Consider the following 55,344-nt stretch of genomic DNA (forward strand, 5'->3'; position numbering starts at 1 on the left):
GCCACCTCGGCGCGCCGGCCCACCTCCGCGCGGGCCTCGTCCATGACGCGGTGGGCGCGCAGAGCCGCGAGCGCCTCGGCGACCTCGTCTTCGTCGTCCAGCGGACGCGAGGTCAGGTCGAGCAGCCGCTCGTCGCCCGGACGCGCGGACGCGCGCAGCATCAGCACGGGCAGCGTCGGGACGCCCTCGCGCAGGTCGGTCCCGGGGACCTTGCCGGAGGCGTCCGAGGCGATGTCGAGCAGGTCGTCGGACAGCTGGAACACTACGCCGATCTCCTCGCCGTACGCGGCCAGGGCGTCGAGCACGTCCGCCGGCGCGCCGCAGACCATGCCGCCGAACACGGTGGACGCCGCGATCAGTGAGCCGGTCTTGTCGGCGATGACGTCGAGGTAGTGGTCCAGCCCGTCGCTCTCGTCCCCGGCGCCGCGGGTCTCGGCGATCTGCCCCTGCACGAGCCGCGCGAACGTCTCGGCCTGGAGCATGACGTACTCGGTCCCGAGCGTCGCGACCGTCGAGGACGCGCGGGCGAACAGGAAGTCGCCCACCATGATCGCCACGGTGTTGTCCCAGCGGCTGTTCGCCGACGGGACGCCGCGGCGCATGTCCGCCTCGTCCATGACGTCGTCGTGGTAGAGGCTCGCCACGTGGGTGAGCTCCATGACGATGGCGGCGCGGTCGATGGCCGACGGCTCCGCACCCGGGTACAGCTGGGACGCCAGCACCACCAGCAGCGGCCGGAACCGCTTGCCCCCCGCGGAGAGCAGGTGCTGGGCGGCGTCCGTGGTGAAGGCGGTCTGGGCGCGGGCCGTCTCCTTGAGCCGTTCCTCGATGGAGTCGAGGCGCTCGCGGACGAGCGCCTCGAACACCGGGTCGACGGCCTGATCAGTCAGGGAGGTCACCGCAGGAAGCCGCCCGCGAACGCCGCCAGCTGCATGACCGAGTCGGGCAGCAGGCCCAACCACAGGGTGCCCACGGCGCCGATGATCACCGGGATCCACGTCCAGGCGCTGGCCTGGCCCACGAAGGTGCCCTTGGCCGGCTCCCGGGCGAACATCACCACGATGACCTTCAGGTAGAAGTACGCCGCCACCAGCGAGCTGAGCACCGCGATCACGACCAGCCACCAGTAGCCGCCCTGCCACGCCGAGGTGAACACGGCCCACTTGCCGATGAAGCCACCGGTCAGCGGGATGCCCGCGAAGCTCAGCATGAACAGCGCCATCAGGCCGGCGACCCACGGGTTCTTCGAGGCCAGCCCCGACCAGGCGCCGATGTTGTTGTCCTCGCCGGCGGCGTTGCGGACCATGGTCACGATCCCGAACGCGCCCACCGTGGCGAACCCGTAGGCGGCGAGGTAGAACATCACCGCGGAGGTCGAGGTCGCCTGGCCGGCGGGCACCTGCTGGTTGGCGCCGACGACGGCGGTCAGCAGGAAGCCCGCGTGCGCGATCGAGCTGTAGGCCAGCAGCCGCTTGATGTCGGTCTGGGTCAGCGCGCCGACGATGCCGATCACCATCGTGAGGATGGCCAGCAGCGCGAAGATCGGCTGCCAGGTCCAGCGCATGCCGTCCAGCGCCACGTAGAAGACGCGCATCAGGGCGGCGACGGCGGCGAGCTTGGTGCAGATCGCCATGAACCCGGTCACCGGCGTCGGGGCACCCATGTAGACGTCCGGCGTCCAGTTGTGGAACGGGACGACGCCGGCCTTGAACAGCAGCCCGATCGCGATGAAGGCCAGCCCGATGAAGATCAGGCCGGGGCCCGTGGTGGCGTCCGCGACCGCCGCGTGGATGACGCGCAGGTCGAAGGAGCCGGACAGCACGTACAGCATCGCGATGCCGAACAGCATGAACGCCGACGCGAACGCGCCCAGCAGGAAGTACTTCAGGGCCGCTTCCTGGCTGAGCAGGCGGCGGCGACGCGCCATCCCGCTCATCAGGTACAGCGGCAGCGAGAGCACCTCCAGCGCCACGAACAGCGTCAGCAGGTCGGAGGACGCCGCGAACACCATCATCCCGGTGAGGGCGAACATGCCCAGCGGGAAGACCTCGGTGTGCTCCCGGCGGGCGGCCGAAGACTCGGCCTCCTCCACGGAGCCGGGCACGGACGCCGCGGACGCCGCGAACGTGGTCGCGCCGCCGTTGAGCCGGCGCTCACCGAAGACCAGGAACGCCAGCGCGCCGAAGACGAGCAGCGCCGCCCAGGAGAAGTACGCGGGGCCGTCCAGCGTGATGGAACCCATCGCCAGCCGGCCGGCGTAGCCGCCGCGCCAGTTGATGGTGAGGAACGCCAGCGAGGCCACCACGGTCGCGATCACGAGCGACATCTGCGCGACGAACCGCAGCGGACGCGGCAGGACCGCCTCCAGCAGGATGCCCAGGCACGCCGCCGCGAACACGAGCAGGATCGGGGCCAGCGCCCGCCACTCGAGCGTGGGGGCCGCCATCTCCAGAGCCGGCATGAGGAACGACGACATTTACTTGGCTCCCTTCACGACCGGAGCCGGGTCGGCCACGCCGACGTACTCCATGGTCGCCTTGGCGGTGGGCTCGACCAGCTGCACGGCCGGCTGCGGCACGAACCCGAGGAACAGCAGCGCGCCGATGACCGGAACCATCACGAACCGCTCCACCCCGTTCAGGTCGCGCCCGGTGAACGCCGTCTCCGACTGCTCGGTGAGCGGGCCGGTCATGGGGCGCTGGTACAGGACGGCGAGCGAGTAGACCGCCGCCAGCACGACGCCGGGGAGGGCGAACACGACGACGAGCGGGTTGCGCGCCCACGTGCCCGCGATCACGAGGAACTCGCTCACGAAGGTGGACAGGCCCGGCAGCGACAGCGCCGAGAGGCAGGCGACCAGCAGGACGCCGGCGGCGACGGGCGCCACCTTCTGGACGCCGCCGAAGGCGTTGATGTCGTAGCTGCCCCGACGCTTGGCCAGGAAGCCGACCGCCAGGAACAGCGCGGCCGTCGAGAAGCCGTGGTTGAGCATGTAGAAGATCGAGCCGGTCTGGCTCTGGCTGGTGAAGGCATAGATGCCCAGCACCATGAATCCGAAGTGGCTGACCGAGGTGTAGGACACCAGCCGCATCATGTTCGTGCTGCCGACGGCGGCCAGGGCCCCCCACAGAATCGAGATGATCGCGAAGACCATCATGAACGGCGCGATCCAGGTGGACGCCTCGGGGAACAGCCCCAGGCAGAACCGGACCATCCCGAAGGTGCCGATCTTGTCCAGGATGCCGACCAGCAGCGTCGCGGTGCCCGGCGTGGACGCCGCGGCGGCGTCCGGCAGCCAGGTGTGCAGCGGCACCATCGGCGCCTTCACGATGAAGGCGATCAGGAAGCCGAGCATCAGCCAGCGTCCGAGGTCGCCGTCGATGCGCAGCGCGGCCAGGTCGCCGATCAGGTACGAGGGCGCACCCTGCGCGGCCCCCACCGCGAAGAGGCCGACGACGGAGGCCAGCATGATGAGGCCGCCCGCGAGGCTGAACAGCAGGAACTTCATCGCCGCGTAGCCGCGCCGCTCGCCGCCGAAGCCGACGATCAGGAAGTACACCGGGACCAGCGTCGCCTCGAAGAAGAGGTAGAACAGCAGGACGTCGGTGGCGGTGAACACGAACAGCGAGAGGCCCTCGAGGATCAGCACCAGGGCGAAGAACGTCTGGGCGCTCCAGCGGCCGGCCGGCGGCGTCCACTCGGCCAGCAGCACGACCGGGGTCAGGATCACGGTCAGCAGCACCATGGCCAGGCCCATGCCGTCGAGGCCGAGCGCCCACCACGCGCCGAACGCGCGGATCCACGGGACGGCCACCGACAGGTCGGTGCCGCCCGCGTACAGCGCGGCGACGGTGGCGCCGGTCGCGAGGGTGGCGAGGGAGAAAACAAGGCCGAGCGTGCGCGCCGCGCCCCTGCCCATGGGCAGCAGCAGGACCAGACCACCGATGATCGGCAGGAGGCCGAGGAAGGTGAGCCAGGGGAATGTCATGTCAACTCCTCCCTCAGCCCAGCTGGCCGAGGATCAGAACGGCACCCACGATGAGGACGCCCCACAGCATGGTGAGCGCGTAGTTACGGGTGTAGCCGGTTTGCAGGCGGCGGAGCTGGGTGGAGAGCCCCGCGAACGCGTGGCCGGCCCCGTCGACCGCCTTGTCGATGCCCTGGGCGTCCGCCGCGTCGGCCGTCCTGGCGACGACCTTCGTGGGCCCGACGAACAGGAAGTTGTTCACCTGATCGCCGAACAGGACGTTGCGCCCGGCGATGGTGATCGGGTTGCTCGTCTGCGGGGCGGTCGCCGGGATCGGCTTGCGGCCGAACACCATCCACGCTCCGGCGACGCCGAGCGCGACGACCAGCAGCGTCGCCAGGCCGACCGGGGTCGGGATCAGGCTGACCTCGTGGGCGTGGTTGCCCACGGCGGGCTCGAGCCAGGTCTGGATCCACCAGTTCATCAGCAGGCCCGCGAAGATCGAGAACAGCGCGAGGATGATGAGCGGGATCGTCATGACCTTCGGGGACTCGTGCGGGTGCACGCCCTTGAGCCAGCGCTTCTCGCCGAAGAACGTCATCAGCATCAGGCGCGTCATGTAGAACGCGGTGACGCCGGCGCCGATCAGGGCGCACAGGCCGATGAAGAAGTTGTCGGCGAAGGCGGCCTCGATGATGTGGTCCTTGCTGAAGTAGCCGGCGAAGAACGGGAAGCCGATGATCGCCAGGTAGCCCATCGCGAAGGTCAGGAAGGTGACCCGCATCGCCTTGGACAGCCCGCCGTAGTGGCGCATGTTCACGTCGTCGTTCATGCCGTGCATGACCGAGCCGGCGCCCAGGAACATGTTGGCCTTGAAGAAGCCGTGCGTGAGCAGGTGGAAGATCGCGAACGCGTAGCCGGCCGGGCCGATGCCCGCGGCCAGCATCATGTAGCCGATCTGGCTCATGGTCGAGCCGGCGAGCACCTTCTTGATGTCGTCCTGGCTCGTGCCGATCCAGGCGCCCGCGAGCAGCGTCACGGTGCCGACCACGACGACGGCGAGCTGCGCCGTCGGCGCCGCCTCGAACACCGCGTGGCTGCGGACGACCAGGTAGACACCGGCGGTGACCATGGTCGCGGCGTGGATGAGCGCCGACACCGGGGTCGGGCCCTCCATGGCGTCCAGCAGCCAGGCCTGCAGCGGCACCTGCGCGGACTTGCCGCACGCGGCCAGCAGCAGGAACAGGCCCATCGCGGTGGCCCAGAAGGGCTGCAGCTGGGCGGCGCCCGCGTTCACGTCCGCGAACGAGGTCGAGCCGAACATCGCCAGCATGGTGCCCATCGCCATCAGCAGGCCCAGATCGCCCACGCGGTTCATGACGAACGCCTTCGTGCCGGCGGCGGCCGCGGTCGGCTTGTGCTGCCAGAAGCTGATGAGCAGGTACGACGCGAGGCCCACGCCCTCCCAGCCCAGGAACAGCACGATGTAGTTGTTCGCCAGGACCAGGATCAGCATCGCCGCGATGAACAGGTTCAGGTAGGCGAAGAAGCGGCGGCGGCGGTCGTCGTGCGCCATGTACCCGATCGAGTAGACGTGGATCAGCGAGCCGACGCCCGTGATGAGCAGCGCGAACAGGATCGAGAGCTGGTCGATCAGCAGCGTCACCTCGAAGTTCCACGGGCCGACCGTGAACCATGTGTACACGTGGTTCTCCACGGCGCGCTCCGCGGCGGGGCGCATGAGCTGCTCACCGAACAGGCACGCGGCGATCGCGAACGACCACAGGACGGCCGCGGTGGCGGCCAGGTGGCCCCAGCGGTCGGTGAGCTTGCCGGCGAGCAGCAGCAGCCCGGCCATGACCAGCGGGACCGCGATCATGGTCCACGCGAGCGTGAACATCCCGGTCGCGGCGACCGGTTCGGCGAGGGTTTCCAACAACATCACGTCGCCCACCTCAGAGCTTCAGCAGGTTGGCGTCGTCGACCGAGGTCGAGCGACGGGTCTTGTAGATCGAAACGATGATCGCCAGGCCCACCACGACCTCGGACGCGGCGACGACCATCACGAAGAAGCTGGCCACCTGCCCGTCCAGCCCGCCGGTGATGTGCGAGCCCGCGACGAGCGCGAGGTTGCAGGCATTCAGCATGAGCTCGACGCACAGGAAGGCGATCAGGGCGTTGCGGCGCACGAGGACGCCGACCGCACCGATGGCGAACAGCAGCGCGGCGAGGATGAGGTAGTTCTCGGGGTTCATCATCACTCGTCCTCCTCGTCCTCGACGGTCTCGATGGCGGCGAACGTCTCATCGGTGACCTGCGCCAGCGGGACCGGGTCGATGACCGCGCCGCGCAGCATGAGCGTGTGGCTGATCGACTTCTGCGCGATCGTGCCGTCGGGCAGCAGCGCCGGGGCGGCGATCGAGTTGGTCGTCGCGTAGACGCCGGAGTTCGGCAGGGTGCCGGGGTGCTCGCCCCGGGTGGCGTAGGCCAGCATCCGCTCGTCGGCCAGCTCGCGCTGGTCCTTCTTGGGCGTGACGCGCTGGTGGTGCGCGAGGATCATCGCGCCGACGGCGGCGGTGATCAGCAGCGCCGAGGACAGCTCGAACACGAACACGTAGCGGCCGAACAGCAGCTGGGCGAGGCCCTGGGCGTTCCCGCCGAACGAGGCGTTCGCCTCGACCACGGTCGCCGGCGGGTTCACGATGGCTCCGCCGATGCCGAAGATGAGCAGGCCGGCCAGCCCGATGCCGGCCAGGATGGCCAGGGGCCGCTGGCCCTTGAGCGTCTCCACGGCCGAGTCGGGCGTGTCGACGCCGACCATCATCAGCACGAACAGGAACATCATCATGACCGCGCCCGTGTAGACGATGATCTGCGTCATCGCCAGGAAGGGCGCGTCCAGGGACGCGTACAGCACCGCGAGGCTGATCATCGACACGGCCATCGACAGCGCCGCGTACACCGCCCGGCGGGTGAGCACGAGGCCCAGCGCGCCGATCACGGCCAGCGGGGCCGCGATCCAGAACGTCACCTCCGCCCCCGTCACGAGCGGAACGAGCATGGGGCTCACGACGCGACCTCCTCGGTGTCGGCGGGGCCGGTGCGCGTATCCGGGACGCCGGTGGCGGGCAGGCCGAGGAAGTAGGACTTCTCGTCGGGGCCCAGGCGGCGCGGATGCGGCGGCTCCTCCATGCCCGGCAGCAGCGGGGCCAGGAGGCGGTCCTTGGTGTAGATCATGGCTTCGCGGCTGGTGTCGGCCAGCTTGAAGTCGTTGGTCATGGTGAGCGCCCGCGTCGGGCACGCCTCGATGCACAGCCCGCACAGGATGCAGCGCAGGTAGTTGATCTGGTAGACGCGGCCGTAGCGCTCGCCGGGGCTGTACCGGTCGTCCTCGGTGTTGTCCGCGCCCTCGACGTAGATGGCGTCCGCGGGGCACGCCCACGCGCACAGCTCGCAGCCGACGCACTTCTCCAGGCCGTCGGGCCAGCGGTTCAGCTGGTGGCGGCCGTGGAAGCGCGGCGCGGTGACCTTCTCCTGCCCGGGCATCGGGTAGCCCTGGGTGAAGGTCTTGCGGAAGATGGTCCTAAAGGTGACGCCGAAGCCGGCCCACGCATCGAAGAGGCCCATTACTCGTCGTCCTTCCTCTCATCGTCGGACGTCAGGGCGCCCTGTTCCTCGGTGGTCGTGGTGGAGCTTCCGGAGACGACGCCCGCGAACTCGGGCAGCGTCTGGCCGGGCATCGGCGGGACGGGGAAGCCGCCCGCGAACGCGTCGAAGGGCTTCTCCTCGCGCTGCTCGACCACCTTCTTCTCCCCGCCCAGGAAGAGGACGGCGATCAGCGCCAGCACGACGACGCCGATGATGATGTAGAGCAGCGGGCCCTGCAGGTACCCGTGGTTCGACAGGCCGCGCATGAGCGAGATGATCATGACCCAGGCCAGCGAGATCGGGATGAGCCACTTCCAGCCCAGCGCCATGAACTGGTCGTAGCGGAAGCGGGGCAGCGTGCCGCGCAGCCACACGAACAGCGAGATCAGCAACTGGACCTTGATGAAGAACCACAGGAAGCCCCAGTAGCCGGTGTCCGGGATGAACAGGCTCAGCGGCCAGATCGCCTTGTAGCCGCCCAGGAACAGCGTGGTCGCCACGGCGGAGACCGTCGCCATGTTGATGTACTCGGCCAGGAAGAAGATGGCGTAGCGGAAGCCGGTGTACTCGGTCAGGTGGCCCGAGACCAGCTCGGACTCGCACTCGGGGAGGTCGAACGGCGCGCGGTTGGTCTCACCGACCATCGAGATGACGTACACCACGAAGGACGGCGCGAGCAGCAGCCAGTACCACTGCTGCAGCCCGATCGGGTTGCCGCCGAACAGCGGCAGGCCCTGGGCCTCGACGATCTCCGAGGTGGACATCGTGCCGGCGTAGAGGAAGACCGCCACGTAGGACAGGCCCATCGAGATCTCGTAGCTGATCATCTGCGCCGACGAGCGGAGCGAGCCGAGCAGCGAGTAAGGCGAGTTGGACGACCAGCCCGCGAGCACGAAGCCGTAGACCGCCACCGAGCTCATCGCCAGCAGCAGCAGCGCCGAGACGGGCATGTCGGTGACCTGCAGGCGGGTGGTGACGCCGAACATGTTCACCTCGCCGCCCAGCGGCATCACCGACCAGGCGCCGAAGGCGCACACGCCGGCGAGGATGGGGGCGATGGTGAACAGCACCCGGTCGACCATGCCCGGAGCGAAGTCCTCCTTGAACATGAGCTTGAGGCCGTCGCCGAGCGCCTGGCCCAGACCGCCCAGCCAGATCGGGTTCATGATCGGCCCAAGGCGGTGCTGCATCTTGGCGACCAGGCGTCGCTCGTACCAGACGTTGAAGATCGTCCAGGTCAGGAGCAGGACGACGACGCCGACGACCTTGATCAGGACGATCCACCAGGGATCGTTCATGAAGATCGAAATGTCTGCGGGGATCATGCCGCACCTCCGTTGACCTCGACGGTTTCACCCGCGACGACGTCGAGCTCACCGAGCCCCGCGCCGTCCCGGTTGCCGGGGATCCACACGACCCCGTCCACCATGGAATCCTCCACCACTAGCGGCAGCGTCACCGCGCCGCCACGCGCACGCACCGTGACCGGATCGCCGGCCGTCAGGTGCAGCGACGCCGCGGTGGCGGGGCTGAGCCGGGCCACGTTCGGCTTGGCGGTCGCCAGCAGCGCCGTGGCGCCGTCGTTCGCGGCCGAGCCGTCGATGAGCTGGCGCCAGGAGGCGAGCACGAGGCTCCCCCCGCCGCCGGCCAGGTCCGAGTCGGTGCCGCCGGAGGCCACGTGCGGGGCGCCGATCGGGGTGCCCTCCCAGGCACCCAGCTCGTCGAACTCCGCCCGGGCGCCGCCGGGGACGCGGAAGCCGAGGTCCTTGCCCAGCGCGTCCGCCAGCATGGCGAGCGCCCGGACGTCGGTCATCGGCGACACGTTCTGCTTGATGACGCGGTTCACGCGGCCCGGGCGGTGCTCCCAGTTCCAGAAGGTGCCGGCCTGGTCCTCGACCAGGTCGACCGGGATCACGACGTCGGCGCGCTCGGTCACCTCCGACTGCCGGGACTCGAGGCTGACCACGAAGCCGGCCTTCTCGATGCCCTCGCGGGTCGCCTCGGCGTCGGCGAAGTCGGTCGGCTGCAGGCCGGCCACGACCAGCGCCTGCAGTTCGCCGGACGCGGCGGCCTTGAGGATGTCGGGGCCGTTGAGGCCCGGCGCGCTCGGCACGTCCGCGCCCCAGGCGGCGGACAGGTCGACGCGGGCGGCGGCGTCCACGACGGGGCGGCCGCCGGGCAGCAGCCCGGGCAGGCAGCCGGCCTCGACCGCGCCCCGGTCGCCCGCGCGGCGCGGGATCCAGGCGAGCTTGGCGCCGGTGCGCTGCGCGAGTTCCACCAGGGCGGTGAACGTGCCGGGCAGGCCCGCGGCGCGCTCCCCCACCAGGATGACGGTGTCGGCGTCGGCGTCCAGGCCGGCGACCAGGTCGGCCTCGCCGCCCGGGACGGCCGGGATCAGCTCGGCGCCCAGCTTGAAGAAACCGTTGGACAGGTACGGCGCGACCGCCTGCACCAGCAGGCCGTTCTTGCGGGCCGCCTTGCGGAGCCGCAAGAAGACGATCGGGCTCTCCTCCTCCGGCTCGAACGCGACGCAGACGACCTTCGTCGCGCGCTCGAGGTCGGTGTAGGTGACGCCCTCGCCGAGGCGCTTGCCGGCGACGCTGTAGCCCAGGAAGCGGGCCTCCTCGTCGCTGGACAGCCGCGAGCGGAAGTCGATGTTGTTCGTGCCGAGGATCGCGCGGGCGAACTTGGAGTACGCGTAGGCGTTCTCCGCGGTCAGCCGGCCGCCCGTCAGGACGCCGACGCTGTCGCCGGCCGCCGTCAGGCCGGCCACGGCGGCGTCGATGGCCTCGGGCCAGGACGCCACCCGCAGGACGCCGCCGTCGCGGATGAGCGGGGCGGTGATGCGGTCGGGCTGGCGGCCGTACTGGAAGTCGAAGCGGCCGCGGTCGCAGTTCCACTCCTCGTTGACCTCGGGCAGGTCGCCGGCGAGCCGGCGCTTGACCTCGAAGTGGCGGTGGTCGCTGCGCAGTTCGCAGCCGGACGCGCAGATCTCGCAGGTCGTGGTCGTCGACACCAGGTCGAACGGGCGGGCCTGGAACCGGTAGTCGACGCTGGTCAGCGCGCCCACCGGGCAGATCTGGATGACGTTGCCGGAGAAGTAGCTGTCGTAGGGGTGGTCCTCGTAGAAGCCCACCTGCTGCAGCGCGCCGCGCTCGACCAGCGCGATGAACGGGTCACCCGAGATCTGCTCGGAGAACCGGGTGCAGCGTGCGCACAGCACGCAGCGCTCGCGGTCGAGCAGCACCTGCGCGGAGATGTTGATCGGCTTGGGGAACGTCCGCTTGACGCCGCCGTAGCGCGAGCTCGGGTCGCCGTGGGTCAGGGCCTGGTTCTGCAGGGGGCACTCGCCGCCCTTGTCGCAGATCGGGCAGTCCAGCGGGTGGTTGATGAGCAGGAACTCCAGCATGCCGCGCTGGGCCTTGTCGGCCACCGGGGAGCTGACCTGGGTCAGCACCTGCATGCCGGGCGCGCACTCGATGGTGCAGGACGCCTGCGGCTTGGGCATGCCGCGCCCGTTGCCGGCGTCCGGGATCTCGACCATGCACTCGCGGCACGCCCCGACGGGGTCGAGCAGCGGGTGGTCGCAGAACCGCGGGATGTCGACGCCGATCATCTCGGCGGCGCGGATCACCAGCGTGCCCTTGGGCACCTGGACCTCGATGCCGTCGATGAAGACGCTGATCAGGTCCGGCTTGACGACCTCGCCGGCCTTGGCCTCGACGCTCATGCGTGCGCTCCTTGGGTCTGATCGGCGAACAGGGCGCTGCGGCCGTACGGGAACAGCTCCCAGGCCGGCGTGTGGTAGCCCTGCTCGAACTCGGAACGGAAGTGCTTCACGGCGCTGGTGACGCAGGCGACGGCGCCGTCGGCCAGGGCGCAGAACGACCGGCCGCCGATGTTGTCGCAGATGTCCAGCATCTTCTCGATGTCGCCCTCGGACGCCTTCCCGGCCTCGAAGTCGCGCAGCATCTGCACCAGCCACCAGGTGCCCTCGCGGCACGGGGTGCACTTGCCGCAGGACTCGTGCTTGTAGAACTCGACCCAGCGCAGCGTGGTGCGCACCACCGAGGTGGTGTCGTCGAAGATCTGCAGCGCCTTGGTGCCCAGCATCGAGCCGGCGCCGGCCATGCCCTCGTAGTCCAGGGGCAGGTCCATGTCGTCCGCGGTCAGGATCGGGGTGGACGAGCCGCCCGGAGTCCAGAACTTCAGCTCGTGGCCCTCGCGCATGCCGCCCGACAGCTCCAGCAGCGTGCGCAGCGTGATGCCCATGGGGGCCTCGAACTGGCCCGGGCGGGCGACGTGGCCCGACAGGGAGTACAGCGTGTAGCCCTTGGACTTCTCGGTGCCCATCGAGGAGAACCAGGCGGCGCCGTCGCGCACGATCGAGGGCACCGACGCGATGGTCTCGACGTTGTTGACGACGGTCGGGGACGCGTACAGGCCCGCGACGGCGGGGAACGGCGGACGCAGGCGCGGCTGCCCGCGGCGTCCCTCCAGGGAGTCGAGCAGCGCCGTCTCCTCGCCGCAGATGTAGGCGCCCGCGCCGGCGTGCACCACGATCTCGAGGTCGTAGCCGGAGCCGAGGATGTTCTTGCCCGCGTAGCCGGCGGAGTACGCCTCGCGGACGGCCTGCTGCAGGCGGCGGATCACGTGCGCGACCTCGCCGCGGACGTAGATGAACGCGTACTTACAGCCGATGGCATACGACGAGATGATGACGCCCTCGACCAGCGTGTGAGGGCTGGCCATGAGCAGCGGCATGTCCTTGCAGGTGCCCGGCTCGGACTCGTCGGCGTTCACGACGAGGTACTTGGGGTTCGGGTTGTCCTGCGGGACGAAGCTCCACTTCATGCCCGCGGGGAAGCCGGCGCCGCCACGGCCGCGCAGGCCGGAGTCCTTCACCAGCGTGATCAGGTCGGCCGGGGTCGACTTCAGGGCCTTCTTCAGCCCCTGGTAGCCGCCGGTCCGCTCGTAGTTGGCGAGCTTCCAGGCGCGTTCCTGGTCCCAGTTCCTGCTCAGGACGGGGGTCAGCACATCGGTCACTGGATCTCCTCCTGCACCGAATCGTGGATCTGATCGGAGGCCGGCGCGTGCCAGCCGTGCTCGTGGGCGATGTCCAGCCCGAGCAGGGACGCCGGGCCCGCGGTGGGCCCCTCGTCGGCCTTGCCGTCGGGGAACCCGGCGAGCAGGCGTTCGGTGTCGCGCCACCCCGTCAGCACGGGGCCGCGGGTGGACTGCACGGGCCGGCCGGCGGCCAGCTCGTCGATCATGTGCGCGGCCTTGGCGGGGTCCATGTTGTCCATGAACTCCCAGTCGACCATCATCACCGGCGCGTAGTCGCACGCGGCGTTGCACTCGATGCGCTCGAGGGTGAACATGCCGTCCGCCGTCGTCTCGCCCTCGCCCACGCCCAGCTTGTCGCTGACCGAGTCCAGCAGCTGGTCGCCGCCCATCACCGCGCACAGCGCGGTGGTGCAGACGCCGACGTGGTGCTTGCCGTTGGGACGGCGGACGTACATCGTGTAGAAGGTCGCGACGCCGGCCACCTGCGCGGTGGTGATGCCGAGCACGTCGGCGCACACCTCGATGCCGCGCGGGCTGATCCGGCCGTCGACCGACTGCACCAGGTGCAGCATCGGCAGCAACGCGGAGCGGGCCTGCGGGTAGCGGGCCGCGATCTGGCGCATCTCCTCGATGGTCGCCTCGCCGATCGAGGACTCGGTGTCGCTGTAGTCGATCGAGCCGGAGTCCGGGAAGAACGACTGGAACTCGTGACCGCTCACCGGTCCACACCTCCCATAACGGGGTCGAGCGAGCCGACCGCCACGACGACGTCCGAGATCATGCCGCCCTCGCACTCGATCGGGACGGACTGCAGGTGGTTGAACCCTGGGTCCCGCATGTGGGCGCGGTACGGGCGGGTGCCGCCGTCGGAGACGACGTGGCAGCCGATCTCGCCCTTGGGGACTCGATCGGCACGTAGGCCTGGCCGGCGGGCACCTTGAAGCCCTCGGTGACCAGCTTGAAGTGGTGGATCAGGGCCTCCATGGAGTTGCCCATGATCTCCTTGATGTGCTCGTGGCTGTTGCCCTGGCCGTCGGGGCCGACGGCGAGCTGGGCGGGCCAGGCGATCTTCTTGTCCTGCACCATGATCGGCTGCCCGACCGACTCCTCGAGCCGGTCCGCGCACTGCTTGACGATCTTCAGCGACTCCCACATCTCGTCCAGGCGGACGCGGAAGCGGGCGTAGGCGTCCGAGTGCTCCCAGCCGTCCTCCTCGCTCCACGCGCACACGTCGAAGTCGTAGGTCTCGTACCCGCAGTAGGGTTGCTGCTTGCGCAGGTCCCAGGGGTAGCCGGTGGAGCGCAGCAGCGGGCCGGTGACGCCGAGCGCCATGCAGGCCGCCAGATCCTGGTAGCCGATGCCGATCATGCGGCCCTTGAAGATCGGGTTCTCGTTGCAGAACGCCGCGTACTCGGGCAGGTGGTCTTCGAGCCACGTGATCAGGTCGCGCAGTTGCGCCAGCCCGTTCTCGGGCAGGTCGGTCGCGACGCCGCCGGGGCGGATGTAGTTGTTGTTCATCCGCAGGCCGGTGAGGGCCTCGAAGAAGTCCAGGATCATCTCGCGCTCGCGGAAGCCGATCGTCATGACGGTCAGCGCGCCGATCTCCATGCCGCCGGTGCCGATGGCGACCAGGTGCGAGGCGATCCGGCACAGCTCCATCGTCAGGACGCGCAGTTCGTTGGCGCGCTGCGGGATCTGGTCCTCGATGCCGAGCAGCCGCTCGACCGACAGGCAGTAGGCGGCCTCGTTGAACAGCGGGGCCACGTAGTCCATGCGCGTGACGAACGTCACGCCCTGGACCCAGCCGCGGTACTCCATGTTCTTCTCGATGCCGGTGTGCAGGAAGCCGATGCCGGGGCGGATCTTCACCACGGTCTCGCCGTCGCACTCCAGCTCCAGGCGCAGGACGCCGTGGGTCGAGGGGTGCTGCGGGCCCATGTTGATGACGAGGGTCTCGTCGCTGCGCTCGGCCTGCTCCTGGGCGATCTCGGCCCAGTCGCCGCCCATGGCGGTGTAGACGGTGCCGGACGTCTCCTGGCCCGGTGCCGCGTAGTAGTCGGTGTTGCTGGCGCTCATCGGTAGGTCCTCCGCTGATCCGGGGGCGGCACGACCGCACCCTTGTACTCGACGGGAATGCCGCCCAGCGGGTAGTCCTTCCGCTGCGGGTGGCCGACCCAGTCGTCCGGCATCAGGATGCGCGTGAGCGACGGGTGGTCGTCGTAGACGATGCCGAACATGTCCCACGTCTCGCGCTCGTGCCAGTCGGCGGCCGGGTAGACCGAGCAGATGCTGGGGATGTGCGGGTCGGCGTCCGGGCAGGACACCTCGAGCCGCAGCCGGCGGTTGTGGGTGAACGACTGCAGGTGGATCACCGAGTGCAGTTCGGCGCCCGCGTCGGACGGGTAGTGCACGCCCGAGACGCTCATGCAGCCCTCGTAGCGCAGGTGGGCGTCGTCGCGGAGCGCGGTGACGACCTCGATGAGCTTCTCGCGCGGCACGAAGACCGTGAGCTCGCCGCGATCGAACAGCACGTGGGTGAACGCGCCGTCGACGAGGGTCTCCAGCCGGACGAGCACCTGCTCGTCGGCGCCCTCCAGCGGGCGCGCGGTCGAGCGCCGCGGCAGGTACTCGCGCACGAGCCCGCCGTAGCCCGAGGTGTCGGGCGAGCCGTCGGACCACATGCCGCTGCGCGTGACGGGAGGCTGCGGGGACGACTGGGCGTCCTCGCGCTCGACGCCGGCCTTCGGCGCCGCCTCGGCACCCTCGACGGGCTCGGAGATCGACTTCTCCTCGCCGGGGAGCTTCTCGTCGCTCATCGCATGAGTCCCTTCTGCTCGATGGTCGGGGTGGCGATCAGCGCCAGCTCCTCCAGGTCGCCGAGCACCTTGGCGCGGTGGGCGCCCATCGGGTCCTTCAGGACGATCTCGCGCAGCTTGAACATGCCGTCGATCAGCATGTCCGGGCGCGGCGGGCAGCCGGGCACGTACACGTCCACGGGGACGATGTGGTCGCCGCCCTGGACGATCGCGTAGTTGTTGAACATGCCGCCGGCGCTGGCGCACACGCCCATCGCCATGACCCACTTGGGGTTCGGCATCTGGTCGTAGACCTGGCGCATGACCGGGGCCATCTTCTGGCTGACGCGGCCGGAGATGATCATGAGGTCGGCCTGGCGCGGCGAGGCGCGGAAGACCTCCTGGCCCCAGCGGCCGGCGTCGAAGCGCGGCGCGCCGTACGTCATCATCTCGATGGCGCAACACGCCAGGCCGAACGTGGCCGGCCAGAACGAGGTGCGCCGCATCCAGCCGGCGACGGCCTCAACGGTCGTGGTGAGGATGCCCTCTTCGGGCAGTGCGTCCTCGATACCCATCGGTGGAGTCCTTTCTACCCGTCAGTCCCACTCCATGCCGCCGCGCTTGTACTCATAGAAGTACGCGATGCACAGCAGCAGGAGGAACACGATCATGGCGAAGATGGCGAACATGCTCAGCTGATCGAAGGCCACCACCCAGGGGTAGAGGAAGGCGATCTCGATGTCGAAGACGAGGAACATCATGGCGGTGATGTAGTACTTGACCGGGAACCGGCCGCCGCCCGCCGCCCGCGGCGTCGGGTCGATGCCGCACTCGTACGGCATGTACTTGCTCTTGTTGTAGCGCTTGGGGCCCACGAAGAGCGACAACAGCACCATCACCCCCAGGAGGGCGGCCGAGAAGAACAGCACCCCGAGGATCGGAATGTAGGGGCTCATCGCACCCTTCCCTTCTGGTGACGCGTCATGCCGACGGCACCACCTTCGTCAACGCCGTGATGGTCTTGTCCATCCAATCACCGTCGGAGGTGTCGTAAAGATGGGCAAGCAGCTTCATGGTGAACTTCATGAGCGTGGGTCTTGGCAAACCGTATCGCGTGCAGAGCCGCATGATCTCCGGACGCTCGATCAGGGACACGAAAACCTGCCCGAGTCGGTAGTAGCCGCCCCACTCGGCCTCCAGGCGGGTGCGGTAGCCGCCCAGCGCCTTCTCGGCGGCGCGGCCACCGACGCCGCGGGCGTGGGCGTCCGCGATGGCGTCGGCGGCCATCTCGGCGGCCTCCATCGCGTACGGGATGCCCTCACCGTTGAACGGGCTGACCATGCCGGCGGAGTCCCCCACCAGCACCAGGCCGCGCGTGTAGGCGGGCTTGCGGTTGAAGCTCATGGGCAGCGCGGCGGACCCGATGGTGCCGACCTGGTTGGCCGGGTCGAGGCCCCACTGCCGCGGGGTGGCGCCGTTGAGCCACGTCTTGAGTTGCTCGCGGACGTTCATCTTCTGGCTGGTGGCGGTGCTGCTCACCGTGCCCAGGCCGACGTTGATCATGCCGTCGCCCAGCGGGAACATCCACGCGTAGCCGGGCAGCAGGTTGGACTCCCCGGGCTTGCCGTCCCACAACTCCAGGCACGACTCGATGAACGCCGAGTCGCCGGCGGGCGCCTTGAAGTAGGCGCGGGCGGCCACGCCCATGGGGCGGAGCTTGTTCTTCTCCAGACCCATGTTGAGCGCGAGCCGGCTGGAGTTGCCGTCGGCGGCGACCACGATCGGGGCGCGGAACTCGCGGCCGTCCTTGGCCCGGACGCCGACGATGCGGTCGGTCGCGGGGTCGAGGATCGGCTCGGAGGCGCTGGTGTTCTCGTACAGGGTCGCGCCGGCCGTGGTCGCCAGGCGGGCGAGCATCTCGTCGAAGTCGCCGCGGCGTCGCGTCAGGCCGTAGTTGGGGAAGGAGGCCAGCTCGGGCCACAGGAACTCGAACGGTTCCTCGCGTCCGGCGTAGGTGCGCAGGCCGATGTTGTGCACCCAGCCCGCCTCCTCGGACACGTCCACACCGAGCCGGATGAGCTGCTTGGTGGCGCGGGGCGTGAGCCCGTCGCCGCACACCTTGTCGCGCGGGAAGGCCGACTTCTCGAGAAGGCTGACGTCCAATCCGCGGTCGGCGAGCCACTTCGCCGTCGTCGAGCCGCCGGGACCGGCACCCACGACGATCACATCCGACTCGACCACCGCCGGCGCCGTGCGCTCCTCGGTCATCGAATCCTCACCTTCCCTGCGCCCCACCTCGGGACTGCCTCGCGTCAGTTTAGGCAGTTGAACGGGTAAGCGCCATTTGGTCCCACCGGTGGCAAACGCCGAAGTCAGAAAGGTTATTTAGGTGAGCATCGCCTTGCCTAATTGACGCGCTTGGCTTTCTCCGCGGCGAGCAGTTCCTTCTGTTCCTTGGCCTGCTCCTGGAGTTCCTCGGTGTTGAACCCCGAGCGCAGGAACAGGGCCACGACCAGCGCCAACGCCAGCGACCAGATCGGGTCCAGGCCCAGCAGGATCGGCACCGTGATGAGGGTCACCACGTCGAAGCCGCGCAGCAGGTTGAGGATGAGCGTCGGGGGCATGGCACCGGCCGCGGTGGCCATCATGGGGACGCCGAAGTCGACGCCCTTGGCCGTCTGCCAGCGCACGGCGCCGAGCAGGCCGGCGGCCCCGCAGGCCACCGCGATGCTGGAGGCCTGCACCAGACCCCGCCCCACTCCCCGACGACCCCGGCGAACGCGGGCGCCACCAGCAGCGCCCACAGGAACGCCAGGATCCCGGGGACGACGAACAGCGCCGTCCGGATCTGGCCGGTCGAGAACGGGAAGGTGCGGGCGAGCCCGCGGGTGCGCGACAGGACGCGCAGCGCGCCCAGCGTCGGGATGAGCGCCAGCATCAGGGCCAGCGCCGAGAGCCAGGGGGCCATGAGGCTGAGGCCGACGGCCTCGCAGGCGTAGGGGGCCAGGACGGCGGCCGCGACCCCCAGCAGCGGCTGCGGGAACCGCAGCAGGCGCTGCGCGTCGCGCCACACCAGCGCCGCGACCCCGGCGCCGCGGCCGCGCGTGGGCCGGACGTGGCCGCGCTCGATGGCCTTGCGGTCCACGAGGATGTCGCGCATCAGGCCCAGGTCGAGGCCGAACATCGCACCCTGCAGCCCCGACACCAGCGACCCGCCGCTGGTCAGCCGCAGGCTGTGGAACTCCTCGAGCCGGCGGCGGGCCGCCAGGGCGGCACCGACCGTCGCGGCGATCCCGAGTCCGGCGAAGGCCCACGGGGCCGCCCCGTGCCAGGGCGGCGGCGCCAGCGTCAACCAGCCGCCCGCGACCCCGACCATCAGGCCGAACGCGCCGACGGCGCCGGCGGCGAACAGCGCCTGCACCACCCTGGCGCGCCCGGAGCGCTCGTGGGACTGTTCGAGCGCGGCCCACGCCACCGCGCCGGACGCGGTGAAGCCGGCGGCCAGCGACCAGGCGGCGATGACGGCGGGCGGCTCGCCCGCGACGCCCGCGACCGCCGCCATCGCGACGGCGGCGACGACCCAGCCCAGGCCCAGCGCGGCCCAGAGGCGTCCGCGCAGGAAGGGCGCGCGCCGCACCGGGGCGAGCAGCAGCCAGAAGCCCTCGGCCGAGGAGGCGAGCACCGGCCCGAAGATGCGGGCCAGCGACAGCGCCAGCGCGCCGAGCGCGAAGTACATGCCCCACGGCACGAGCATCCGGCCGTTGAGGCAGGCGGCGGTGTCGCAGGCCGCGGAGGTCGCCTGGCTGTTGATCAGGACGTTCACGGCCATGGCGCCGATCATCAGCACGCTGAGGATCGCGATGTAGGTGTCGGAGATGACCTGGCCCAGCGTGCGGGTCGCCCGGCCCCGGCGCCACTCCTGCACCAGGGACCGCAGCCCCGCCTCGTTGACGGCGGCCACGGGGGCGCCCGGGCTGGGCGCGAAGTCCCACACCCTGTCGGCGTAGGCCGCGTACGGGTCGCCCGCGGGCTGGGGGCGCCAGATCGGGGGTGCCGCCCGCTCGTCGGCGCCGGGTTTGTCCCCGATGCGGTGCGCGCGTCGCCGTCCCTTGGCCATCACGTCCCCTTCAGCGTCGTGGCGGCGCGACCGTGCCGCCCCCGGGGCGATGCTACCCACGTCGCGCAGCCGGGCGGGCGTGCGGCCCCGCCCGCATCGGCGGCGCATCGGCTAGGCGATCGCCTCGTCGGCGTCGGCCTCGGGGCCGCCCGTGCCACCCTCCAGATGCACCTCGCGGGTGGCGACCTTCGCGACGAGGTAGGGGTCGTGCGAGGCGAAGACGAGCGCGAGCCCGTCCTTGCGCTCGGACTCCAGCCTCGCGGCCAGCCAGGCGACGCCCTCGACGTCGAGGCGCTGCTCCGGCTCGTCCAGCACGAGCAGCTTGCGCGGCCGGACGAACGCGGTCGCCAGGGCCAGCCGGCGGCGCTGACCCGAGCTGAGGGTGCCGGGGAGCTGGCCCGACTGCGGCACGAGCTCGACCTCGGCCAGGACGGCGTCCACGAGCGGCTCGGGATCCGGGACGCCGTGGGCGCGCGCCAGCAGGTCCAGGTGCTCCACCACCGACAGGTCGGGGAAGAAGTCGAGGTCGTCGATGACCGAGGCCATGCCCCGCCGCACGTCGGCGTCGGTTTCGGACAGCCGGCGGCCCTCGAACTCGACCCGGCCCTCGTCGGGCCGGATGGCGCCCACCAGCATCCGCAGGATGGTGGACTTGCCCGCGCCGTTGCGTCCGGTCAGGGCGATCGCCTCCCCGGTCGCACGGTCAGCGAGAAGTCGCTGACGATCGGCACGGGGCCGAAGGACTTCGCGAGGGAGGTTGCTGTGAGCACGGGTGCGCGGGACGCCATGGTCCAAGTCTGGCAGGATTCCTCAGGTGCAAAAGTTTGATGCTCGAGCCACGCTCGCCAAGCGGCGGGCCGACGTCGCCGAGATGTTCGACGGGGTGGCCGGCCGCTACGACCTGATGAACGACCTCATGACGGGCGGCCTGCAGCGGCAGTGGCGGCACGAGTTGGAGCACGCGCTCGACCCGCGCCCCGGCCAGCGGATCCTCGACCTGGCCGCCGGCACCGGCACGTCCTCGCGCGCCCTGGCCGACGCCGGCGCGCTCGTGGTCCCCGCGGACCTGTCGTTCAACATGCTCGCCGAGGGACGCAAGCGGCAGCCCGACCTGCCGTTCGTGAACGCGGACGCGCTCCAGCTGCCGTTCGCGGACGGCACGTTCGACGCCGTGACGATCAGCTACGGGCTGCGCAACGTCGAGGACACCGTGGAGGCCCTCACCGAGATGCGCCGCGTGACCGCCCCCGGCGGTCGCCTGGTCATCGCCGAGTTCTCCACCCCGACGTGGGGGCCGTTCCGGTCGGTCTACCGCGAGTGGATCATGGCGGCCCTGCCCGCGCTGGCCAAGCCGTTCTCGTCCAACCCGCGCGCCTACAGCTACCTGGCCGAGTCGATCCTGGCGTGGCCCGACCAGGAGGGGCTGGCCGACCTGCTGCGCGCCGCAGGCTGGCGGGACGTGGAGTGGAAGAACCTCTCCGGCGGCATCGTCGCCCTGCACCGGGCGGTGGCCTAGGCGTTGGCCGGGGAGTTCGTTCTCGACGCCTACGCCGCCCGCAGCTGCCCGCTGAAGACGGTCCACCGGTTCACGCCCGGGCTCGAGCCGCCGATCGACCGGCCGCCGGACCCGCCGTTCTTCCACGACGCCGAGGCCATCGAGGCCGAGGTCTACGGGCTGCTGCTGGCCGCGGACGCCGAGACGGCCGACCTGCGCGGGACGCGGGCGGCCGACACCGTGGCGGCCGAGCAGGCCACCATCGCGGCGATGCGCGCCGGCGCGCCGCTGATCCTGGCCCCCACGCTGCCGCGCGACCGCGCCGGGCACCGCACCGGCCATCCGTCGCTGTTGGTCCGCGAGACGGGCGACGGCCCCGGCTACCACCCGGTGCAGATCAAGTTCCACCGCGTCCTGGAGTCGACCGCGCCGGACTCGCCCCCGCTGTACGCCACGACGCTCGGGGCGCCGCGCGAGCTGACGACCGTCCCGGCGCGCGGCTACCGCTGGCGGCACCGGCTGGCCGCGGCGCTGCAGCTCGCCCACTACTGGCGGATGCTGGAGGCGTCCGGCTACGCCGCGCAGCGCCCGGCGGGCGGGCTGATCGGCCTGGACCGGATCCCGGTGCACGGCGGCCAGCCGGGGCAGGTCATCACGTGGCTGGACCTGGCCGCCCCGCGCGTCCCGCAGAACCCCGACACCGTGCCTGTCCCCCGCGACGCCGACCCCACCAGCGTGCTGGAGCGCTACGACGCCGACTTCGCCACCCGCGTCGCGCTCGCCACCGACGCCCTGTCCGCCGACCCGCACGACCCTCCGCCGCTGACCCCGATCCTCACCCCGGAGTGCCGCGGCTGCGTCTGGCTCCCGCGCTGCACCACGTTCCTCGACGCGGACGACCTCACCCGCCGGATCAACAAGTCCCCGCTGGACGCCCACGAGGTCACCACGCTGCGCGGCCTCGGGATCGACACCGTGCCCGACCTCGCGCACACCGAGCTGGACGGCCTGCTCGCCGACTACCTGCCGCGCGCCAGCCACCGCGACGATGCCGAGGACCGGCTGCGCCGCGCCCATCACCGGGCGCGGCTGCTCGACTCCGGCGTCGCGCTGGAGCGCGAGACGTCCGGGGAACTGCCGCTGCCCCGCCACGACCTGGAGATCGACGTCGACATCGAGACGTCCGCCGACGACCGGGTCTACCTGTGGGGGTTCTGGATCGACGATCCGGAGGCGGGCGAGCCGTACGCCCGGCAGTTCGTCTCGTTCACCGACCTGGACGCCGAGGGCGAGCGCGCCCTGGCCGCCGAGGCGATGGCCTGGCTCCGCGTCCTCGTGGAGGGCCGCGACGCCGCCGTCTACCACTACTCCGACTACGAGACCGTCCGCCTCGGCAGGCTCGCGGCGCACCTCGGCGAGCTCGGCGCCTGGGCGCAGGGATGGGCGACCGCGCACTTCGTCGACCTGTTCACCGTCGTCCGGGAGAACTTCTTCGGCGCGAACGGGCTGGGCCTGAAGGTGGTGGCCTCGGCGGTCGCCGGCTTCGAGTGGCGCGACGACGAGCCGGGCGGGCTGAACTCCCAGGCGTGGTTCGCCGACGCCGTGCACGCGTCCGACGACCTGGAGCGCGAGATCGCGCGCATCCGCGTGCTGGAGTACAACGAGGACGACGTCCGCGCCACCTGGCACCTGCGCCGCTGGCTGCGGACCCAGGACTGAGCGGCCCTGGACAGCCCGGACGCCGACCGTCGCGGAGGCTCAGCCCGCCGCGCGGCGGCCGGGCACGCCGGCCTTGCCCCGCACGACGACCTCGTCCTTGCCGGCGGCGTCGGCGAGGCGGCCCGCGAGCGCGAGGGCCGCGCCGCGTCCGAACCACGCCAGGCCGCCGAGCTGGACCTCCTCCAGCATCCGCCCCTTCCGGACGCCGACCGCGGGCACCGTCATGATCCCGGCCGACACCACCTCCACCGAGGCGATGTCCTCCCAGGCCACGTCACCGTGCCCCGGGACGCGCATGCCGAACGGCCCGTAGTGCACGAGCATGCTCACGCCCAGCCAGCCGGTGAGGATCGCCCCGACGGCGCCGCCCGCGGCGAACACCAGCCCGACGGTGCCGGGGAACAGCATCCAGCCGACCAGGCCCAGCACGACCCACAGGGCCGCGATGACGAACGTGAGCCACACCATCGGGCCCGCCAGGGTGCGGCTGTTCATGCCCCGATCACCGCCCCGACGAGGATGCCGACCGACGCGGCGAGTTCCGCCAGGCCGGTCGCCTTGAGGGTGGGGATGAGGGCGCGGCCGTCTGCGCCGCCCAGCACGTCCCGCACGGGGCGGACCAGCAGGGCGAACCCGACCAGCCCCAGCAGCACCCACCACGACGTGCCCGCGGCCGTCCCGACCACGCCGAGCGCCCCCAGGGCCACCAGGCCGGCGTACAGCGACCGGGTGCCGCCGTCGCCGAGCCGCACGGCCAGCGTCCGCTTGCCCGCCGCCGCGTCGCCGGCCCGGTCGCGGAGGTTGTTGGTGACCAGCACCGCGGCCGACAGCGCCCCGGCGAACACGCCGGCCGCCCAGGCGGTCGCCGGGACCCGCAGCAGCTGGACGTAGGTCGTGCCGGCGACCGCGACCAGCCCGAAGAAGACGAAGACGAACGCCTCGCCGAGGCCGGCGTAGCCGTAGGGGCGCGTGCCGCCGGTGTAGAACCAGGCGGCCAGGATGCAGGCCGCGCCCAGCGCCAGCAGCCACCACTGCCCGGTCAGCACCACCAGCGCCAGCCCCACGACGCCGGCCAGCCCGAAGCAGCCGAAGGCGGCCCGCTTCACCGCCTGCGGCGTCGCGGCTCCCGAGCCGACGAGGCGCAGCGGGCCGACGCGCTCGTCGTCGGTGCCGCGGATGCCGTCGGAGTAGTCGTTGGCGTAGTTGACGCCCACCTGGAGGGCCAGCGCCACGACCAGGGCGAGCGCCGCGTGCAGCGGGCGGAAGCCGTGCGCGGCGATCGCGACGGCCGTGCCGGCCAGCACGGGCGCGATGGCCGCGGGGAGGGTGCGCAGCCGCGCTCCCTTGACCCATTCCGACGTCGTCGCCACGGCTCTCCCCTCGCTCGCGCCCGGCGCCTCACCGGTCCCGCCCCATCCTTCCACGCGGGCTGGGTACATTGGTGGCATGCCCCGCGTCGTGCTCGTGATCCTGCTGATCGCCCTGATCATCTACTCGTTGATCGAGGCGGGCCAGGCCGACGGCGATCGCGTCCGCCTGATGCCCCGCTGGCTGTGGATCGTCGCGATCCTGCTGCTACCCGGCGTGGGCGCCGTCGCCTGGCTCCTGCTCGGACGCCCGACGGGCCGCCCGGGCACCGGGGGGCGGGGGCGTCCGATGGCGCCCGACGACGACGTGGACTTCCTGCGCGGCCTGTGAGCTAGAACCGGGGCTCGACCGGCGGCACGATGCCGTCCTCGACCGCCCGGCGGAAGAGTTCGAGCTTGGACGCCGCGGGCCGGTCGACCTGGGTGTACTTCGCGCGGATGCGCTTGAGGTACTCCTTGACCGAGTTCTCGGTGATGTAGAGCGTCCGGCCGATCGGCGGGATCTCCAGCCCGGCCGCGTACAGGCTCAGCACCTCGCGCTCGCGCGGCCCCAGCGCGGCCGCCACGTAGGTCGCGTCGCCCTCGATGGCGGCGAGGATCTCCTGGCTGATGACCTGCCGGCCCTCGTGCACCGCGACGATGGCCTCGACGGTTTCGGCGATCGGCTCGGCCTTGCGGCACACCCCGTCGGCGCCGCCGGCGAGCGCGCGTCGCAGCATCCTGACGTTGTCGGCGATGGAGTACACCAGCACCCGGTGCCCCTCGGCGCGCAACGCCTCGGCGTTGTCCTTGGGGTCGGAGCCGTCGCCCAGGTTGAGGTCGAGGAGGACCACGTCGGCGTCGGCCGGGTCGCGCGCGAGGAAGTCCGCGACGGTCGCGGCCCCCTCGATGACGCGCAGGGAGCGGCCGGACGCGCGCAGCGCGGCCGACATCCCCACCCGGATCGCCTCGTGGTCGTCGATGATCGCCACCACGATCTCGGGGGCACCGTTCATGTTTGACTCACCACTATCGTTCCGTCGTTGAGGACCTTGGTCAGCGTAGAGCCCTGAGCGTCCGCCTGCACGATCGTGACGGCCTCGGCGTACCCCTCGGGCGCGGTGCGGGCGACGATGCGGCCGTCGCGGGCGGCGTTGACCGCCTCGACGAGGTGCCGGGTGACCGCGCGCCGCACCCCGCCCTCGAGCGAGGAGCCCCGGTTGTCCACCAGGGTGACGTCGATGCCGCGCAGCCGGGCGGCCATGACCGCCGCGGCCAGCGCCGGGCCGGCGAGGTTGGCCGCCTTGATCCCGTCGCGCAGCCGCCCCTCCAGCGCCAGGCACTCCTCGCGGTCCGCGGTCGTGATGACGTGCGCCGGGTCGCGCAGCCGGTCGAGCATGCCGCCGAACTGCTCGTCCAGGTCGGCGAGCCACACCTCGCGCATCACCAGCCCGGCGAAGGCGTCCGCGTTGGTCGCGGACGCGTCCTCGGCCTGCCGGCGCGCCGACTCCAGGTCGTCCTGGATCCGGTCGAGCCACACCAGCAGCATCTCGGCGATGACGAGCCAGGCGATCGGCTCGGCGGCGATGACGATCTCGAGCCACACCGGCATCCCGAAGAACCAGGCCGCCCCGAGCAGGAGCGCCACGGTGGCGAACGCCAGCGACCAGGCCGGGACGCGGCGGGCGCCGCTGAGCAGCAGGACGACCAGCAGCGAGATGCCGCTGACGAACCACGTCTCGTGGATCGACCAGGTCTCCGACGGCAGCGCGCCCAGGCCCAGCAGCGTCGTCGCGAGACCGCCCACCATGACGAGGGCGGCGCGCGGGATCGAGAGCCGATCCTGCCCGAACCGCACCAGGGCGATCCAGCCGGAGACCAGCAGCGTCGCGGCCGCGGCCGGAAGCAGCCAGGGTCGGGGCGTCGCGCCCACTCCGAGCAGCCCGGTCAGGGCGATGACGAGGAGGTTGAGTCCCAGGATCAGCTCGATGGGGCGCAGCGACACCGCGCCGAGCAGCGGGTGCTCGGCCGCGGGGGTCGTGGCGGGTTCGCCGCCCGACCATTCCAGGACGACGGTGGTCCCCGCGCCGGGCGCGCTCGTGACCTCCGCGTCGCCGCCGACCGCCCGCATCCGCTCCCGGAGCGACACCCGGATCCCCAGCCTGTGGGTCGACACCTGCGCGGTGTCGAAGCCGACCCCGTCGTCGCGGACCTCCACGCGCACCACCACGGCGTCCTCGACGGCGCTGATGCAGATCCGCAGCGTGACGGTGTCGGCGTCGGCGTGCTTCTCCGCGTTCAGGACCGCCTCGCGCGTGGCCTGGGCCAGCGCCCGGGCGGCCTGCTGCGGCACCATCGGGGCGGTGGGGTCGACCGAGCCCGCGATCCGGGTCAGGGGCCCGGCGCTGAGGGCCGCCTCGGCGAGCAGATGCTCGACGCTGGTCGGCGAGAAGGCCCCCGCGGCGGTCTGGCGGACCGCCTGGGCCTCCACCCGGGCCACCGCCTGTTCGGCCAGGTCGGTGACGTGGGCGTCGTGCGGTCCGGCGCTGCGGGCGGCGGCGACCAGGGCGGTCATGACGTGGTCGTGGACGACGGCGTCCAGTTGGCTGCGCCGCGTCTCCAGGCTGGCGCTCAGCGCGGCCTCGGACTCCTGCCGCCGCGCCTCGGCCAGCCGCGCGTCGACCAGCACAGACTGCCGCCGCATGTAGGCGAACAGGATGACGATCAGCAGCGGCTGGACGCCGACGGCCAGGGCGTCCTGGACCGCGGCGGCGGTGGACAGGTGCCCGCCGCTGGGGGTCGTCCGGACGGCCAGGTACAGCGCGGCGTTGACCACCGCCGCGGTGGCGGCGACCCCGGCGTTCCAGGCGATGCACAGCACGACGGCGGCGGCCCCGATGCAGGGCCAGAACCAGGGCGCCTGCGCGGCGGCCTGCCCCTCCCACGCGAACGGCCAGGTGATCAGCCCGACGGAGATCGCCCCCGCGTACATCGTCGCGGGCACCCGGACGCCGCGCCGCGACTAGGCGTAGACGGGCATCAGGACGCCGGTGGCGACGAGGGCGCCGCCGACGACCGTCAGCCAGAGCCGGCTCAGGTGCGGGAGTTGCTCGGCGGCGAACAACAGCGCGCCGAGGCAGGCGGCGAGCGCGATGACGGCCCCGGCGCGGTCGGTCCACCCGAGGATGCCGGCCTGCGCCGGCCCCAGCGCGCGGCGTGGCCGCCGCGGCGGATCCTCGGGGGCACGGTCTCACCTGCGGCGAGCCTGGTCACGACGCCACCGCCTCAGCCCGCGGTCCAGTCGAGCAGGCCCTCGGCGTCCAGGTCGCCCTCCGGCCACACCGCGCGGACGATCCCCGCCGCGGCGAGCGCCTTGCGGCACCCCGGGCAGGGCGGATCGGTGATGTAGGCGGACGCGCCCTTGGTGTCGCGGGTGGCGAACAGGAGCGCGTTCACCTCGGCGTGGATGGCGATGCAGAACCCGGGCGTGCCGGGGCGGTCGTAGTCGCCGAGCCCCGGCACGGTGGCGTAGTCCAGGGCGCCGCGCGGGCAGGCGCCCTCCAGGCAGCTGGGCCGGCCGGGGGCGGCACCGTTGTAGCCGGTGGCGATGATGCGACGCTCGTGGACCAGGACCGCCCCGACGCGGCGGCGCGTGCACTGCGCGCGGCGCGCCACCGCCTCCGCGATGCCCAGGAAGTAGTCGTCCCAGCCGGGGACGCCGGTTCCGGTCGCCACGCCACCCCCTGTCCTCACGTCGTGACGGCGGCGTTCGTCATGACCTCGTCGACCGCGACGACCTTCTCGATCAAGCCCTGCTCGAGCATGAACGTGCACATCGTGGACCACGCCGCCTCGTCCATTCGTGCATTCACCGTACCGTCAGGAAAGGCCCACAGGGGAAGGGTCGCCGAAAGAGTCGCCATCGCCGAGGCCTCGCCCCCGGCATCACCCAAGGTGGGTATGTAAGCCTTCGCATCGGTGATCGCCGAAGCGGGCGCGGCAATGGTCCGGCGCATTCCTTCGGTCATCGCGGCGACGACCTTCTTGGCCTCGTCCTGGTGGCTGGACAGGTGGGCCGCCGTGGTCACCAGCGAGATGCTCTGCAGCGGCACGTCCCCCGACGCGCTCAGCGGGACGGTCCGCGTCGGCACCCCCGCGCCGACGAACCGGACCTGGTCGTTGTTGGAGAAGCCGATGATGGCCTCGACGCGGCCCGTGGTGAGCGCGGCCTGCTGCGTGTAGCCGATCTCGACCACGTCGACGTCCGCCTGGGTCAGCCCCGCGCCGGCGAGCGCGGCCAGCAGCCCGAACCACGACTCGCCGAACTTGCCCGGCACCCCGACGCTGTGGCCGGCCAGGTCGGCGGCCGTGCGGATGTCGGAGCTCTCCGGGACGATGATGACGACGGGGTAGGCGCGGTAGTACTGCGCCACCGCGACGAGGTCCATGCCCTGGGAGCGGGCCTGGACGGCCTCGTCGCCGCCGGCCAGGACGTAGTCCTCCTCCCCCGCCGTCAGCGCGGTGAACAGGCCCTCGTTCGCGCCGTGGTGGCGCAGCGTGGCGTCGACGCCCGCCGCGGTGAACAATCCCTGCTGTTCCGCCACGTAGAAAGGCGCGAATTGAATGTCGGGGATATAGCTCAATCCGATGGTCGTCCGGCCGCCCGCGGCGGTCGGGGTGTTCGGCACCTTCGCGCACCCGGTCAGGGACAGGATGAGCGCGACGGCGACCGCGAGAGTTCCTCCCAGAACGCGGCGCATGGCATTTCCTTTCGTTGCTTCGGTTCGCGGGTGGGGGCGGAGTCGGGACGGGGCGCTCATGCCGGCTCCCCCGTCAGGTCGGCCATGGTGGCGGAGCGGCGCTCGACGACGACGATGAGGCCGTACAGCGAGGACGCCATGGCGCACAGCACGATGATCGTGGCGAACATGCCGGCGGTGTCGACCGAGTCGCGCTGCAGCGTCAGCAGCTGACCCAGGCCGTCGCCGCCCATCACCATTTCGCCGACCACCGCCCCGGTCACCGACAGGGCGAACCCGTTGCGCAGCCCGGCGAGGATGTTCGGCAGCGCGAGCGGCAACTCGATGGCCGCCAGCAGCGCGACGGTGCCCGCCCCGTCGACGCGCGCGGCGTCCACGACCGACCGGTCGACGAGCCGCAGCCCGACGACGGCGGCCACGAGGATGGGGAAGAACACCATGAGGGCGCACAGCAGGATGATGGGCCGGATGCCGTAGCCCACCCAGATCGCCAGCAGCGGCGCCATCGCGATCGCGGGGATCGCCTGGGTGGCCCCCAGGAACGGTGTGATCGCCGCCCGCAGCAGGACGCTGCGGTGGATCGCGACCGCCAGCGGGATCGCGACCGCGGCCCCGAGCAGGCATCCGCCCAGCGCCTCGCTGAACGTGACGCCGAACGCCGGCCAGAAGGTGGGGCTCACCAGCGCCTGCGCGAGCTTGCGGGCGACCGTGGTGGGCGCGGGCAGGAAGTACGCCGGGGGCTGGGCGAGCCCGACCACGAGCGACCAGGTGGCCAGCAGGGCCAGGAGGAAGAGCCACGGCGCGACGGCGCGCGCGGCGGGCGTCAGCCGACGCCGGTGCTGGACCGTCCGCATCGCTCCCCTCCCGGAACGCCGATCGGGGTCGCGGACGCGGACGTGCGTGACGGGTCCGTCAGGACGCGTCACCGCGCGTGCTGCCTCCCATCCGGACTTTGACCGTCGGTCCCGGACTTCCACCGGATCAACCGGACGCCGAAGCGGCCGGGTCGCGGACTATCACCGCCGGTTCGGAATTGCACCGACCCCGGAGCACGTGTGTGTTCGCCGCGAGTCTACCGCAGGGTCTACCGCAGCGCGCTGACGGCCCACTGCCGCAGTTCATGCAGCGTGCCGAAGTACGTGGTGTCGCCCGGGCCGCCGGGCTCCCCGGCCAGCCACAGCACGGGCCGCTCCCAGCCCTCGGGGAGGTCGCCGGGCAGGTCCGCGGGGTCACGCAGCGCCAGGTCGAGCCCGCCCAGGTCGCCCGCGGGTCCCACGCACGTCGCCCACCACTGGGCCGTGGTCGAGAGCACCGGTTGGCGCCCCGTGAGCCGGCGGTACTCGGTGGCGAAGTCGTGGACCCAGCCGCGCAGGTCGCCGGGCGCCACGCCGCTGCAGGCGTCCTCGCCCTCCGCGCCGCGGAGGACCAGCATGCCCGGCAGCGTCCGGCCGTCGGGGCCCAGCTCCCGCCGGACGCCGCGAACACGCGCCCCTGCAGCGTCCCGGACGACTGCGCGGGGCGGGCCAGGTGGTAGCCGCCGACGAGCAGCCCGGCCGCTCGGGCGGCCTCGCGCTGCTCGGCCATCACCGCGTTGACGTGGCCGCTGCCGTCGGTGACCTTCAGGTAGACGAAGTGCCGGCCCTCGCGGACCAGCGCGGCCCAGTCGGGGCGATCGTCGGCGGGCACCGACACCCCGGCGACCCCGGTGCCGCGCCGCCACGCGTCGCCGACCTCGACCGCGCTCGCCTCGGGCGGGTCGACGGCGCGCGCCGCCCCGACCATGACTGGTCGGGCGGCGTCGGCGGCCGCGGATGCGGCGGTGCAGCCGGTGCCCGCGAACAGCAGCGCGCACAGCAGGCTGGCGGCCCGAAGGCCAGGTCGTCGTCCCCCCATCGGCTGTCACACTAGCCCACGGCGGGGGCGCGCGGCGGCCGCCCGGTCGACCAGGCGGGCCAGCCCCGGATCGACGAGGGCGACCAGCCGGCCCGGCGCCGGCGACTCCTCGGCGCCCTCGGGCTGCGTCCGGACGCACCCGTACACGCACCGGATCAGCAGCATCAGGTCCTCGACGGTCAGATCGGGGCGCACCCGCCCTTCGGCCTGCTCGTGGGCCAGCGGGTCGGCCAGCAGCGCCCGGATGCGCGCCTCGCCATCGAACTCGGGCAGGTGCCGGGCGTTGACCACCGCGTCCACGAAGGCCGCGTTGTCGAGCACGTCCTGGATCAGCCGGTCCACGAGCCGGCCCAGGCGCGACGCGTCCGTCGGCTCGGCGGCGACCGCGGCGAGGGCGTCGATCGTCTCGGTGAACACCGCCAGCGCGAGGCTCAGCCGGTCGGGGAAGTGCCGGTACAGGACGCCCTGGCCCACGCCCGCCTCGCGCGCGATGGCGCTCAGGGGCACCTCGTAGCCCTCGCGCGCGAAGAGGCGTCGGCCCGCGGCGATGAGGGCGTCCCGGTTGGCCGGTGCGGCCGCCGGGCCGCGGTTGCGACGGGTTCGGGCCTGCGGCATGCTGGAACCCTAGTACCGGACAACGCTGTCCGGATGGGAACGGAGGGATCATGAACCCCGATCACACCTACGACGTCGTCGTCGTCGGCTCCGGTGCCGCGGCGTTCAGCGCGGCGATCGCCGCGGCGGACGGCGGAGCCGCCGTCGTGATGCTCGAGTCCACCGACCGCTGGGGCGGAAGCTCGGCCATGTCGGGCGGCGGGCTGTGGCTGCCGAACAATCCGCTGATGCAGCGCGACGGCGCCGCCGACTCGCGCGAAGAGGCCCTGGACTACCTGGAACGCACCGTCGGGGACGCCGGCCCCGCGACGAGCCGCGCCCGCAAGGAGGCGTTCGTCGACAACGTGGGCGGCTTCGTCGCGCTGGCCGAGCGGCTCGGCGTCCGGTTCGCCCGGTCGGCCGACTACCCCGACTACTACCCCGAACTCCCGGGCGGCAAGATCGGCCGCGCCATCGAGGTCCAGCCCTTCGACATCAAGAGGATCGACGACTGGTGGGCGTCCTCGCGCGGCCAGGACGGCGTCCCGGCGCCGGCGATGACCGACGACTTCTGGCTGCTGCAGCGATCCTGGTCGAGCCTGGGCGGCGCCGTGCGCGGCGCCCGCGTCGTCGGCCGCGTCGCCGCCATGCTGCTGCGCCGCCAGCACAAGGTCGGGATGGGCGCCGCGCTCACGGCGTCCCTGCTGACCGCGAGCCGCGAACTGGGCATCCCCCTGTGGCTCGACTGCCCCGTCACCGAGCTCATCGTCGAGGACGACCGGGTCGTCGGCGTGCGCGCGCAGCGGGCGGGCGAGGAGATCACGGTGGCCGCCACGCGCGGCGTCGTGCTGGCCGGCGGCGGCTTCGACCACAACACCTCCTGGCGGGAGCGCCATCACGGGATCGACGGGTCGGCGTCCTCGGGCTCGCGCGGGAACCTCGGCGGGCCGATCGCGGCGGCCGAGCGGGCCGGCGCGGCGATCGACCTCATGGACGACGCCTGGTGGGGCGGGTCGATCCCGCCCGCGACCCCCGAGGGCAGCGCGGCCTTCCTGGTGAGCGAGCGGGCGATGCCGTTCAGCCTGATCGTGGACGCTGCGGGCGACCGGTTCGCCAACGAGGCCGAGAGCTACGTCGACCTGGGCCACCACATGCGCGCGCACGCCGAGCGCGTCCCGGGGAGGTTCTGGATGATCGCCGACGTCCGGCACGCGCGGCGCTACCTGCGCTCCTACGCGCTGGATCCCCGGGCCACCAAGGCGATGACCGCCGCGGGGATCCGGCACCAGGCCGGGACGCTGGCCGAACTGGCCCGCGCCCTCGGCGTCGAACCCGCCCGGCTCGAGGCGACGGTCGCCCGGTTCAACGGGTTCGCCCGCACCGGCATCGACCAGGACTTCGGCCGCGGCAACTCCGCCTACGACCGCTACTACAGCGACCCGAACGTTCGGCCGAACCCGAACCTGGGCCCGCTGGAGAAGTGTCCGTTCACCGCGGTCGAGCTCGTGGCGGGCGACCTCGGCACCAAGGGCGGCGTCCTGACCGACGAGCGCGCCCGGGCGCTGCGCCCCGACGGCACGGTCATCCCGGGGCTCTACGCCGCGGGGAACAACTCCGCCTCGGTGATGGGCCGCACCTACCCCGGGCCCGGCTCGACGCTGGGACCGGCCGCGGTCTTCGGCTTCATCGCCGGGCGCGAACTGGCGCGGAGGGCCTGACATGGACGTGCGCGGCAAGACGTTCGTGGTGACCGGCGGCGGCAACGGCATCGGCCGGGAGATCGTGCTGGGGCTGGTGCGGCGCGGCGCCGAGGTCGCCGCGGTGGACCTCGACGCGGCGAAGTTGGCGCAGACCGTGGCGCTGGCGCCCCCGGGGGCGCGGATCAGCGTCCACGCGCTCGACGTCACCGACGCGGTCGCCGTGGACGCGCTGCCCGCCCAGGTGATCGCCCAGCACGGCCAGGTGGACGGCCTGCTCAACGTGGCGGGCATCATCCAGCGCTTCGTCCGGTTCGGGGAACTGCCCCGCGCCGAGGTCGAACGGATGATGAACGTGAACTTCTGGGGCGTGGTCGGCATGGTCCAGGCGTTCCTGCCGCACCTGCTCGAGCGCCCCGCGGCCTCGCTGGTGAACGTGTCCAGCATGGGCGGGTTCATCCCCGTTCCGGGCCAGACGGCCTACGGGGCGAGCAAGGCGGCGGTCAAGCTGCTCACCGAGGGGCTGCGCGCCGAACTGCGCGGCAGCCCGGTGGCGGTCACGGTCGTCTTCCCGGGCGCGGTGGGCACCAACATCACCGCGAACAGCGGCGTGACCACGCCGGGCGCCGGGACGCGCGACCAGGCGGCGGCGGCCGCCAGGACCACCTCGCCGGCGGACGCGGCCGAGACGATCATCCGGGGCATGGAGCGCGGCAGCTACCGCGTCTTCGTGGGCCGGGACGCCAAGGGCCTGGACGCCCTGACCCGGCTCGCGCCGGAGCGGGCCATGGACCTGATCGCGGAGAAGATGGGGCACCTGCTCGGCCCGCGTTGAGTCGACAAGCACCACTGACGTGCGGGGCCCGGCGCGCGGCGCGTCGCCCCGCGCCACGCACCGGCGGAGGCGGCCGCACGCCTACGGTCAGGCGTTCTCGATGAGGTGCAGCTGTGTCCCGTCCAGGTCGACGAGGAATCCGGCGCGCAACCCCCAGGGCTGCAGGCGAACCGGGTGGAGGCGCGGCCACCCGAGGGTCTTCTCGGCGACCCCCGATGCGGAGACCTGCGCGTACAGGCCGTCGAGATCGTCGACGCGGACGCTGCACATGAACGAACTGCGGGCGGGATCGAGGTCGGGGAAGGGGAAGAACTCGAGCTGCAGCGCGCCGCGGCGCAGGATCAGCCATCCCTCGTCGCGATAGCTGACCGCGAAGCCGAAACCGCCGTAGAAGCTGACGGTGCGGTCGAAGTCGCGCGAGGGGAGGTTCGGGACTGCCAGGTCGGTCACGTGGCCAGGCTACGACGCCCGGCGGCGGCGAAGCAGCGCGGGTGGTGAGCGGGTGGCGCGGTCAGGCGCGCTCGGCGCGGGCGTAGGCGGCGGGCGTGGTGCCCAGGGTCGCCGTGAAGTCCCTGGTCAGGTGCGCCTGGTCGCTGTAGCCGAGCTCGGCGGCCAGCGCCGCCCAGGAGACGGGCTCGCGGGCCTGCACCCGCTCGGCCGCGTCGATGATCCGGAAGCGGCGGATCACCCAGGTCGGCGACACGCCCACGTGGGAGGCGTAGAGGCGCTGCAGCGTCCGCACGCTGCAGCCGGTGGCGGACGCGAGGTCGGCCGCGCTCCGGACCCGGCGATCGCCCTCGGCGGCGCGCGCCCCCTCCGCCACCTCGCGGGCCTCGCGGACGCGGCGCTCGGGCCGCCGGGAGAGTGCCTCCAGGAGCGCCGAGGCCAGGAGCGCGGCGCCCTCGCCCACCCCGCGCCGCTCGGCCCGGACGGCGAGGTCGTCGCCCCAGGCCGGGTGCACCTCGGCGCCCGGCAGGGCGCGATCGGTCAGGGCGCTCACGTCGTCCAGCCACGCCCCGAATCCCCCGACCGTGGTCTTCGCGGCGAGGTTCCAGCCCGTCCCGGACAGGACGCGGGTCGAGCGCCGCGTCGGGACACCCGAGATCACCGTCCGCAGCGGGTAGGGGCCGGGCGGGGGCGCCTCGCTGGGCGGCGGCGGGTCGCCGATGCTGATGTTGACGGCGGGCAGCGACAGCACCTGCTGGGCGTGACGGACGCCGGGGTCGAACTCCCAGCGCACCGCCCAGAACCAGTCGATCAGCCCCGACAGCGCATCGGGGGCGGGGAGCCGCTCGAAACGGACGCGGCGCATCATGGACCGGGGGGCGATGATGCCGCGCGTGTCGCGCACGGTCGTCATGGGGGCGACGCTACCGGCTGGTTGGCGCGGATCTTCAATCCCGCGGCCACGAGGGCTCCCTAGCGTCGTCCCCATGACGACACAGACGGACGTCCACGCGACCCTCACCGAACTGGCCGACCTGCTGGAGCGGATCCCGGCCGAGGCCGACGGCCCCACTCCCTGCGACGACTTCCCGATCCCGGCGCTGCGCCGGCACGTCGTCGGCTGGCTGACCGCCTTCACCGATGGCTTCTCCCGCCCCGACGGCGCCTGCAGCGACGCCGACGCCGTCGCGGTGGCGGGCGACGGGTCGGCCCAGGTGCGCGGCCTGCGCGACCGGCTGGACGCGGCCCTGACGGCGGGCGCGGGCGAGCGTCCGCTGTCGATCGGCGGCTCCGCGATGCCGGGCGACCTGGCGCTGGCCATGATCCTGTGGGAGTACCAGGTGCACGGCTGGGACCTGGCGCGGGCGGCCGGGCTGCCGTGGAACCCCGACGTGGACGCCCTCGCGGCGACGCTGGCCTTCGCCCCGGGGATGCTGTCCCCGGACAACCAGGGCGAGGGCATGACCTTCGCCGCTCCCGTTCCGGTCCCCGAGGACGCCCCGCCGCTCGATCGGTTGGTGGGGCTGTCGGGGCGCCGGCCCGACTGGGCCGCCTGACCGGTGCCGCGTCCGGCCGCGCCCGACCGGGCGGCGCGCGTCAGCGGGGCACGATGACGCCCCGCGCCGCCACGCGCTCGGGCCGGCCGGCGTTCCACGCCCAGCGCTCGTTGCCGGCCACCGCGACCTCGACGGTCGTCCCGCCCCAGGTCAGCTCGCCCTCGACGGTGCGCGCCACCATGCCGACGATCTCGCTCAGGTCGCCCGCGGCGTCCAGCACGAGGCGCAGCCCCGCGGGGAAGACCGCCGAGACGTCGCCGTCCACCCGCAGCGTGGCGTCCTCCCCCTCGACGCGCAGGTCGTAGCGCCGCCCGCCGACGTCGCGGCCGTAGGAGGTCGCGGTGGCGGGCAGGTCGTGCTGGACCTGCGGGGCGCGCATGCCGGTCACCCACAGCGTCCGGTCGAACCGGGGCAGGACGCCGCAGCAGCGCTCCACGAAGTCGAGCAGCGCCAGGATGGCCGGGGCGTAGTCCGAGGTGAACCCCTGGTCGCCGACCCAGGGGTTGACGGTCTGGGCGAACCGGACCTCGCGGCTCAGGGCCGCCACCGTGGGCCACAGCGCCCAGCCGAGTTCCACGTAGCGGCCGTGCGGCTCGAACGCGTCCGGGGCCCGCAGGATCGCCAGCATGTTGGTCGGCCCCGCCCACGAGTTGTAGGCGGTGTGCGGGTCGAAGCGCGGATCGTCCAGGGCCACCGAGGTGAACGGGAACGCGGCGAAGAAGCGCCGCGGGTTGAGCAGGTGCCGCTCGGCGGCCGCGTCGAAGAAGGCGTCGCCGCCGATGCCGCAGGCGAGCACCCGCAGCAGCGCGTCGGTGTTCACGCGGACCGGCTCGCCCTGGGCGTCGCGGTCGTAGAACGTGCCGTCTTCGTCGTGCCAGGTCTGCTCCAGCAGCGCGCGCTGCGAGCGGGCCGCCTTGACGCGCCACGGCTCCGGGTCGAGGTGCAGGCTCGCCGCGATGCCGGCCAGCGCCAGGCGCTGCGCGGCGACGTTGGCGGTCAGGTCGGGCGCGACGAACGGCAGCCGCGGGTTGTCGCGGTCGTAGCGGGTGGCGTCCCCTCCGGGGCAGCCGTCGGGGACGTGCCAGAACCGCGGGGAGCGGTCGTGACCGGTGTCGTAGGTGCAGAACGCCTCGACGCCGCCGGTGCCGCGGGTGTCGCGGTGCTCGGCGAGCCACGCGTCGTGGGCGGCCAGCGCGGGGTAGGCGTCGGCCAGCAGCGCCGGGTCGGCGGCCAGGGCGGCGACGCGGGCGACGCTGCGCGCGAACGGGGTGACCATCTGGATCTGGGCGTAGGAGGGCCCCTCGGGGGTCACCTTGTAGGGCAGCTGGCCGTCGGGGCCCGGCTGCGACACGACCCGCCGGATCGTCTCGGCGGCCACCCCCGGCAGGAAGCGGGCGAGCACCTCGCAGCAGATGGACGCCGTGGACTCGACCCACGCGCCCCCGTAGATCCCGCCCTCGTGCAGGATCGGCGCGCGGCCCGGGTGCGCGACCAGGCAGCGCTCCAGCCGCTCGGTGGCGGCGTGCCAGGCCCCCTCGAGCGGGCCGTCCGCGGCGAACGTGACGCGGGCGTCGGACCAGCCCTCGCCAGCTGCCTGCTCGGGCCGGTGCGGTGCGGTGTCAGCCATGCGGGCACCCTACCGACCCCGCTCGGGCTGGTCAGGCCCCGGTTGCGATTTAGTCTCAAGATGCTACAAATCTCTGGCGCAGCGACCCCCTCTGCCCCTAGGGTGACGCCACCAGCATCAAGGGAGATGAAATGAAACGTGCAAACAAGGTGCGGCTCGCGGCGGTCATCGCCTCGCTCGCCGTCCTGGCCACCGGCTGCTCCTCCGGCGGCGGTCCGGGCGCGACGCCCACGCCGGAGGGCCCCGCGACCATCCGGTTCGCCTGGTGAGGCAACGCGACCCGCGCCCAGACCACGCAGGCCATCGTCGACGCCTTCATGGCCGAGAATCCCGACATCAAGGTCGTCACCGAGCCGGGCGAGTTCTCGGGCTACTTCGACAAGCTCGCCACCCAGGTGGCCGCCAACGACGCCCCCGACCTGATCACCCTGGGAGGGGCCTACCTGCCCGAGTACACCGGGCGGAAGGTGCTGCTGGACCTCGACACCGTCAAGGCGGAGTTCCCGACCGACAAGATCGACCAGGGGGCGATCGACAACGGCAAGGTCGACGGCAAGCGGTTCGGCGCCACCACCGGCGTGAACGCCCTCGGCGTCCTGGTGAACCCGAAGGTGTTCGCGGACGCCGGCGTCGCGCTCCCCGACGACGAGACCTGGACGTGGGACGACTACGCGCGGATCGCGCAGAAGATCCAGTCCAAATCCCCCGACGGCGTCTACGGCGCCGCGGGCGGCCTGACCCACGACAGCCTGGACGCCTGGGCGCGCCAGCGCGGCGAGAGGCTCTACACCGCCGACGGCAAGCTGGGGCTCACCAAGCCGACCCTCACCGACTACTTCCAGTACTCGCTCGATCTGGTCAACGACAAGGCCGCGCCCCCGGCGTCCATCATCACCGAGCAGGTGAACATCGCCATCGAGCAGTCGCTCGTCGCCACCAACAAGGCGGGCATGGCGGTCACCTGGAGCAACTACCTGACGCCGGGCAGCAAGGCCGCCGGGCAGGACCTGAAGCTGTTCAAGCTGCCGGGCGAGAGCGTCGGCAAGCCGGGCATCTGGCAGCAGTCGAGCCAGTTCTTCGCCATCAGCGCCAGGTCCAAGCACCCGCAGGCGGCCGCGAAGCTGATCGACTACCTGCTCAACTCGCCGGAGGCGGGCAAGAAGGTCCTCAACGACCGCGGCGTCCCGACGAACTCGGCGGTGCGCGAGGCCATCGCGCCGGCCCTGTCCTCGACGGGCAAGGCCGAGGTCGAGTACATCGACCGCATCGGCAAGATGGACCTGCAGCCGACCTTCATCGGGCCTCCCGGGTCGACGCAGGTCACCGACATCACCAACCGCGCGATGAGCGACGTGCTGTTCGCCCGGGCCACGCCCGAGCAGGCCGCCGACCGCTGGATCGCCGAGACCCAGAGCGCCATCGCCTGATGCCGCACAGCAGCGAGATCCAGATCCGTGACCCGTTCGTCGTCGTGGACGACGGCCGCTACTGGCTGTTCGGCAGCACCGACCCGAACATCTGGACCGGCCCCGGGCAGGGTTTCGACTGCTACGCCTCGACCGACCTCTCCTCCTGGGAGGGGCCGGTCGAGGCCTTCGGCGCCCGCCCCGACTTCTGGGGCACCGAGAACTTCTGGGCCCCGAGGCGCACCGGTTCGCCGATGCCTGGTACCTGTTCGCCACCTTCCACGCGGCCGGCGCGCTGCGGGCCAGCCACATCCTGCGCGCGGACGCGGTGCAGGGCCCCTACGAGCCCTGGTCGGACGGCCCGATCACGCCGCCGGGGTGGCAGTGCCTGGACGCCACCCTGTTCGTCGCCGAGGACGGAACCCCCTGGACGGTGTTCTGCCACGAGTGGCAGCAGGTGCACGACGGCGGCATGTGGGCGATGCCGCTCACCCCGGACCTGCGTCGGGCCGCCGGGCGCCCGGTCTGGCTGTTCAACGCGTCCGAGGCGCCCTGGACGCGCCCGCTCGCCCTGCCGCCCCACAAGGCGCGCCCCTTCGACGTCCACGTCACCGACGGCCCGTTCCTGCACCGGACGGCCTCGGGCGCGCTGCTGATGCTGTGGTCCAGCTTCACCGACGCCGGGTACGCGATGGGGGTGGCGCGGTCGGCGTCCGGGGAGATCGTCGGTCCGTGGGAGCACGAGCCCGAGCCGCTGATCGACGGGGGCTGCGGGCACGGCATGGTCTTCCGCGACCTGGACGGCGCCCTGCGGGCGACCTACCACACGCCCAACGACACCCCGAACGAGCGCCTGGTGATCCGCACGCTGCTCGAGGACGGCGACCGGCTGCGGCTGGCCGACTGAGCGGCGGCGCGCGCCGGCACCGGGTGGGTCAGACCGCGCCCGGGGCCCCGAAGCCGGCGATCTCGATCTTCTTCATGCCCATCAGCGTGTCGTAGGCGCCCGGGGCGGCCATCAGCTCGCCCAGGTTGTCGGGGACGAGCTGCCAGCTCACGCCGAACCTGTCGGCGCACCAGCCGCACTGCTCGGCCTCGGGGACGGCGCTGAGCTGCGACCACCAGCGGTCAAGCTCCTCCTGGCCGTGGCAGTTCACCATCAGGGAGACCCCGCAGTTGAACGTGACGTCGGAGGCCACGCCGGAGTCCATCGCCGCGAACCACTGGTCGAACAGCTGCAGGTCGCCGAACTGGAGGGCCTCGGGCGCGGCGGGGCCCACCTGCTCGCCGTAGGGCACCAGCGTCTGCACCCGCCCGCCGAACACCTCGGCGTAGAACTCCAGCGCCTCCCGCGCCCGGTTCTGGACGCCGTCGGCGAACGTCAGCGTCGGCAGCACCGCGGGCACGCCGCCGCCCTCGGAGTCGGCCAGGATCAGCTGCCACGACACCCCGTAGCGGTCCCGCACCCACCCGTAGCGCGCGCTGAACGGGTAGGCACGCAGCGGCAGGACGGCCTCGCCGTCGGCCAGCAGCGCGTCCCAGACGGCGTCGAGCCGCTCCACGGCGCTCGGGTCGACCGACGGGTCGAAGTTCAGCATGAACGACACCGACGTGTTGACCTCGAACTCCGGGCCCGCGTTGATCGCGATCATCCGGTAGCCCGCCACCTCGAACTCGACCGTCAGCACGTCGCCGGCCAGCTCGCGCTGGAAGTCCGGCAGCCCCTCGGTCGGGTACCGGACCGTCTCGACCACCGCGGCGTCCGGCAGCACCGAGACGTAGAACTCGACCGCCTCGGCGGCGGTGTGGTCGAACCAGATGTTGGGCACGATGCGCTGCATGACGACCTTCCCCGCGCCCCGGCGGGGCGTCAGGCCCCCACGCTACGACTCCGCCGCGGCTCAGGACAGAGTTCGGCGCGGCCCGTGGCCGGCCTAGACGTCGATGTAGCGCATCTGCTGGGGGTTGTACCGGTCGCCGGCGACGCCGACCCGCCCGGCCAGCGCGCTGAGCTCGGCGACCTCGTCGGCCGACAGCGCGACCGCGGCGGAGCCGGCGTTCTCGGCGATCCGCTCGGTGCGCCGCGTGCCCGGGATGGGGACGATGTCGGGGCCCTGGGCCAGCAGCCACGCCAGCGCCACCTGTCCCGGGGTGGCCCCGCGGCCGTCGGCCAGCGTCCGGACGCGCTCCACCAACGCCTGATTGGCGTCCCTGTTCTCGGGGGTGAACCGCGGGATCGTGGACCGGATGTCGCCCTTGGCGAAGTCCGTCGCGGCGTCCACGGTGCCGGTGAGGAACCCCTTGCCGAGCGGGCTGAACGGCACCAGGCCGATGCCGAGCTCGCGCAGGGTCGGCAGGACCGCGTCCTCGACGCCGCGCGTCCACAGCGAGTACTCGCTCTGCAGGGCGGCGACCGGCTGCACGGCGTGGGCGGCGCGGATCGTGGCTGCGGACGCCTCGGACAGCCCGAAGTGCCGCACCTTGCCCTCCGCGATCAGCTCGGCGACCGTGCCCGCGACGTCCTCGATGGGGACGGCGGGGTCGACGCGGTGCTGGTAGAACAGGTCGATCACGTCGGTGCGCAGCCGCCGCAGGGACGCCTCGGCGACGCGCCGGATCTGGGCCGGGCTGCTGTCGAGGCCGACGCTGCGGCCGTCCTCGATGCGCCAGCCGAACTTCGTCGCGATCACCACGTCGTCGCGGATCGGCTCCAGCGCCTCCCCGACGAGTTCCTCGTTGACGTAGGGCCCGTAGACCTCGGCGGTGTCGTAGAACGTCACGCCGTGCTCGGGCGCGGAGCGCAGGACGCGGATCATCGCGTCCCGGTCGCCGGGGTTGGGTCCGTAGCTCTGGGACATCCCCATGGCGCCCAGGCCGATCGCGGAGACGGTCAGGTCGGGGCCGAGGGTGCGCTGATGCATGTCGATCCTCTCCAGGGCCGGGCGGGGGCGGCCGACCCTGAGCCGACCGTACGCCCGGGGGCCGCCGCGCGGCGAGCCCCGGCCCACATCACGGCGTCGACCGCGACCTCGACGGGCGCCGGGCCCGCGGGGACCGGTGGTCAGCGGGGACCGGCGGTCAGCGGGGACCGGCGGTCAGCGGGGACCGGCGGTCAGCGGCGGCCGCCGTCGAGTTCGACGACGTCGGGGTCGCTGCCGGAGCGTTCGTCGCGGTTCAGGCCGTCCAGAACGGCCCGGGCGTCGGCGTCCCAGGCGACGTCGAGGGCGCCGAGGTTCTCCGCCATCCGCGCCGGGCTGGACGCCTTGGGGAACGTCACGTCGCCGCGGTCGAGGTGCCACGCCAGCACGACCTGCGCGGGCGTCGCGCCGAGCCGGTGCGCGACCGCGAGCACCTGGGGGTCCGTCAGGACGCGGCCGCGCGCCAGCGGCGACCAGGCCTGCGTGACGATGCCCCACTTCCGGTGCAGGGCGCGCAGCGGCTCCTGGCTGAGGTAGGGGTTGATCTCGACCTGGTTCACCGCCGGCACGACCCCGGTGGCGTCGATGACCGCGCGCAGGTGCTCCGCGGTGAAGTTGGAGACGCCGACCGCCGCGACCCGGCCGGTGGCCAGGAGGTCCACCACGGCGGCCCACGTCGCCCGGTAGTCGGTGCTGCGGGCCAGCGGCCAGTGGATCAGGTACAGGTCGAGCCGCTCGAGGCCCAGATCGTCCAGAGATCGCTCGAACGCCGGGCCGACCTCGGCGACGGCGTGGTAGGGGTTGTCGAGCTTGGAGGTGACGAACAGGTCGGCGCGCGGGATCCCGGACGCCGCGAGCGCGCGGCCGACCTCGCGCTCGTTGCCGTACATGGCGGCGGTGTCGATGTGGCGGTATCCCGCCGCCAGCGCCTCCGCGACGACCCCCTCGGCCTGCTCGGGCGCGACCTTGTAGGTGCCGAACCCCAACTGCGGGATGCCGCCGCCGCCCGGCAGCGGCACCGTCGGCACGCGGGGCGGCACCTCAGCCCCGTCCGAACGTCGCGAAGGTCTGGGGCTCGCCCTGGACCGGGAAGTCGCCGAACACCTGCCGCAGGAACCGGACGCTGTCGGGCAGCCAGGCCGCCACGTCGGCGTCCACCATGGCGGCGCGGCCGGACGCGGTCAGCGGCTTGGCCAGGCTGATGCCGTGGGGCCCGAGCAGGTAGACGTGGGCCTCGAACGGGATCCGGCGGCGCGCCAGCGCCGAGCAGAAGTCGAGCGTGTTCTCGACCGGGACCGTCTCGTCGCCCTGCGTGCTGAACACGAAGGCGGGCGGGGTGGCGTCGTCGACGGCCTCGACCGTGTCGAGGATCCGCTTGCCCATGTACGGGCCCAGGCTCGCCAGCGTCACCGGGTAGCCCAGCACCAGCGCGTCGGGACGCCGCGGGGCGGACACCCCGAGTGTCGCCGCGAGGTGACCGCCGGCCGAGAACCCGACGACGGCGACCTGTGCGGGGTCGGTCCCGTTCTCGGCGGCGTGGTCGCGGACCCACTCCAGTCCGGCGACGCCGTCGGCGCGCGAGTCCTCCCAGGGGTGCTCGCCGGTGGCGTAGCGCAGCACGAACGCGTTGAAGCCCTCGGCGAGGTAGGCCAGCGCGATCGGCTCCGCCTCCCGGTCGGAGCAGTAGCGGTAGCCGCCGCCGGGCAGCACCAGGACCGCCGGCCGCATCTCGGTGCCGGCGAGTTCGGCGCTGGCGTCCTGCACGTACCCGGTCAGGGTCGCGGTCGGAGTGATCTGTTCGGTGAACACGCGCACGGCGGGCTCCTTCGCGGTGGTGGTCGTCCCCCGACGCTATCGCGCCCGCACCGGTCTTCGGCGCCGCGCCGCTGCTGCCGGCTCGGGGCGATCCCCTCCCCCGCCGCGCAAGTGCCGGAGCGGGCGCCGAAGAAGTTGCCGACACGGTGTCGCTATCATTTCCGCATGGAGATCCTCAAGAACGTCATACTCGCCCTCCACATCCTCGGCGTCGCGGCCCTTCTCGGCGGCGTGCTCATGCAGTCCCGGTCGAAGTCGGGCCCGCTGGCGCCGGCCATCCTGCACGGCGCCACGACCATGCTGGTGACCGGCATCGCGCTGGTCGGCCTGCAGTACCCGCTGGGCTATGAGGTCAACAACGCCAAGATCACCGTCAAGCTCCTCGTGCTGCTCGCCATCTTGACCATCGCCCTGCTCAACCGGAAGAAGGAGACCATCGCCGGCTGGGTGCTCCCGGCGCTGGGCGGACTCACCGTCCTGAACGTCCTGTTGGCCACCATCTGGAAGAACTACGCCTGACCACCCGGGCCGCCTCTCGAGGGCGGCCCACCGTCGGCGCGCGGGCGGCTCGAACGCCCGTCCTCCGCGGTCGGCGACGCCCCCGCAGGCCCGGGCGCACTCCCCGAACGGACGCCCGCCGCCGCCGATTCCACGCCATACTGAGCCGATGCCCAGGATCTCCGCCCCCACCGTCGCCGAGCACCGCTCGGCGCAACGCGCGGCGCTCGTGCGGGCCGCGGTGGAGATCCTGCTCGCCGACGGCGTCGCCGCGGCCGTCCCCCGCGCGGTCTGCGAGCGCGCCGGCCTGTCGCGCACCAGCTTCTACGACTACTTCCCCTCCCGCGATGACCTGCTGATCGCCGTCGCGATCGACGCCTTCGACGCCTGGGACCGGGAGATCGAGGCCGCGCTGGCCGCGGCGCCCGCCGACGGGCGGCTGCGCACCTACGTCGAGCAGACCCTGGCGATGGTGGCCGACGGCAAGCACCAACTCGCCAACGCGCTGCGCGAGGCGCAGTTCGCGCCGAGCCATCTCGAGGACCTCATGACCCTGCACGACGCGCTGGTCCGGCCGCTGGTGCAGGTGTTGGCCGAGCAGGGCGTCCCCGCCCCCGAGCGGCACGCCCAGTACGTCAACGGCCTGATCGGGGCCGCCATCGCCGGCGTCGAGCACGGGCTCGACCCCGCCGTCGCGGCGCGGGAGGTCACCGCGATCCTGGCCGGCGGCCTCGGGTCACCCGCGGCCGAGGGGTAGCCGGCCGGTCGCGCCACGGGGGCCCACGACACGCGGGGTCACGCCGCGCAAGCCCGGACGGTCAGGGCCGGGCGCCCTCGATGGTCCCGACCACGCCCGCCATGACCTCCGCCAGAGAACCGGGCTCCGGCGTCCACCGCTTGGCCACGACGTTCATCGGGTAGAGCAGCACCTCGTCGCGCTCGCGGTAGACGGCGGCCTCGGTCCCGTACTCGTCCGCGGCCACCACCCAGCGCAGCCCGAGCCTCCCGGCCAGGTAGGTGCCCAGCGCGGCACCGACCGCGTTGATCAGCGGGTTCGGGTCGGGACGTTCCCCCTCGGGCAGCGCGAACCACGCGGCGCGCTCCGCCTCGAAGTGGTCCGAGAGGGCGCGCGGGTCGTCGACCAGACCGGACAGGGGGCCGTCAGCGAGGCGATCCAGTCGCGCTCGGCCTGGTTCATCTCCGCGATGTCGAGCATGGGGTTCTCCTCGTTCGGCGTCCCGCCACCCTACGGGGCTCGGGTTCCGCCCGACGCACCGCCCTCCGGGACCCGGCCTGCGCGGTGGGCGCACCGCCCGGCACGCCGCCGCGCGGCACGCCGAGCGGAGGCGCTCAGCGGCGCGTGCTGCCCCGCAGCACCAGCTCGGGCTCGATGCGGTGGACGGCGGCCGGGTCGGCGTCCCAGTCGAGCAGGACGCGCAGGCAGCGGTGCCCCAACTCGTCGAACGGCTGCCGAACGGTGGTCAGCGGCGGGGCGAAGAACCCCGCCCCCGCCACGTCGTCGAAGCCGACGACCTGTGTGCGCCCGGGGACGGCCACGCCGGCGTCCCGCAGCGCCGCGAGGACGCCGAGCGCGGTGAGGTCGTTGCCGCAGAAGACGCCGTCGGGGGATCGAGGGCCAGCTCGGCGCCCAGGGCGTAGGCGCGCTCGGCCGACCAGTCCCCGTGCAGCAGCGCCGGACGCGGCAGCCCGGCGGCGTCCAGGGCGGCCTCCCAGCCGCGGACGCGGCCGCGGGCGTCGAACCAGTCCAGCGGCCCCGCGACGTGGACGATGCTGCGGCAGCCGGACGCGATCAGCGCCTCGGTGGCCCGCCGCGCACCCCCCTCCTGGTCGACCGCCACGACGCGCACGCCGGCGGTGGGCTCCGCGCCGTCGGCGACCAGCACCGTCGGGACGCCTGCGCCGGCTTCGGCGACGGCCGCGACGACGGCGTCCTGGGGTGCGATGACGACGATGCCCTCCACCCCGCGCGCCAGGAACGACTCGAGCAGCCCGGGCGCGTCGTCGGCCCCGCCCAGGATGCCGACCAGGGTGGCGTACCCGGCGGCGCGGGCGGCGTCCTCGACGGCGGCCAGCGTGCTCGCCGGCCCGTGGTAGTCCAGTCCCGTGGCGAGGACGCCGATCAGGGCGGTGTGCCGGGTGGCCAGCGCGCGGGCGGCCAGGTTGCGCCGGTAGCCGAGCTCGGCGATGGCGCGCTCGACCCGCTCGCGGGTCTGCGGCCGGACGACCGCGGGCTCGTTGAGCACCCGCGACACCGTCTGGTGCGAGACCCCGGCGCGCGCCGCGACGTCGGCCATGGACGGCGTGCGCGCCTCCGGCATCTAGACCCCCTGCGTCATCCGGTGCCACACGTGCTCGAGGCGGCGCTCACGCGCGAACGCCCGCGGCTGCGTGGACTCGTCGATGACCGCGAGCTCCATGCCCGCGATCGCGGCCAGATCCTGCCACATCTCCAGCGTGGTCGCCGTCGTCATGGCCGTGTGGTGCGCCGCGCCGGCGATCAGCCAGCATTCGGCCGAGGTCGCGAAGTCGGGCCGGGGCACCCAGACGGCGCGGGCGACGGGCAGCAGCGGCAGCGGCTCGTCGGGGGCGACGTTGTCCACCACGTTGGCGGTCAGCCGGAACCGCTCCCGCAGGTCGGCCAGCGCGATCACGAGCGCGGGACCCGCGTCGGCGTCGAAGACCAGGCGCACCGGGTCGTCGCGGTCGCCGATCCCCAGGGGGTGGACCTCCAGGCGCGGGCGCGCCGTGGTCAGGCTCGGGCAGACCTCCAGCATGTGGGCGCCCAGGATCTTCTCGATGCCCGGCCGCATCTCGTAGACGTAGTCCTCCATCAGGGACGCCCCGCCCGGCCGGCCGTGCCCCATCACCTTCGCCGCGCGGACCAGGATCGCGGTCTTCCAGTCGCCCTCGGCGCCGAACCCGTAGCCGTCCGCCATCAGCCGCTGCACGGCCAGCCCGGGCAACTGCGTCAGGCCGCCGAGGTCCTCGAAGTTGGTGGTGAACGCCCCGAAGCCGCCCGCCTCCAGGAAGTGCCGCAGCCCGATCTCCTGGCGTGCGCCCTCGCGCAGCGACGCGTGCCGGTCCCCGCCCGCGCGCAGCTCGGGGCGACGTCGTAGAGCCGCTCGTACTCGGCGACCAGCGCGTCGATGTCGGCCTCGGCGACCGCGGCGACGGCGGCCACGAGGTCGTTGACGCCCCAGGTGTTGATCGCGACGCCGAGGGTCAGCTCGGCCTCGGTCTTGTCGCCCTCGGTGACGGCGACGTTGCGCATGTTGTCGCCGAAGCGGGCCACCGAAAGGTGGTGGAGGTCGTCCCAGGCCGTGGCGGCGCGGGCCCAGTCACCGATCTTGGCGCGGGTCGCGTCCTGGCCGGCGTGCCCCACGACCGTCCGGCGCGCCTTGCCCAGCCGGGTGGCGGCGTAGGCGAACTCGCGGTCGCCGTGCGCGGACTGGTTGAGGTTCATGTAGTCCATGTCGAGGGTCGCCCACGGCAGCGCGGCGGACGCCTGGGTGTGCAGGTGCAGCAGCGGCTTGGCCAGGGCGTCGAGCCCCAGCAGCCACATCTTGGCCGGGGAGAACGTGTGCATCCAGGTGATGACCCCGACCACGGCGTCGTCGGCGTTCGCGGCCAGCATCTCCGCGCGGATGGCGTCGCGGTCCTTCAGCGTCGGCCGCCCGACGACCTCGACGGGGATCTCGCCGCCCGCGTTCAGCTGGGCGACGACCTCGGCGGCCTGGGCCGCCACCTGGTCGAGGGTCTCGGGGCCGTAGAGGTCCTGCGATCCGGTGAGGAACCAGATCCGCTTGCCCTCGAAGGGGTTCTGCATGGTGCGTCCTTTCGGGTGTGGCGAGCCTCAGCGCTGGCCGTAGACGTTCTGATAGCGGTCGTTCAGGGCGGCGATGTCCGCCGCGTCGATCGCGACGAGCGGGCCCAGCTCGCGCGCCAGGTGTACGGTGCGGGCGACCTCCTCCACCATCACCGCGGCCTTGACCGCGGCGTGGCCGTCCGGGCCGACGGTGAACGGGCCGTGGTTGGCCATGAGCACGGCCCGGCCACCCGTGGCCCGCAGCGTGTCGACGATGCCGCGGCCGATGGAGTCGTCGCCGATCAGCGCGAAGGGCCCGATCGGGATGTCGCCGCCGAACTCATCGGCGATCATCGTCAGGACGCACGGGATCGGCTCGCGGCGCGCCGACCAGGCGGTGGCGTAGCTCGAATGCGTGTGCACGACGCCGCCGACCTCGGCCATGTGCCGGTACACGTACGCGTGGGCCGCGGTGTCCGAGGAGGGGCTGAGCGCGTCGGGCGTGCCGTCGGCGATCTTGTCGCCCTCGAGCGTGCAGACCACCATCAGCTCGGGCGCCAGCTCGGCGTACGACACCCCGGACGGCTTGATGACGAACAGATCGGCGCCGGGGACGCGCTCGGAGACGTTGCCGGCCGTCCACACCACCAGCCCGTTGGCGGGGAGTTCGGCGTGCAGCGCCGCGACGCGGGCGCGGGTGGCGGCGACGGCGTCCTGCACGGCCGGGGGCAGCTCCGTCAGGACGGTCTGGGCGGTGTATGCGGTCACGGTGGCCTTTCACAGGGAGACTCCCACCATGTTAGCGCTCACATACGCCGCCTGCGAGCACTAACATCGACCGCGACAGGCAGCAGGCCGGCGCGCAGCGAGGCGCGGCCGGGCAGACGAGGAGGCACCGTGACCGCATCCGCCCCGACCCAGCAGGCCGCGCGCGAGCATCCGGCTCCCCCGGCCCCCACGCCGGACGCCGCCCCCGGCACCGAGGCGGCGCGCCGCATCGCGGCGGGCGACACCGCCCTGGGGATCGAGCTGGGCTCCACCCGCATCAAGGCCGTGCTGATCGACGCCGCGGGCGCCACGCTCGCCTCGGGCGGACACGCCTGGGAGAACAGCCTCGTCGACGGGGTCTGGTCCTACGACCTGGCCGACGTGGAGGCCGGCGTCCGCGCCGCCTTCGCCGACCTGGCCGCCGCGACGCAGCGCGCCCACGGCGTCCCGCTGGAGCGGGTCGGCGCCCTGGGCGTCTCCGCGATGATGCACGGCCACCTGGCCTTCGACGCCGCCGGCGACCTGCTCGTCCCGTTCCGGACGTGGCGCAACACCTCCACCGCGGCCGCGAGCGAGCGGCTGACCGCGGCGCTGCAGCAGCACATCCCGCAGCGCTGGAGCGTCGCGCACGCGTTCCAGGCCGCGCTCGACGGCGAGCCGCACGTCGCCCGGGTCGCGCACCTCACCACGCTGGCCGGCCACGTGCACGAGCGCCTGACCGGGCGCCGCGTGCTCGGCGTCGGCGACGCCAGCGGCATGTTCCCCCTCGACGCGACGGGCACCGGGTACGACGCCGCCCGGCTGGCCACCTACGATGCGCTCGCCGCCGAGGCCGGGGTGCCGTGGTCGCTGGCCGACGTCCTGCCGGACGTGCTGCCCGCGGGCGCGGACGCCGGACGCCTCACCGAGGCCGGCGCCGCCTGGCTCGACCCGACCGGGACCCTGCGGCCCGGCGCGCTCGCCGCCCCGCCGGAGGGCGACGCGGGCACCGGCATGGTCGCGACGAACGCGATCGCGCCCCGCACGGGCAACGTGTCGGCGGGCACCAGCATCTTCGCCATGGTGGTGCTGGAGCGGCCGCTGCGCGGGCTGCACCCCGAGATCGACCTCGTCGCGACGCCGGCCGGCCACCCCGTCGCGATGGTGCACGTCAACAACTGCTCCTCCGACCTCAACGCGTGGGCGGCGGTGTTCGGCGAGTTCGCCGCGGCGAGCGGCACCCCGCTCGAGCCCGACGACCTGTGGGCGCTGCTGTACGCCCAGGCGCTGGCCGCCGAGCCGGACGCGGGCGGCCTGCTGGCCTACAACTACCTCTCCGGCGAGCACCTCACCGGCTTCGCCGAGGGCCGCCCGCTCCTGGCCCGGACGCCGCAGGCGCGGCTCACGCTGGGCAACCTGATGCGCGCGCACCTGCTCAGCGCGTTCGCCGCGCTGCGGCTGGGGATGGACGTGCTGGCGACCGAGGAGGTCGCCGTCGACGGCCTGCTGGCGCACGGCGGCATGTTCCGGACGGCGGGCGCGGCGCAGCGGCTGCTGGCCGGCGCGCTGGGCGTCGAGGTGAGCGTGGGCGAGACGGCCGCCGAGGGCGGCGCCTGGGGGATGGCCGTCCTCGCCGGTCACGCCCTGTGGGGGACGGGCGCCCGCTGGCGGCCTACCTCGACGCGGACATCTTCGCCGACGCCGCCACGGCCGCCGTCGCCCCCGACCCCGCCGACGCCGCGGGCTTCGACACCTTCCTGGCGCGCTACCGCGCCGGCCTCCCGATCGAGCGGGCGGCCGTCGACCACCTTTGAGCGGCCCGGGGCGGTTCGGACAGGGCCACCTCGGCCCGCGGCCTCAGGCCGTGGGCAGCCAGACCCGCATCGCGGGCGAGCCGCGGCGTCCCCACTCGGCGAAGGGCAGCAGCGGCACGTCCACCTCACGGCCGCTCCCGGCCACGGACCCCTCCGGTCGGTACAGGCCGTCCTCGGCGGCGGCCACGACGCAGGTGACGTGCAGCCCGCCGGCGGCGTCCACCCCGATCCCGCGGTCGACGAGCACCCGCAGGTCGTCGACGGCGACGTCGGCGGGCAGGTCCACCTGCTCGACGCAGTACACGAGCGGGCCGCGCTCGACGGCCACGCAGCCGCGCACCGCATCCACCCGGTGGTGGGCGCGCGTGAAGCGCGGCGTCAGGTCGAGGTCGAGCGCGTAGGACCCGGGCGTGAGCGGCGCCCGGGCGTAGCCGTCGGCCCCGCGGGCGTGGCGCCGCCCGTCCGGCGCGACCAGCTCGGCGGCCGACGACCAGTCGGGGACGCGCACGGCCAGCTCCGCGCCGGCGGCGGGGGCGCCGCTCACCTCGACCTCGATCCGGCCCGAGCGCGGGTAGTCGGTCGCGACGCGGACGCCGCCGGAACCCAGTTCGGCGGGCAGCGCCAGCTCGGCGGCGGCGAGCTGGTGCAGGTGCAGGGTCGCGTCCCGCGTCGAGGCCAGGTAGGCGCCGTACTGCGCCACGGTGCGGGCGATGTTGGGCGGGCAGCACGCGCAGACGAACCAGGGCACCCGGTCCCGCGTCGTGCTCTCCCCCGACAACCGGTCGGGACGCAACTGCAGCGGGTTGGCGTAGAAGAACCGGGTGACGGTCCCGTCCACCGCCGCGGCGAGCGCGTTGTGGGTGTCGCGCTCGATCGCGGCCGCGTAGGCGGCCGCCCCGGCGCCGCCGTCGGCCAGCAGCATCCGCCAGGCCCAGTGCAGGTCGGCGATGGTCGCGCAGGTCTCGGCGTAGGCGACGTCGGGCGGCAGCTCATGATCGTCGCCGAACGCCTCCCCCGCCTGCCGCGACCCGTAGGCGCCCGTGAGGTACATCTTGCGGTCGTGCACGCTCGCCCACTGCGCGTCCATGGCGGCGCGCAGGCCGGGGTCGCCGGTCTCCAGGGCGACGTCGGTCGCGCCCGCGTTGAGGTAGAGCTGGCGGACCGCGTGCCCCACGGCGTCGGTCGATTCCCGGACGGGCAGGTGGTCCTGGAAGTAGGGGGCGCGCAGCGGGTCGGGGCTCAGCGTGCGGTGCCCCGGCGGTCGATCATGAGGGCGGCCAGATCGAGGTGCCGGCGCTCCCCCGTGTGCCGGTACAGCTCGACGAGCGCGGTCTCGATCTCCGGGTGGCCGCAGATGCCGGGGCTGCGGTCGCCGCCGAACTCGGCGTGCACCAGGTCCACGAACCGCGACGCCACGGCCAGCAGGTCGGCGCGGCCGGCCCCGCGGTCCAGCGCGATGGCCGCCTGCACCAGGTGGCCCAGCAGGTACAGCTCGTGCGTCCGGTCCAGTTCGGCCCAGCGCAGCGCCGGCTCGGCGACCTGGATGTAGCTGTCGAGGTAGCCGTCGGGCTCCTGGGCGCGGGCCAGCAACCCGATCACGTCGTCGAGCCAGGCGTCGAACGCCGTGGTGCCGCTGCGGCCGATCTCCCAGCCGACGGCCTCGATCGTCTTGTAGAGGTCGGAGTCGGCGAAACAGGGCCCACGGTGCGGACCGGGCGCCTCGCCCGCCGCGACGCGCAGGTTGTCCAGCACGCCGGCGGCCTCGAGTTGCTCCAGGCAGTGCGGCAGGGTCGCGGTGGCGTTGCGCGCCTGCCAGTCGCCCAACGGGCCACCGATCAGGCGGGCGGTCTCGGGGAGGGGGAGGTGCGTCGTCGCGGCCAGCGGCGCGGCGGGGTCAGGCATCGTCACAGCCTTTCGAAATCGCTTTCGGACGCCTCCAGTCAACCGACCCGCGGCGGGTCCGTCAAGGCCCTTCGCGCACCCGGATCAGTCGGCGCAGGCGCCGGGGATCGTCGTCGCGCGCGCCACGACGGCGGGCGCGACGAGGTGGACGCCGGGGGCCGCGTCCGGGTCGGTCAGGAGCTGGGCGGCGACGGCGCCGACGTCCTCGAGGTTCATGCTCACGCTGCTGATCGGGACGCGCCCGTGCACCACCGGCCACCAGTCGTCCTGCCCGATCACCGCCACGCTCTCGGGGACGGCCAGCCCCTCGGCCCACATCCGCTCGATGACCCGCGCGCCATCCGGTCGTCGCCGGCGACCACGCCGTCGAACCGGACGCCGACCCGCAGCAGGGCGTCCGCGGCGTCCCAGCCCCACTGCTCGGTCCAGGGGCCGGAGACCTCCGCGACCGGCGTCAGGTCGGCGGCCGCCAGCGCCGCCCGGGCGCCCGTGGCCCGCCGCGTCGCCGCGTGGCTCGTGCCCGGGCCGGTGATGATCGCGATCCGGCTGCGTCCCAGCCCCAGCAGGTGCTCGGCCGCGGCCCGCCCGCCGCCCTCGGTGTCGGGCACCACCGAGCGGTCCTCGGGGTCGCTGGACCAGCCGAACGCGTAGACCACGGGCGTGTCGCCCGCGCCCCGGATCGGCTCGCGCGGGGCGATCTCGGGGTCCACCACGATGAGGCCGTCGACGCGGCGGCTGAGCAGGTTGCGGACGATGGTCTCCTCGCGCTCGGCGTCCCGGTCGCAGTTGGCCAGCAGCACGATCGAGTCCGACCGGCCGATCGCGAGTTCGGCGCCGCGCATGATCTGCGAGACGAACCGGCCGTTGATGTCTTTGGTGATGATGCCGATCGTCCGGCTGCGCCCGCCGGCCAGGCCGCGCGCCATCGGGTTGGGGTTGAAGCCGAGCTCGGCGGCCGCCCGCAGGACGCGCTCGCGGGTGGCCGCGGACACGTCGAAGCGGTCGTTGAGCGCCTTGGACGCCGTGGACGGCGACACGCCGGCGGCGGACGCGACGTCCTGCAGCGTCACGTGGCGGCGCTGCGGATCCTGGCTCCGGTTCACCGTCCCACCTTCTCACGGGCGCCGATCCGGACGCGGACGGGGCCGTCCCGCCGAGCGGCGGGACGGCCCCGGGTGGGTCGTCAGGGTCAGGGCACGTAGCGGATCCGCGGCGTCTCCGGCTTCTTCATCCCCTCCCCCAGGTGGAACCCGGTGTGCGGGGGCTGGTTGTAGCCGACGTTCTGCCACGCCACGCTGAGCCGGTAGACCGGGTCGTGCATGAGCGTGAACAGCTTCTCCCGCGTCAGGTCGGTCGTGGTGTAGATGCGCAGCGCGGTGGAGTCGTCGTTGCGCACCATCACCTGCTCGCGCCAGTCGCCCCGGGGTGGCTCCGGACGGGCGCACCGCGCGCCCGTCCGGGGGGGGAGGTCGCGGCGGTGCTACGACCCCGTGGTCTCACGGAGCACGGCGACCGCGCCCGCGGGCAGTTCCCACCCGCCGGGCAGCTGTGCGCCGACGAGGAGTTCGGTTCCCGACGCCGGCACCCGCGCCGGTTCGTCGGTGTGGTTGAACAGGAACAGGAAGCTCTCCCCGTCCCCGGTGCGGCGGACCGCCTCGACGCCCTCGGGCAGCCCGGGCAGCACGGGCGCGACGCCCGCCTGGTCGGCCCAGGTGCGCACGAGGACGCGCTTGGCGTCCAGCGGGAGGTCGGTCGCGACGTACCAGGCTCGGCCGCCGTCCCCCACCTCGTTCTCGGTCACGATCGGCCCGCCGGCCAGCACCCCGTCGGTGAGGGTGCCGCGCGCCCGGGCGCCGCGGAGCTCGACCTGCTCGCTCCAGCGCTCCCCCACGGTGTCGACTTCGCCCAGCCGGACGCCGCGGGTCTCCCCGACCTGGAGCGGGTGGAACTCCTCGACGCGGACGCCGAGCAGGTCGCGGAACGCCCCGGGGTAGCCGCCCAGGTGGACGTGGTCGGAGGCGTCCACGATGCCGGAGAACCAGGTGGTCGCGAAGACGCCGCCGCGCGCGGTGACGCCGCCGAGGTTGGCCGCGGTCGCGGCCTCGGTCAGGTAGAGGTTCGGGGCGACGACCAGGTCGTAGCCGGACAGGTCGGCGTCGGGCGCGACGATGTCCACCCCGATCCCCTCGTACCACGCCGCCTTGTACCACTCGAGCACCAGGTCGGCGTAGGCGAGGGTGTTGTTGGGGTGGCTGTCGAGCTCGATCGCCCACCACGTCGGGTAGTCGAACACCAGCGCGGCCCGGGAGCGGACCCGGCTGCCCCGCACCGGGGCCAGCGCCGCGAGCGCGCGGCCCAGTTCGACGGTGTTGCGCCACACCTGGGAGTCGGTGCCGGCGTGGGGCACCATCGCCGAGTGGAACTTCTCGGCGCCGGCGCGGGACTGGCGCCACTGGAAGAACATGGCGCCGTCCGCGCCGCGCGCGACGTGGTCGAGCGCGTCGCGCAGCATCTCGCCGGGCTCCTTGGCGCGGTTGACGTGCTGCCAGTTCACCGCCGAGGTGGAGTGCTCCATCAGCACCCAGGGGCGCCCTGGGCGACGCCGCGGGTCAGGTCCGCGGCGAAGGCCAGCTCGATGTGGCGCTCGGGGTCGTGGGCGCGGGTGTAGTGGTCGTTGGCGACGACGTCCACGGCGTCGGCCCACCCGAAGTAGTCCACGCCGCGGTTGCCCGTGTTGCACATGAAGTTGGTCGTCACCGGGACGTCGGGCGCCGCGACGAGGACCGCCCGGCGCAGCTCGCGGAAGTAGGCCAGCCCGGCGTCGGAGCTGAACCGCTTGAAGTCGAGCTGCTGGG

The 55,344-nt window shown here is 72.9% G+C and carries 53 protein-coding genes, 9 pseudogenes and 1 riboswitch (2 of these 63 cut by a window edge); of the genes and pseudogenes, 13 read left to right on the top strand and 49 right to left on the bottom strand.

The genetic code is table 11. The features are described from left to right. The 19 genes and pseudogenes from G7070_RS03290 to G7070_RS03380 form a co-directional block, all read right to left on the bottom strand. On the bottom strand, nt 1-890 hold the 5' portion of the coding sequence (locus tag G7070_RS03290) for a polyprenyl synthetase family protein (RefSeq protein ID WP_246227601.1). Its footprint begins 88 nt before the window's first position; 890 of the gene's 978 nt are visible here — the first part of the coding sequence; it begins with the start codon at nt 888-890; its stop codon lies beyond the left edge, outside the window. A gap of 5 nt (nt 891-895) precedes the next feature. After that, on the bottom strand, nt 896-2,476 hold the full coding sequence (gene nuoN, locus G7070_RS03295) for an NADH-quinone oxidoreductase subunit NuoN (protein ID WP_166231944.1): 1,581 nt from the start codon (nt 2,474-2,476) through the stop codon (nt 896-898). Further along, a complete protein-coding gene (locus tag G7070_RS03300; protein WP_166231945.1) occupies nt 2,477-3,988 on the bottom strand; it encodes an NADH-quinone oxidoreductase subunit M in 1,512 nt (503 codons plus the stop codon). It lies immediately after the preceding gene. Nucleotides 3,989-4,001: 13 nt separating this feature from the next. After that, on the bottom strand, nt 4,002-5,909 hold the full coding sequence (gene nuoL / locus G7070_RS03305) for an NADH-quinone oxidoreductase subunit L (protein ID WP_166234919.1): 1,908 nt from the start codon (nt 5,907-5,909) through the stop codon (nt 4,002-4,004). A gap of 13 nt (nt 5,910-5,922) precedes the next feature. Next, the gene (nuoK, locus tag G7070_RS03310) at nt 5,923-6,222 is read right to left on the bottom strand and encodes an NADH-quinone oxidoreductase subunit NuoK (RefSeq protein ID WP_166234921.1); all 300 of its coding nucleotides are present in this window, start codon (nt 6,220-6,222) and stop codon (nt 5,923-5,925) included. A 2-nt stretch (nt 6,223-6,224) separates the two neighbouring features. Further along, nucleotides 6,225-7,028, bottom strand: coding sequence for an NADH-quinone oxidoreductase subunit J (locus tag G7070_RS03315; protein WP_166234923.1), 804 nt, complete (start codon nt 7,026-7,028; stop codon nt 6,225-6,227). A gap of 5 nt (nt 7,029-7,033) precedes the next feature. Beyond that, nucleotides 7,034-7,594, bottom strand: coding sequence for an NADH-quinone oxidoreductase subunit NuoI (nuoI, locus tag G7070_RS03320; protein ID WP_166231946.1), 561 nt, complete (start codon nt 7,592-7,594; stop codon nt 7,034-7,036). After that, entirely contained in the window at nt 7,594-8,940 is a 1,347-nt protein-coding gene (gene nuoH, locus G7070_RS03325) for an NADH-quinone oxidoreductase subunit NuoH (protein ID WP_206079914.1), read from the bottom strand. Before nuoH ends, nuoI begins: the two co-directional genes overlap by 1 nt. Further along, nucleotides 8,937-11,345, bottom strand: coding sequence for an NADH-quinone oxidoreductase subunit G (locus G7070_RS03330; protein ID WP_166231947.1), 2,409 nt, complete (start codon nt 11,343-11,345; stop codon nt 8,937-8,939). Before G7070_RS03330 ends, nuoH begins: the two co-directional genes overlap by 4 nt. Then, a complete protein-coding gene (nuoF, locus tag G7070_RS03335; RefSeq protein WP_166231948.1) occupies nt 11,342-12,661 on the bottom strand; it encodes an NADH-quinone oxidoreductase subunit NuoF in 1,320 nt (439 codons plus the stop codon). Before nuoF ends, G7070_RS03330 begins: the two co-directional genes overlap by 4 nt. Next, nucleotides 12,658-13,401, bottom strand: coding sequence for an NADH-quinone oxidoreductase subunit NuoE (nuoE, locus tag G7070_RS03340; protein WP_166231950.1), 744 nt, complete (start codon nt 13,399-13,401; stop codon nt 12,658-12,660). The genes nuoF and nuoE overlap by 4 nt, the downstream gene beginning before the upstream one ends. Beyond that, nucleotides 13,398-14,758: pseudogene (locus G7070_RS03345) on the bottom strand (NADH-quinone oxidoreductase subunit D). Before G7070_RS03345 ends, nuoE begins: the two are co-directional and overlap by 4 nt. After that, nucleotides 14,755-15,498 carry an NADH-quinone oxidoreductase subunit C gene (locus G7070_RS03350; protein WP_166231952.1) on the bottom strand — a complete coding sequence of 248 codons (744 nt, stop codon included), beginning with the start codon at nt 15,496-15,498 and terminating at the stop codon, nt 14,755-14,757. The pseudogene G7070_RS03345 and the gene G7070_RS03350 overlap by 4 nt, the downstream one beginning before the upstream one ends. Continuing rightward, complete coding sequence (locus G7070_RS03355) at nt 15,495-16,052, bottom strand: NADH-quinone oxidoreductase subunit B (RefSeq protein WP_166231954.1); 558 nt, start codon at nt 16,050-16,052, stop codon at nt 15,495-15,497. The genes G7070_RS03350 and G7070_RS03355 overlap by 4 nt, the downstream gene beginning before the upstream one ends. A gap of 21 nt (nt 16,053-16,073) precedes the next feature. Next, a complete protein-coding gene (locus tag G7070_RS03360) occupies nt 16,074-16,433 on the bottom strand; it encodes an NADH-quinone oxidoreductase subunit A (protein WP_166231956.1) in 360 nt (119 codons plus the stop codon). 25 nt (nt 16,434-16,458) lie between these two features. Beyond that, the gene (locus G7070_RS03365; RefSeq protein ID WP_166231958.1) at nt 16,459-17,745 is read right to left on the bottom strand and encodes a geranylgeranyl reductase family protein; all 1,287 of its coding nucleotides are present in this window, start codon (nt 17,743-17,745) and stop codon (nt 16,459-16,461) included. Nucleotides 17,746-17,882: 137 nt separating this feature from the next. After that, complete coding sequence (locus G7070_RS03370) at nt 17,883-18,167, bottom strand: hypothetical protein (protein ID WP_166231960.1); 285 nt, start codon at nt 18,165-18,167, stop codon at nt 17,883-17,885. Next, a complete protein-coding gene (locus tag G7070_RS03375) occupies nt 18,122-19,594 on the bottom strand; it encodes a DUF6297 family protein (RefSeq protein WP_166231962.1) in 1,473 nt (490 codons plus the stop codon). Before G7070_RS03375 ends, G7070_RS03370 begins: the two co-directional genes overlap by 46 nt. 111 nt (nt 19,595-19,705) lie before the next feature. Next, nucleotides 19,706-20,382 (bottom strand): annotated as a pseudogene (locus G7070_RS03380) (ABC transporter ATP-binding protein). Nucleotides 20,383-20,408: 26 nt separating this feature from the next. Between G7070_RS03380 and G7070_RS03385 the strand changes: the two are divergent. Next, nucleotides 20,409-21,110 (top strand): demethylmenaquinone methyltransferase, encoded by a 702-nt coding sequence (locus tag G7070_RS03385; RefSeq protein ID WP_431977917.1) that lies wholly within the window; start codon nt 20,409-20,411, stop codon nt 21,108-21,110. A gap of 3 nt (nt 21,111-21,113) precedes the next feature. Further along, nucleotides 21,114-22,808 carry a TM0106 family RecB-like putative nuclease gene (locus G7070_RS03390; protein ID WP_166231964.1) on the top strand — a complete coding sequence of 565 codons (1,695 nt, stop codon included), beginning with the start codon at nt 21,114-21,116 and terminating at the stop codon, nt 22,806-22,808. A 39-nt stretch (nt 22,809-22,847) separates the two neighbouring features. Here G7070_RS03390 and G7070_RS03395 read toward each other — a convergent pair whose 3' ends face one another. Together G7070_RS03395 and G7070_RS03400 are read right to left on the bottom strand one after the other, a co-directional pair. Then, nucleotides 22,848-23,303, bottom strand: a complete 456-nt coding sequence (locus tag G7070_RS03395) for a hypothetical protein (protein WP_166231966.1) — start codon at nt 23,301-23,303, stop codon at nt 22,848-22,850. Further along, the gene (locus tag G7070_RS03400) at nt 23,300-24,178 is read right to left on the bottom strand and encodes a 1,4-dihydroxy-2-naphthoate polyprenyltransferase (protein WP_166231968.1); all 879 of its coding nucleotides are present in this window, start codon (nt 24,176-24,178) and stop codon (nt 23,300-23,302) included. The genes G7070_RS03395 and G7070_RS03400 overlap by 4 nt, the downstream gene beginning before the upstream one ends. Before the next feature lie 76 nt (nt 24,179-24,254). Between G7070_RS03400 and G7070_RS03405 the strand changes: the two genes are divergently transcribed. Continuing rightward, on the top strand, nt 24,255-24,506 hold the full coding sequence (locus G7070_RS03405) for a PLDc N-terminal domain-containing protein (protein WP_166231970.1): 252 nt from the start codon (nt 24,255-24,257) through the stop codon (nt 24,504-24,506). A gap of 1 nt (nt 24,507) precedes the next feature. Here G7070_RS03405 and G7070_RS03410 read toward each other — a convergent pair whose 3' ends face one another. The 8 genes and pseudogenes from G7070_RS03410 to G7070_RS17525 all read right to left on the bottom strand — a co-directional run bounded on the left by G7070_RS03410 (nt 24,508) and on the right by G7070_RS17525 (nt 31,422). Further along, complete coding sequence (locus G7070_RS03410) at nt 24,508-25,170, bottom strand: response regulator (RefSeq protein WP_166231972.1); 663 nt, start codon at nt 25,168-25,170, stop codon at nt 24,508-24,510. Then, nucleotides 25,167-27,158 carry an ATP-binding protein gene (locus G7070_RS03415; protein WP_166231974.1) on the bottom strand — a complete coding sequence of 664 codons (1,992 nt, stop codon included), beginning with the start codon at nt 27,156-27,158 and terminating at the stop codon, nt 25,167-25,169. The genes G7070_RS03410 and G7070_RS03415 overlap by 4 nt, the downstream gene beginning before the upstream one ends. A 281-nt stretch (nt 27,159-27,439) precedes the next feature. After that, a complete protein-coding gene (locus tag G7070_RS03420; protein ID WP_166231975.1) occupies nt 27,440-27,889 on the bottom strand; it encodes a deoxycytidylate deaminase in 450 nt (149 codons plus the stop codon). Nucleotides 27,890-27,903: 14 nt separating this feature from the next. Then, nucleotides 27,904-28,914 (bottom strand): ABC transporter substrate-binding protein, encoded by a 1,011-nt coding sequence (locus G7070_RS03425; RefSeq protein WP_166231977.1) that lies wholly within the window; start codon nt 28,912-28,914, stop codon nt 27,904-27,906. Nucleotides 28,915-28,970: 56 nt separating this feature from the next. After that, nucleotides 28,971-29,768 carry an ABC transporter permease gene (locus G7070_RS03430; protein WP_166231979.1) on the bottom strand — a complete coding sequence of 266 codons (798 nt, stop codon included), beginning with the start codon at nt 29,766-29,768 and terminating at the stop codon, nt 28,971-28,973. A gap of 74 nt (nt 29,769-29,842) precedes the next feature. Then, nucleotides 29,843-29,970, bottom strand: a riboswitch (FMN riboswitch). Between the two features lie 28 nt (nt 29,971-29,998). After that, nucleotides 29,999-30,346 carry a glycoside hydrolase family 25 domain-containing protein gene (locus G7070_RS03435; RefSeq protein ID WP_166231981.1) on the bottom strand — a complete coding sequence of 116 codons (348 nt, stop codon included), beginning with the start codon at nt 30,344-30,346 and terminating at the stop codon, nt 29,999-30,001. A 71-nt stretch (nt 30,347-30,417) separates the two neighbouring features. After that, a pseudogene (locus G7070_RS19740) lies at nt 30,418-30,807 on the bottom strand (GH25 family lysozyme); the annotation flags it as partial. Nucleotides 30,808-30,813: 6 nt separating this feature from the next. Further along, nucleotides 30,814-31,422, bottom strand: coding sequence for a TetR/AcrR family transcriptional regulator (locus tag G7070_RS17525; protein WP_206079915.1), 609 nt, complete (start codon nt 31,420-31,422; stop codon nt 30,814-30,816). Nucleotides 31,423-31,472: 50 nt separating this feature from the next. On the opposite strand from G7070_RS17525, the gene G7070_RS03450 reads away from it, so the two are divergent. Together G7070_RS03450 and G7070_RS03455 are read left to right on the top strand one after the other, a co-directional pair. Then, the gene (locus G7070_RS03450; protein WP_166231983.1) at nt 31,473-33,119 is read left to right on the top strand and encodes an FAD-binding protein; all 1,647 of its coding nucleotides are present in this window, start codon (nt 31,473-31,475) and stop codon (nt 33,117-33,119) included. Nucleotide 33,120: 1 nt separating this feature from the next. After that, nucleotides 33,121-33,933 carry an SDR family NAD(P)-dependent oxidoreductase gene (locus tag G7070_RS03455; RefSeq protein WP_166231985.1) on the top strand — a complete coding sequence of 271 codons (813 nt, stop codon included), beginning with the start codon at nt 33,121-33,123 and terminating at the stop codon, nt 33,931-33,933. Between the two features lie 87 nt (nt 33,934-34,020). On the opposite strand, the gene G7070_RS03460 is transcribed toward G7070_RS03455, so the two are convergent. Continuing rightward, the gene (locus G7070_RS03460; protein ID WP_166231987.1) at nt 34,021-34,383 is read right to left on the bottom strand and encodes a bleomycin resistance protein; all 363 of its coding nucleotides are present in this window, start codon (nt 34,381-34,383) and stop codon (nt 34,021-34,023) included. Nucleotides 34,384-34,444: 61 nt separating this feature from the next. Then, complete coding sequence (locus G7070_RS03465; protein ID WP_166231989.1) at nt 34,445-35,293, bottom strand: helix-turn-helix domain-containing protein; 849 nt, start codon at nt 35,291-35,293, stop codon at nt 34,445-34,447. 73 nt (nt 35,294-35,366) lie between these two features. Between G7070_RS03465 and G7070_RS03470 the strand changes: the two genes are divergently transcribed. Continuing rightward, nucleotides 35,367-35,936 carry a TIGR03086 family metal-binding protein gene (locus G7070_RS03470; protein WP_166231991.1) on the top strand — a complete coding sequence of 190 codons (570 nt, stop codon included), beginning with the start codon at nt 35,367-35,369 and terminating at the stop codon, nt 35,934-35,936. Nucleotides 35,937-35,976: 40 nt separating this feature from the next. Here the strand turns inward: G7070_RS03470 and G7070_RS03475 are convergent, their stop codons facing one another. Continuing rightward, nucleotides 35,977-37,563 carry an MGH1-like glycoside hydrolase domain-containing protein gene (locus tag G7070_RS03475; RefSeq protein ID WP_166231993.1) on the bottom strand — a complete coding sequence of 529 codons (1,587 nt, stop codon included), beginning with the start codon at nt 37,561-37,563 and terminating at the stop codon, nt 35,977-35,979. 131 nt (nt 37,564-37,694) lie between these two features. Between G7070_RS03475 and G7070_RS17530 the strand changes: the two genes are divergently transcribed. From G7070_RS17530 to G7070_RS03485, 3 genes and pseudogenes are all read left to right on the top strand, one after another. After that, nucleotides 37,695-37,832 (top strand): hypothetical protein, encoded by a 138-nt coding sequence (locus tag G7070_RS17530; RefSeq protein WP_206079916.1) that lies wholly within the window; start codon nt 37,695-37,697, stop codon nt 37,830-37,832. 21 nt (nt 37,833-37,853) lie between these two features. Beyond that, a pseudogene (locus G7070_RS03480) lies at nt 37,854-38,990 on the top strand (ABC transporter substrate-binding protein); the annotation flags it as partial. Between the two features lie 205 nt (nt 38,991-39,195). Beyond that, nucleotides 39,196-39,876, top strand: a complete 681-nt coding sequence (locus G7070_RS03485; protein WP_431977929.1) for a glycoside hydrolase family 43 protein — start codon at nt 39,196-39,198, stop codon at nt 39,874-39,876. 28 nt (nt 39,877-39,904) lie between these two features. Here G7070_RS03485 and G7070_RS03490 read toward each other — a convergent pair whose 3' ends face one another. The 4 genes from G7070_RS03490 to G7070_RS03505 all read right to left on the bottom strand — a co-directional run bounded on the left by G7070_RS03490 (nt 39,905) and on the right by G7070_RS03505 (nt 43,702). Further along, complete coding sequence (locus tag G7070_RS03490; RefSeq protein WP_166231995.1) at nt 39,905-40,810, bottom strand: VOC family protein; 906 nt, start codon at nt 40,808-40,810, stop codon at nt 39,905-39,907. A 93-nt stretch (nt 40,811-40,903) separates the two neighbouring features. After that, the gene (locus G7070_RS03495) at nt 40,904-41,890 is read right to left on the bottom strand and encodes an aldo/keto reductase (RefSeq protein ID WP_166231997.1); all 987 of its coding nucleotides are present in this window, start codon (nt 41,888-41,890) and stop codon (nt 40,904-40,906) included. Nucleotides 41,891-42,081: 191 nt separating this feature from the next. Further along, nucleotides 42,082-42,915, bottom strand: coding sequence for an aldo/keto reductase (locus G7070_RS03500; RefSeq protein WP_206079918.1), 834 nt, complete (start codon nt 42,913-42,915; stop codon nt 42,082-42,084). A 13-nt stretch (nt 42,916-42,928) separates the two neighbouring features. Continuing rightward, nucleotides 42,929-43,702, bottom strand: a complete 774-nt coding sequence (locus G7070_RS03505; RefSeq protein WP_206079919.1) for an alpha/beta hydrolase — start codon at nt 43,700-43,702, stop codon at nt 42,929-42,931. A gap of 165 nt (nt 43,703-43,867) precedes the next feature. Between G7070_RS03505 and G7070_RS03510 the strand changes: the two genes are divergently transcribed. Both G7070_RS03510 and G7070_RS03515 read left to right on the top strand, forming a co-directional pair. Next, a complete protein-coding gene (locus tag G7070_RS03510) occupies nt 43,868-44,221 on the top strand; it encodes a hypothetical protein (RefSeq protein WP_166232001.1) in 354 nt (117 codons plus the stop codon). Nucleotides 44,222-44,369: 148 nt separating this feature from the next. Continuing rightward, nucleotides 44,370-44,957: a TetR/AcrR family transcriptional regulator gene (locus tag G7070_RS03515; protein WP_166232003.1), complete on the top strand. Its 588-nt coding sequence runs from the start codon at nt 44,370-44,372 to the stop codon at nt 44,955-44,957. Between the two features lie 61 nt (nt 44,958-45,018). On the opposite strand, the gene G7070_RS03520 is transcribed toward G7070_RS03515, so the two are convergent. The 6 genes and pseudogenes from G7070_RS03520 to G7070_RS03535 form a co-directional block, all read right to left on the bottom strand. After that, entirely contained in the window at nt 45,019-45,510 is a 492-nt protein-coding gene (locus G7070_RS03520) for a DUF3806 domain-containing protein (protein ID WP_166232005.1), read from the bottom strand. Nucleotides 45,511-45,550: 40 nt separating this feature from the next. Then, on the bottom strand, nt 45,551-45,964 hold the full coding sequence (locus tag G7070_RS18310; protein WP_246227614.1) for a substrate-binding domain-containing protein: 414 nt from the start codon (nt 45,962-45,964) through the stop codon (nt 45,551-45,553). Next, nucleotides 45,868-46,539 (bottom strand): annotated as a pseudogene (locus tag G7070_RS18315) (LacI family DNA-binding transcriptional regulator); the annotation flags it as partial. The gene G7070_RS18310 and the pseudogene G7070_RS18315, both read right to left, overlap by 97 nt. Then, the gene (locus G7070_RS18320; RefSeq protein WP_431977930.1) at nt 46,540-47,157 is read right to left on the bottom strand and encodes an L-arabinose isomerase family protein; all 618 of its coding nucleotides are present in this window, start codon (nt 47,155-47,157) and stop codon (nt 46,540-46,542) included. It lies immediately after the preceding pseudogene. After that, nucleotides 47,134-48,047, bottom strand: a pseudogene (locus G7070_RS18325) (L-arabinose isomerase family protein); the annotation flags it as partial. The pseudogene G7070_RS18325 and the gene G7070_RS18320, both read right to left, overlap by 24 nt. Before the next feature lie 27 nt (nt 48,048-48,074). After that, nucleotides 48,075-48,767: an L-ribulose-5-phosphate 4-epimerase gene (locus G7070_RS03535; protein WP_206080069.1), complete on the bottom strand. Its 693-nt coding sequence runs from the start codon at nt 48,765-48,767 to the stop codon at nt 48,075-48,077. Nucleotides 48,768-49,079: 312 nt separating this feature from the next. On the opposite strand from G7070_RS03535, the pseudogene G7070_RS03540 reads away from it, so the two are divergent. After that, nucleotides 49,080-50,357 (top strand): annotated as a pseudogene (locus G7070_RS03540) (FGGY-family carbohydrate kinase); the annotation flags it as partial. A 62-nt stretch (nt 50,358-50,419) separates the two neighbouring features. Further along, nucleotides 50,420-50,587: a hypothetical protein gene (locus tag G7070_RS18330; protein WP_246227269.1), complete on the top strand. Its 168-nt coding sequence runs from the start codon at nt 50,420-50,422 to the stop codon at nt 50,585-50,587. Between the two features lie 43 nt (nt 50,588-50,630). Here the strand turns inward: G7070_RS18330 and G7070_RS19155 are convergent, their stop codons facing one another. From G7070_RS19155 to G7070_RS18340, 7 genes and pseudogenes are all read right to left on the bottom strand, one after another. Next, nucleotides 50,631-51,941 (bottom strand): glycoside hydrolase family 127 protein, encoded by a 1,311-nt coding sequence (locus G7070_RS19155; protein WP_206080070.1) that lies wholly within the window; start codon nt 51,939-51,941, stop codon nt 50,631-50,633. Then, on the bottom strand, nt 51,827-52,489 hold the full coding sequence (locus G7070_RS19160) for a beta-L-arabinofuranosidase domain-containing protein (protein WP_206079920.1): 663 nt from the start codon (nt 52,487-52,489) through the stop codon (nt 51,827-51,829). The genes G7070_RS19155 and G7070_RS19160 overlap by 115 nt, the downstream gene beginning before the upstream one ends. A gap of 84 nt (nt 52,490-52,573) precedes the next feature. Continuing rightward, on the bottom strand, nt 52,574-52,768 hold the full coding sequence (locus G7070_RS03550; RefSeq protein ID WP_246227271.1) for a type 1 periplasmic-binding domain-containing protein: 195 nt from the start codon (nt 52,766-52,768) through the stop codon (nt 52,574-52,576). Next, on the bottom strand, nt 52,765-53,592 hold the full coding sequence (locus G7070_RS03555) for a LacI family DNA-binding transcriptional regulator (RefSeq protein ID WP_166232011.1): 828 nt from the start codon (nt 53,590-53,592) through the stop codon (nt 52,765-52,767). The genes G7070_RS03550 and G7070_RS03555 overlap by 4 nt, the downstream gene beginning before the upstream one ends. 86 nt (nt 53,593-53,678) lie before the next feature. Next, nucleotides 53,679-53,897 (bottom strand): annotated as a pseudogene (locus tag G7070_RS03560) (rhamnogalacturonan lyase); the annotation flags it as partial. A gap of 72 nt (nt 53,898-53,969) precedes the next feature. Next, nucleotides 53,970-54,899 (bottom strand): beta-galactosidase, encoded by a 930-nt coding sequence (locus G7070_RS18335; RefSeq protein ID WP_431977931.1) that lies wholly within the window; start codon nt 54,897-54,899, stop codon nt 53,970-53,972. Further along, a pseudogene (locus tag G7070_RS18340) lies at nt 54,888-55,344 on the bottom strand (beta-galactosidase) (its annotated part continues 544 nt past the right edge of the window); the annotation flags it as partial. The pseudogene G7070_RS18340 and the gene G7070_RS18335, both read right to left, overlap by 12 nt.

Source organism: Propioniciclava coleopterorum (genome assembly GCF_011393335.1).
Classification (GTDB): Bacteria; Actinomycetota; Actinomycetes; order Propionibacteriales; family Propionibacteriaceae; genus Propioniciclava; species Propioniciclava coleopterorum.

What these genes read in the sequence shown, in the direction of transcription:
- nuoN (WP_166231944.1), bottom strand. Translation starts at nt 2,476, where the DNA reads ATGTCGTCGTTCCTCATGCCGGCTCTGGAGATGGCGGCCCCCACGCTC.
- G7070_RS03300 (WP_166231945.1), bottom strand. Translation starts at nt 3,988, where the DNA reads ATGACATTCCCCTGGCTCACCTTCCTCGGCCTCCTGCCGATCATCGGT.
- nuoL (WP_166234919.1), bottom strand. Translation starts at nt 5,909, where the DNA reads ATGTTGTTGGAAACCCTCGCCGAACCGGTCGCCGCGACCGGGATGTTC.
- nuoK (WP_166234921.1), bottom strand. Translation starts at nt 6,222, where the DNA reads ATGAACCCCGAGAACTACCTCATCCTCGCCGCGCTGCTGTTCGCCATC.
- G7070_RS03315 (WP_166234923.1), bottom strand. Translation starts at nt 7,028, where the DNA reads ATGCTCGTTCCGCTCGTGACGGGGGCGGAGGTGACGTTCTGGATCGCG.
- nuoI (WP_166231946.1), bottom strand. Translation starts at nt 7,594, where the DNA reads ATGGGCCTCTTCGATGCGTGGGCCGGCTTCGGCGTCACCTTTAGGACC.
- nuoH (WP_206079914.1), bottom strand. Translation starts at nt 8,940, where the DNA reads ATGATCCCCGCAGACATTTCGATCTTCATGAACGATCCCTGGTGGATC.
- G7070_RS03330 (WP_166231947.1), bottom strand. Translation starts at nt 11,345, where the DNA reads ATGAGCGTCGAGGCCAAGGCCGGCGAGGTCGTCAAGCCGGACCTGATC.
- G7070_RS03350 (WP_166231952.1), bottom strand. Translation starts at nt 15,498, where the DNA reads ATGAGCGACGAGAAGCTCCCCGGCGAGGAGAAGTCGATCTCCGAGCCC.
- G7070_RS03355 (WP_166231954.1), bottom strand. Translation starts at nt 16,052, where the DNA reads ATGGGTATCGAGGACGCACTGCCCGAAGAGGGCATCCTCACCACGACC.
- G7070_RS03360 (WP_166231956.1), bottom strand. Translation starts at nt 16,433, where the DNA reads ATGAGCCCCTACATTCCGATCCTCGGGGTGCTGTTCTTCTCGGCCGCC.
- G7070_RS03365 (WP_166231958.1), bottom strand. Translation starts at nt 17,745, where the DNA reads ATGACCGAGGAGCGCACGGCGCCGGCGGTGGTCGAGTCGGATGTGATC.
- G7070_RS03375 (WP_166231962.1), bottom strand. Translation starts at nt 19,594, where the DNA reads ATGGCCAAGGGACGGCGACGCGCGCACCGCATCGGGGACAAACCCGGC.
- G7070_RS03395 (WP_166231966.1), bottom strand. Translation starts at nt 23,303, where the DNA reads ATGAACAGCCGCACCCTGGCGGGCCCGATGGTGTGGCTCACGTTCGTC.
- G7070_RS03405 (WP_166231970.1), top strand. Translation starts at nt 24,255, where the DNA reads ATGCCCCGCGTCGTGCTCGTGATCCTGCTGATCGCCCTGATCATCTAC.
- G7070_RS03410 (WP_166231972.1), bottom strand. Translation starts at nt 25,170, where the DNA reads ATGAACGGTGCCCCCGAGATCGTGGTGGCGATCATCGACGACCACGAG.
- G7070_RS03425 (WP_166231977.1), bottom strand. Translation starts at nt 28,914, where the DNA reads ATGCGCCGCGTTCTGGGAGGAACTCTCGCGGTCGCCGTCGCGCTCATC.
- G7070_RS03430 (WP_166231979.1), bottom strand. Translation starts at nt 29,768, where the DNA reads ATGCGGACGGTCCAGCACCGGCGTCGGCTGACGCCCGCCGCGCGCGCC.
- G7070_RS03435 (WP_166231981.1), bottom strand. Translation starts at nt 30,346, where the DNA reads ATGCTGGTCCTCCGCGGCGCGGAGGGCGAGGACGCCTGCAGCGGCGTG.
- G7070_RS17525 (WP_206079915.1), bottom strand. Translation starts at nt 31,422, where the DNA reads ATGCCGCAGGCCCGAACCCGTCGCAACCGCGGCCCGGCGGCCGCACCG.
- G7070_RS03450 (WP_166231983.1), top strand. Translation starts at nt 31,473, where the DNA reads ATGAACCCCGATCACACCTACGACGTCGTCGTCGTCGGCTCCGGTGCC.
- G7070_RS03455 (WP_166231985.1), top strand. Translation starts at nt 33,121, where the DNA reads ATGGACGTGCGCGGCAAGACGTTCGTGGTGACCGGCGGCGGCAACGGC.
- G7070_RS03465 (WP_166231989.1), bottom strand. Translation starts at nt 35,293, where the DNA reads ATGACGACCGTGCGCGACACGCGCGGCATCATCGCCCCCCGGTCCATG.
- G7070_RS03470 (WP_166231991.1), top strand. Translation starts at nt 35,367, where the DNA reads ATGACGACACAGACGGACGTCCACGCGACCCTCACCGAACTGGCCGAC.
- G7070_RS03475 (WP_166231993.1), bottom strand. Translation starts at nt 37,563, where the DNA reads ATGGCTGACACCGCACCGCACCGGCCCGAGCAGGCAGCTGGCGAGGGC.
- G7070_RS17530 (WP_206079916.1), top strand. Translation starts at nt 37,695, where the DNA reads ATGAAACGTGCAAACAAGGTGCGGCTCGCGGCGGTCATCGCCTCGCTC.
- G7070_RS03490 (WP_166231995.1), bottom strand. Translation starts at nt 40,810, where the DNA reads ATGCAGCGCATCGTGCCCAACATCTGGTTCGACCACACCGCCGCCGAG.
- G7070_RS03495 (WP_166231997.1), bottom strand. Translation starts at nt 41,890, where the DNA reads ATGCATCAGCGCACCCTCGGCCCCGACCTGACCGTCTCCGCGATCGGC.
- G7070_RS03510 (WP_166232001.1), top strand. Translation starts at nt 43,868, where the DNA reads ATGGAGATCCTCAAGAACGTCATACTCGCCCTCCACATCCTCGGCGTC.
- G7070_RS03515 (WP_166232003.1), top strand. Translation starts at nt 44,370, where the DNA reads ATGCCCAGGATCTCCGCCCCCACCGTCGCCGAGCACCGCTCGGCGCAA.
- G7070_RS18320 (WP_431977930.1), bottom strand. Translation starts at nt 47,157, where the DNA reads ATGGCGGACGGCTACGGGTTCGGCGCCGAGGGCGACTGGAAGACCGCG.
- G7070_RS19160 (WP_206079920.1), bottom strand. Translation starts at nt 52,489, where the DNA reads ATGCCTGACCCCGCCGCGCCGCTGGCCGCGACGACGCACCTCCCCCTC.
- G7070_RS18335 (WP_431977931.1), bottom strand. Translation starts at nt 54,899, where the DNA reads ATGGTGCCCCACGCCGGCACCGACTCCCAGGTGTGGCGCAACACCGTC.